Consider the following 57,671-nt stretch of genomic DNA (forward strand, 5'->3'; position numbering starts at 1 on the left):
GGTGGCGCCGGTGCGCAGGGTCGTATCGGCGGGCGTGTCCATGGTGGAGATGGCCAGCCAGTCCTCCAGCTCCGTGTAGAAGCGGCTCTGGGCCTGGCCGGCCTGAAGGTCGAGGAAGCCGAGAACGAGGGAACCCGCCAGACCGAAAAGGGAGGCGGAGAAGGACAGACCCATGCCCTGCAGGGGTCCGGCGAGTGAGTTCTTCAGCTCGTCGAAGAGAACGGCGGAATCCTGGCCGGTGCGGAGCGAGGAGATGATGCGCCCGACCGAGCCCACGGTATCGATGAGGCCCCAGAAGGTGCCGAGCAGGCCCAGGAAGACCAAGAGGCCGGCGAGATAGCGGACGATCTCGCGGCTTTCGTCGAGGCGCGCGCCGATGGAGTCCAGGACAGACCGTGTCGCCGCAACGGAAAAGCCGGACTGGCCCGGTCGATTGCCGAGGAGAGCCGCCAGAGGCGCCAGCAGGACCGGCGGGGAGGGGGCGACAAGCCCTTCTTCGGTCTGCCGCAGGGTGCTGACCCAGCGCACCTCGGGAAAGAGCCGCCAGACCTGCCGGATCGCGAGCACGATGCCGATGAACATCACGCCCAGAATCAGGGCATTGAGGCCGGGATTGGCCTGAAAGGCTTCCCAGATCTGCCGATAGAGGATGAAGGCGACAAACCCTGCCAGAACCAGGAAGACCGCCATGCGGATCAAATAAATCCGCGGTGGGGTAAGGGGTTGGTCCGCCATTGTTATCCTGTGCATTCGTGCTTCGGGCCTGAACCAATGTGACCGCGCCTGTCCGAAGGATCAAGCGCGACCATGGCCGTCTTCAACCTGCACGAACAGAAATCTCACCCCTTGGCTTTTTTCAGGAGCTTGAGCAGCTCGCGGTGCATGACCTCGTTCCCGCAGGCGATCGAGCCCTTGGCGAGCGGATCACTGCCGCCGTCCGCGTCGGAAACGAAGCCGCCCGCCTCGCGGATCATCAGGATGCCGGCGGCGATATCCCAGGAGTTCAGGCCTCGCTCCCAATAGGCGTCGAAGCGTCCGCAGGCCACATAGGCGAGGTCGAGGGAGGCAGCGCCCCAGCGGCGCATGCCGCCCACGTTGCCCATCACGGAGGCGCATTCGCGCAGGAAGAGGCCGTGATCGCCCTTGCCGATATGGGGCAGACCGCAGGCCACGACGGCGTCCGGCACCTCGGTTCGGGCCGCCACGCGGATGCGGCGGTTGTTGAGATAGGCGCCCTTGCCGCGCTCGGCGATGAAGAGCTCGTCCTTGGCCGGATCGTAGATCACGCCGGCGACGATCTGGCCGTCACGCTCCAGGCCGACGGAGATCGCGAATTGCGGCAGGCCGTGCAGGAAGTTCGTGGTGCCGTCGAGCGGGTCAATATGCCAGCGATGGCTCGGGTCGGTGCCTACGACGACGCCTTCCTCCTCCATGATGAAGCCGTATCCGGGACGCGCCTTTTCGAGCGCCTCGCGCAGGATCTTCTCCGCCTTGCGGTCGGCGGCCGAGACGAAATCGCCCGGGCCCTTTCGAGAGACCTGCAGGTTCTCGACCTCGCCGAAATCGCGCTTGAGCGAGCGCGAGGCCTTCATCACGGCATCGGTCATGACGGTCATGAGGGGCGAACGGATCATGGGGCAGGTCCTGGCAAAGAGCAATTTTCAAAGAGAAGTGTGGTCGATGGACCACGGGACGGTTTGCGTCAAGCGGGTGGTCAACCGAGCAGCTGCGCGAATGATCCCGATGCTCTCGGGTTTTCATGCGCTCAGCGCATGCCGAGGCGTTCCGCCGCCAGTTTCTCGGCGCGCTTGCGATCCTCGGCGCTCATGTCCTTGAGCGCGTCGTCGAGCCAGGGATCCGCGAGGCCCTGAGCGGCGGCCAGAATATGCCAGGCCGCCGCATCGACCTTGTTGGCGGGCACGCCGCGACCGGCGACGAGGAGGCGGGCCAGGCGGTTCTGGGCGATGGCGTTGCCCTTGGCGGCAGCCCGGCGGAAATAGCGCGCGGCCTGGGATTCGCTGGCCTGAACCCCGTCTCCGTTGAAGAGCAGGATCGCGTATTCCACCTCACCGACCGAACTGCCGTTGCGGGCGGCCCGCTCGAAAAGGCGCGCGGCTTCGGATGCATTCTGGGTAACGCCCCGGCCCTTGAGGTAGAGCACGCCGAGGGCATGCTGCGCGTCCGGAATCTCAGCCGCGGCCGCCTTCTTCAACAGCTCGACGGCCTTCTGCAAGTCTGCGTCGTTGCCGCTGGTCAGAAGGAGCAGGGCAAGGTTGTGAGAGGCCAGCGGGTTGCCCTTCGCGGCAGCCTGTTCGAGCCAAGCCCGGCCCTGCGCGGCGTTCTTGGCCATGCCGCGCCCGTCGAGGGCCATGAGTCCGAGGGAGGCGAGCGCATTGGCGTCGCCGCGCCCTGCTGCCAGACGGTACCATTCCGAGGCCTTCTTGGGGTCCATGGCGACGCCGAGGCCCTGATTGTAGAGCTCGCCCAGGAGGGTCATGGCGGCGGCATCGTTGTTGTTCTTCTCCAGCCGCAGGTTCGCCTCGCGGAAGGCTGTCTGATAGAGGCCGCGCTGATAGGCGCCAAAGGCGAGATCGGGTCCCGCCGCATGGCTTGACGTTGCGGACGCCGCCAGAAGAGCGCCGCCGATGATCCAGGACAACCGCATCAGCGCGATGCCTCCTGCCGCTCCAGGATCTCCACTGCTGCCTTCAACGCGGCAGCGGGACCGTCCGGATGAGACCAGACCGCATCGCCCAGGGCAACGAACTCCGCGTTCGTGGCCGCCAGGGCCTCGACCGTGTCGAGGCTCGGGGCATAGGCAACGCAGGGCGTCTCGAAGATCTCGGCCCACCAGGAGGCCCGCTCCACTACGCTCTCCAGGGAGGGGAGGGATCCGTCGGGACGGGGTTCGCCGAAGAGCAGGTAATCGGCTCCGGCTTCCCCCAACATCATGGCGTCGTCCTTGGTGCGGATCACGCCGACCCCGATGGCGCGCTCGGATTTTAGACGGTCGCGCAGGTCGCGCACGCGGGCCGGATCGCCCGGAACATGGACGCCGTCGGCTCCGCCCCGGGTGGCGACATTCGCGAGATCCGCCTTGCCCTCGACCGAGACGAGCACGGCTGCCCCATGCTCCTGCGCCAAGGGAGCCAGAGCCTTCACCTGATTGGTGAGGCCGCGCTCGTCGGCGAAGGCGAGCCGCAGCAGGACGGCCGCGACAGTGCCGGTTTCGCAGGCCTCGACGAGGCGGGGTGCGAAGGAGGCATCCTCCAGGACGGGGGTGATGAGGTAGAGGCGGGCGGCGGTATCGGCCATGGATCACGGGTCACGAAAAAGGAAAGACAGAGTTCCCATAACGAAAACGGGGCCATCTTGCGAGGTCCCGCTTGTCGATCATGATTAAGGCGAAAGCCCGATCGATGAATGACGCTCCCGCTTTCGTCATGACCGTCCCCGGACTTGATCCGGGGATCAGTCCCCGGCCATCCCGATTAGGAAAAACGCGGCGCCTCTCGAAACGAGATCACTGGCACAGGGCCGGTGATGACGTGGCGGGTTTATCGAGGGTCGGAACCACCTTTACTCCGCCGCCTGACGGCTCGCGCCGAAGGTCGGGTCGAGCTCGCCGGAGGCGTAGCGCTTGGCCATCTCGGCCGGCGTGAACACGCGCTTGATCTTGGAGGCCTGGCCGGCGGTGTTGAACTCCTGCAGGCGCTGCTTGCAGAGCTTGGTCATTGCCTCCATGGCGGGCTTCAGATACTTGCGCGGGTCGAACTCGCCCGGGTTCTCGGTCAGCACCTTGCGGATCTGGCCGGTCATCGCCATGCGGTTGTCGGTGTCGATGTTGATCTTGCGCACGCCGTGCTTGATGCCGCGCTGGATCTCTTCCACCGGCACACCCCAGGTCGGCTTCATCTGGCCGCCGTACTGGTTGATGATGTCCTGCAGGTCCTGCGGCACCGAGGAGGAGCCGTGCATCACCAAGTGGGTGTTCGGGAGCTTCTTGTGGATCTCCTCGATCACGTGCATGGCGAGGATCGCGCCGTCGGGCTTGCGGGTGAACTTGTAAGCGCCGTGCGAGGTGCCCATGGCGATGGCGAGTGCATCGACCTTGGTCTCGGCCACGAACTTCACGGCTTCGTCGGGGTTCGTCAGCAGCTGGTCGTGCGAGAGCTTGCCCTCGGCGCCGTGGCCGTCCTCGGCCTCGCCTTCACCGCTCTCCAACGAGCCGAGCACGCCGAGCTCACCTTCCACCGAGATGCCGCCGAGATGGGCCATCTCGACCACCTTCCTGGTGACGCCGACATTGTAGTCCCAGTCGCCCGGGGTCTTGCCGTCGGCCTTGAGCGATCCGTCCATCATCACCGAGGTGAAGCCGGCCTGGATCGCCGTCATGCAGGTGGCGGGCTCGTTGCCGTGATCGAGATGCACGCAGACCGGAATATGCGGATAGATCTCGGTGACCGCGTCCATCATGTGCTTGAGCATGACGTCGTTGGCATAGGAGCGCGCACCGCGGCTCGCCTGGATGATCACCGGCGCATCGACCTCGCCCGCCGCCGCCATGATGGCGAGCGCCTGCTCCATGTTGTTGATGTTGAAGGCAGGCACGCCATAGCCTTGCTCGGCGGCGTGATCCAGAAGCTGCCTCATGGTGATGCGAGCCATTTCGTCCTCCTTATTGGGCGCGTTCTTTTAAGCGCGCCGAAACTGAACCGTAGCTTAAGCGAACTTGGGAGCGCGTTTCCCCTACGAGGAGGGGTTAACCCCCTCGCCGGAGAACGGTCCTTCAAGCTCTCAGCGCTTCCACGCCGGGCAGCGACTTGCCCTCGAGCCATTCGAGGAAGGCGCCGCCTGCAGTCGATACATAGGTAAAGTCGTCCGCAACGCCAGCGTGGTTGAGGGCCGCCACCGTATCGCCGCCGCCGGCGACGGAGACGAGCTTGCCTTCCTTGGTGCGCTGGGCCGCATGGCGGGCTGCCGCCACAGTGCCCTGATCGAAGGGTGTGATCTCGAAGGCGCCGAGGGGACCATTCCACACCAGCGTCGCGGCATCATTGATCGCAGCCGAAATGCGCTCGACCGATTGAGAGCCCACGTCCAGGATCATCTGATCCTCGGGGATCGCATCGATGCCGTAGGTGTGGTTGTGCGCGCCGGCCTTGAACTCGTAGGCGCAGACGCCGTCGACGGGCAGGATGATGGCGCAGTTGGCTTCCCGGGCCTTGTCGATGATGCGCATGGCTGTCGCCGCCAGATCCTTCTCGGCCAGCGACTTGCCGATGCCGAGACCCGTGGCGTGGACGAAGGTGTTGGCCATGCCGCCGCCGATGACGAGGGCATCGACCCTGGTCACGAGGTTTTCGAGCAGGTCGATCTTGGTCGAAACCTTCGCGCCGCCGACGATGGCGACGAGCGGGCGCTTGGGCGCCTCGAGGCCCTTGGTCAAGGCATCGAGCTCCGCCTGCATGGCGCGGCCGGCATAAGCGGGCAGCACACGGGCGAGGCCTTCGGTCGAGGCATGGGCCCGGTGCGCTGCCGAGAAGGCGTCGTTGACATAGAGATCGCCGAGCTTCGCCAGCTCCTGAACGAAGGCCGGATCGTTCTTCTCCTCACCCGCGTGGAAGCGGGTGTTTTCGAGAAGAAGCACATCGCCGTCCTTGAGAGAGCGGACGGCCTGGGCGGCGCCTTCGCCGATGCAGTCATCGGCGAAGGCCACGGGCTTGTCGAGATGCTTCGAAACCGCTTCCGCGACAGGCTTCAGGGATTCCTTGGGATCGCGTCCCTTCGGGCGTCCGAAATGGGCGAGAAGGATCACCTTTCCGCCCTTGTCGGCGATTTCCTGGATGGTGGGAAGCACGCGCTCGATGCGCGTCGCGTCCGTCACCCTGCCGTTCTCCATCGGGACGTTGAGGTCCACCCGGACGAGAACGCGTTTTCCCTTGACCTCTGCCTGGTCGAGCGTGCGGAAGGCGGTCATGAAGCGGCCTCCCTTAGATGAGCTTCGCCATGGCGACGGCGGTGTCCGCCATGCGGTTCGAGAAGCCCCACTCGTTGTCGTACCAGGACAGCACACGCACGAAGTTGCCCTCCATCACCTTGGTCTGATCCAGGTGGAACACGGAGGAATGCGGATCGTGGTTGAAGTCGGACGAGACGTTCGGCTGGTTCGTGTAGCCGAGGATGCCCTTCAGCGGGCCATCGGCAGCAGCCTTGATCGCGTCGTTGATCTCTTCCTTCGTGGTGTTCTTCTTGGCGACGAACTTGAAGTCGACCACGGAGACGTTCGGGGTCGGCACGCGGATCGACGAGCCGTCGAGCTTGCCGTTGAGGTCGGGCAGGACGAGGCCCACCGCCTTGGCGGCGCCGGTCGAGGTCGGGATCATGTTCAGGGCCGCCGCGCGGGCGCGGTAGAGGTCCTTGTGCATCTGATCGAGGGTCGGCTGGTCGTTGGTGTACGAGTGGATCGTCGTCATGAAGCCCTTCTCGATGCCGACCGCATCATGAAGCACCTTCGCCACGGGGGCGAGACAGTTCGTGGTGCAGGAGGCATTCGAGATGACGACGTGATCCTTCGTCAGCTTATCGTGGTTGACGCCGTAGACGACCGTGAGATCGGCGCCATCCGCGGGAGCCGAGACGATGACGCGCTTGGCGCCGGCGGTCAGATGCGCCGAGGCTTTCTCCCTCGAGGTGAAGATGCCGGTGCATTCCATCGCGATATCGACGCCGAGTTCCCGATGCGGCAGGGTCGCCGGATCCTTGATGGCCGTGACCCTGATCTTCTGGCCGTTGATGACGAGGAACTCGCCGTCGACCGCGACGTCGGCCGGGAAGCGGCCATGGACGGAGTCGAAGCGGAGCAGGTGAGCGTTCGTCTCGACCGGACCGAGATCGTTGATGGCAACCACCTCGATGTCCTTGCGGCCACTCTCCACGATGCCGCGGAGGATGTTGCGTCCGATGCGACCGAACCCGTTGATCGCGACCTTCACCGTCATAGTCGTAGCTCCCTTGTGTAACGAGGCCTAAGGTCTTCTCGAGCCTCAGAGATTATGTGTCCGGAGAACCTTTTCCGCCACGGCCTCGGGGGTGATGCCGAAGTGCTTGTAAAGGTCCTTGTAGGGCGCGCTGGCGCCAAACCCATGCATGCCGACGAAAATTCCGTCAGGGCCGATGACCGAATCCCAGCCGAAGCGCACGGCCGCCTCGACCGCAACCTTGATCGGCGCATCGCCGATGATGCGGGCGCGGACTTTCTCGGGCTGAGCTAGGAAAAGGTCGAGCGAAGGCACCGATACAACGCGTACGGCGAAGCTTTGTTCATCGAGAAGCTTCTGAGCCGCGAGCGCGATCTCGACCTCGGAGCCCGAGGCGAAGATGGTCGCGCGGGCCTTGCCGTTGGCGGGCGAGAGCTCGTAGGCGCCCGTGGCCGAGAGGTTGGCGGTGCCGCCATCCCGGCGGACCTGCGGCAGATTCTGGCGGGTGAGTGCCAGGGTGCTCGGTCCATCCGTACGCTCAAGGGCGAGCTGCCAGGCTTCCGCCGTCTCGATGGCGTCCGCCGGGCGGAACACACGCATCTTCGGCATGGAGCGAAGAGCCGCCAGATGTTCCACCGGCTGGTGGGTCGGGCCGTCCTCGCCGAGGCCGATCGAGTCGTGGGTCATCACGTAGATCGCCGGAATGCCGGCGAGCGCCGCGATGCGCATGGCGGGACGGGCATAATCGGTGAAGACCAGGAAGGTCGCGCCCGCCGGCACGTAGCCGCCATGGAGCGCGATGCCGTTCATGGCCGCCGCCATGCCATGCTCACGAATGCCGTAATGGATGTAGCGGCCGGCGTAATTGCCGGGCGAAACGGCGTTGAGGTTCTTGGTCTTGGTGTTGTTGGAAGGGGTCAGGTCCGCCGAGCCCAGCACCAGTTCCGGCACGGCCTCGGTGATGACCTCGAGCGCGATCTCGCTCGCCTTGCGGGTGGCGACGTTCTGCGGCTCGGCCACGAGCCTGTCCTTCAGCTTGGCGATGGCATCGGCCAACCCTTGCGGACGCACGCCCGTCGCACGGCGCTCGAATTCCGCGCGCTTGTCGGCGGGAAGAGCCTTGAGACGGTCCGCCCAGGCCTTGCGCAGGCGGCGGCCCTTCTTGCCGGCTTTCGCCCAGGCGTCGCGGATATTGTCCGGGATCTCGAAGGGCGCGTGGCTCCAGCCGAGCGCAGTCTTGGCTCCGGCGAGTTCCTCGGCGCCGAGCGGCTCGCCATGCGCCTTGGAGGTGCCGGCCTTCTTCGGGGCGCCGTAGCCGATGGTGGTCTTGCAGGCGATCAGGGTCGGCTTGTCCGACTTCTGGGCGCGGGCAACGGCGCGCTGGATCGCCTTCGGGTCATGGCCGTCGATACGGACCGCATTCCAGCCGCAGGCCTGGAATCGCTTCACCTGGTCGACGGAGTCGGAGAGCGTCAGGGGGCCGTCGATGGAGATGCCGTTGTCATCCCACAGGACGATCATGCGGTTGAGTTTCAGGTGGCCGGCGAGCGCGATCGCCTCATGGCTGATGCCCTCCATCAGGTCGCCGTCGGAGGCGAGCACATAGGTGTAATGGTCGACGAGATCGTCGCCGTATTCGGCGTTCAGCATGCGCTCGGCGAGGGCGAAGCCCACGGCGGTGGCGATGCCCTGGCCGAGCGGGCCCGTGGTGGTCTCGACGCCGGGCGTCATGAAGTTCTCAGGATGGCCCGGGGTCTTGGAATCGAGCTTGCGGAAGTTCTTGAGCTCGTCGATGGTCACGCCCTTCACGCCCGTCAGGTGCAGGAGCGAGTAGAGCAGCATCGAGCCGTGACCAGCCGAGAGAATGAAGCGGTCGCGGTCGGGCCAGGTCGGGTCCGTGGCGTCGTATTTCAGGAACTTGGTGAACAGCACGGTCGCCACGTCGGCGGCGCCCATGGGCAGGCCCGGATGGCCGGACTTGGCTTGTTCGACGGCGTCCATGGCGAGGACGCGCACGGCGTTCGCCAGATCGGAATGGGTGACGCGATCGGCGGAGACGGTATCTTGCACGGCGAGATCCACAAGTCTTGAGGGCCCCGCAACGGGGCGGTCTGTCCGGAAAAGGCGTGGGCTCCTTAACACGCAGGCTGGGCGAGTCAAAGACTGGAAGGGCGTAATCCCCTTAGGACCGTCGGCCGCGACGCCTGCGGATTCCGACGCCCAGTCCCTTAAGAGCGTATCGTCAATGCGGAAAACCGGGTCCACTTTTCCGCACGATGCGCTAGTGTCATCCGCGATTCAGGAGGCATGATGGCGCCCACACTCGAGGAAGCAATGAAGCGGCTGGATATGGCCTTGGGGCTTCTCGAGGCATCCGTCTCCCGTCGTCTGGAGGCCGAGAAGCGGCGCGGCGGCCTGGAAACCGAGCTCCAGCTCATGCAGGACGACCGGGCCCGCCTCGCCGTGGAGCTCGACGGCGCACTGACCCGGCTTCACCGCTTCGAGGCGGCGGCCGATGATGTCGGCCGCCGGGTCCGCCAAGCCATCGGCGCCGTCCAGACCGTTCTCGCTCAGGCCGGCCAGCTCGAGCCGGAGGAGGGATAGGCGATGCCCCAGGTGAGCGTGACGATTGCCGGAAAAACATACCGCATGGCCTGCGCCGAGGGCGAGGAGGGGCATCTCGAAGGTCTGGCCGCCGCCTATGACACCCGGATCGAGCAGATGCGCACTTCCTTCGGCGAGATCGGCGACCTGCGCCTCCACGTGATGGCGGCCATCGCCCAGGCGGACGAACTGCATGAGACGAAAAGGCGGATCGCTGCGCTGGAATCGGAAGTGGCGATGCTCAACAGCGTCAACGCCTCCAGGGACGAACGCCTCGAACGGATCGAAGCCCGGCTCGCCGAGGGCGTCCAGATGGCGGCCGAGCGGATCGAGGGCTGGCGCGCAGCCTGAACGGGGCCGGGCAGGGTTAGCCCTCGTGCCTCATGTATCCCGGACGCCGTCGGGCGATCCGGGATCGGGGGCAGGATCAGGCATTCTTCTCGTCCGGCGATCCCGGTTTCTGGTGCACAGCCCCGGGATGACGGGATCATGGATCAAGCTTGATAAGCGAGCCGGTGCTGGCGCTGCCGGAGCTGGGCCAACAGCTCCACATAGGGCTCTCGCCTCTCGCGATGGGCGGTCTCGATCTTCTTCCTGATGGAACTCTTCAGCTCCTGGTCGGTCAGGTTCCTCTCGACCTTGTCCAGTTCGACTTCATGCTCAAAGTCGATGTTGCCGAGCATGTGCAGCACCTCCCGCATCATGGAATCGACACTGGGAGAGGTTTCGCAGTCTTTACGATGGAGTTCGTTATATTTGTTGTGTTTCAGATGAACCATGTTTCCTCCGATGATGGATGGCGCATCCCCTACCGGAGCAGTGGAGAATATTTCTGCGGCCAAGGCCAGCCCGTAATGTCCCGGAGGGAAGAACTGCTTCGTCTGTTGGATAACAAAGATTTCAGGACGCCCGACTTTTCCCCTTCCAACAGGCCCCCAAGCTCCCTACATAGAGAAGGCGGGGCTGCGGGGCGCGTTAGGAGTTCATATTCCCCGGGGCCTTATCGATCCTGAAGGGAGCTGTCCCTGACCCGGTCCCTGGACCGGGATATACGGCGCCCACCTACTTTGTAGGTTCCCGGGATCGCTTCTCCGACGGCTTTTCGTGGCTCCGCACCTTATGCAATCTCCCCCCCCTTCCGCATTGAAAGAGCGCCTGCGCGGCGAGGTTTTCGCGCGTCGTGACGCCCTCGACGGCGCTTTTCGCGAGGACGCCGCGCACCGCATTGCCAGGCGTGCCCTCGCCCTTTCCGAATTTCGAGACATCACGCCGGTCGGGGCCTATTGGCCGATCCGCAGCGAGGTCGATCCGCGTCCGCTCATGGAGGCGCTGATCGCGCGCGGGCAGGATGTCGCCCTCTCCCAGATCCTCCATCCTCACTTGAGCTGGCGCCTCTGGCGGCCCGGCGATGTTCTGGTCAAGGGCGGCTTCGGCGTGCGCGAGCCCGGCCCCGATGCGCCGGAGATCTTCCCCAAGGCGCTGCTTGTTCCCCTGGTGGCCTTCGACCGCAGGGGCGGGCGCATCGGCTACGGCAAGGGGCACTTCGACCGGGCCATCGCGGCGCTGGAAGCGCAGCACCCGGTCTTGACGATCGGGCTCGCCTATGCGGTTCAGGAGATCGACGATGTGCCGGTCGAGCCCCACGATCGGCTCCTCGATATTATCATCACCGAAGCCGAACTCGTTCGGACGACTTCCGCGTAAGGACCCATCATGCGTCTTCTCTTCCTCGGCGACATCGTCGGGCGCCCCGGCCGTAACGCCGTGATCGAGCGCCTGCCCGGGCTTCGCGACCGCTGGCAGCTCGACTGCGTGGTCATCAACGGCGAGAATTCCGCCGGCGGCTTCGGCATCACCGAGGCGATCTGCGACGAGATCCTCAATGCGGGCGCCGATGCCATCACGCTCGGCAATCATTCCTGGGACCAGCGGGAGACGCTCGTGTTCATCGAGCGCCAGCCGTGGCTGCTTCGCCCCGTGAACTACCCGCCGGGAACGCCGGGGCGCGGCGCGAACCTCATCGACACCCGTACCGGACACAGGGTTCTCGTCGTCAACGTCATGGGCCGCCTCTACATGGACCCGCTCGACGATCCCTTCGCGGCAATCGACCGGGAGCTCGAAACCTGTCCCCTGGGTCAGGTCGCCGATGCGATCATCGTCGACGTCCATGCCGAGGCGACGAGCGAGAAGGAGGCCATGGGCCATCATCTCGACGGGCGCGCGAGCCTCGTCGTAGGCACCCACACCCATGTGCCCACCGCCGATCACCGGGTGCTGCCGGGCGGCACGGCCTACATGTCGGATGCGGGCATGTGCGGCGATTACGATTCCGTGCTCGGCATGCAGAAGGAGGAGTCGATCCGCCGCTTTCTTCAGAAAACCCCGGGCACCCGCCTGGAGCCGGGCCTGGGCGAAGGCACGCTCTCCGGCATTGCCGTCGAGACCGACGACCGTACCGGGCTCGCCAAACGGGTGGCTGCCGTACGGCTCGGTCCCAACCTGGAAGAAACCTGGCCCCGTTTCTGGGATTGAGTGGCGCCCTCTGACGTCATGGCCGGGCTCGTCCCGGCTATCCCGATACGGTGAGGCGCAGCGCTTTTCCGACTGAGATCACCGGCACAAGGCCGGTGATGACGTGGGGTTGGGTGGAAGGGACGCTCTTGATAGCGCACGACTCTCTTGGCGTGGAGCGTCGCCGTTCCCATCTCTCCCGTCACGGAGGAGATCGGTGGACGCCAAGACAGACACGACCGGCGCGAGGAAAAGCCCCTATCGCGAGGAGAGCGAGTTCCACCGGGCGCACCAGCACCAGAGCGCCTCCGCGGTTCTGCGCGCCGTGATCGATGAGGCCGAGGGCGAGACGATCTCCATCGGGGCGATTATCGAAGCCTTCGGCGAGCGCGCCTTCGGGTTCGTGCTGATCCTGTTTTCCCTGCCCAATTGCGTCCCGGCCCCGCCCGGCATCGCCGGCATCGTGGGCACGCCGGTCCTGATTTTCGGCATCCAGATGATGCTCGGGCATACCCGGCCCTGGCTGCCGGGCTTCATCCTGCGGCGCACGGTTTCGCTGTCGAAGTTCAAGCGCCTCATCGACATCGCGGAGCCCAAGCTCCAGAAGCTCGAGAGCTTCTGCAAGCCCCGTCTGCTCCAGCTCTTCGGCCCCTTCGGGGATCGGGTGGTCGGGTTCTTCGCCTTCCTGGTCGCCGTCTCTGTCCTGATTCCGTTCCCGGGCACCAACTTCCCGCCCTCCATCGCGCTGGTCATCGCCTCCATCGCCATCATGGAGGAGGACGGGTATCTCCTGATCGTCGGCTACCTCATCGGCCTGGCGGGTCTCGCCTATACGGTCACGGTGCTGGGCGCCTCCTATCACCTCATCCTGGCGGCCATTCACAACCTGCCGTCCTGGTTCGGGTTTTAAGGGCTTTGCCTGAAGCCCTTCGCCGCCTTATAAGCCTGCCATCGTCAACTTTTCCGGCCTGATGGGCGCTTGAAGTGCAAGCTGCCCTCGGTCGAACTTTCCGGAGGCCGCCATGGCCGGGCATTCACAGTTCAAGAATATCATGCACCGCAAGGGCAAGGTGGACGCGGTGCGGTCCAAGGTGTTTTCCAAGCTCGCCAGGGAAATCACGGTGGCGGCCAAGATGGGCATGCCCGATCCCAACATGAACCCGCGCCTGCGTGCCGCGATCCTCGCCGCCCGCGCCGAGAACATGCCCAAGGACAACATCCAGCGCGCCATCAACAAGGCCTCCGGCGGCGACGCGGAGAACTACGACGAGATCCGCTACGAGGGTTACGGCCCCGGTGGCGCCGCCATCATCGTCGAGGCCATGACCGACAACCGCAACCGCACCGCCTCCGACATCCGCTCCTACTTCACCAAGAGCGGCGGCAATCTCGCCGAAACCGGCGCCGTCTCCTTCATGTTCGACCGGGTCGGTTACATCGAGTTCGGCCCCGAGGCGGCGGATGCCGACGCCGTGCTGGACGCTGCCATCGACGCCGGTGCGGACGACGTGGTCTCCTCCGAGAACGGTCATGAGATCTATTGCGACCAGGGCTCCCTCAACGAGGTGACCAAGGCGCTCGAGGACAAGTTCGGCGAGCCGAAGGCCTCGAAGCTCGTCTGGAAGCCCCAGACCCCAGTCGCCGTCGACGACGAGACCGGCGAGAAGCTCATGAAGCTGATGGAGTCGCTGGAGGAGCACGACGACGTCCAGAGCGTCTACGGCAACTTCGAGCTCTCGGAAGCCCTCATGCAGAAGATGGCCGAGTAATAAACCGTTCGTCATGGCCGGACTTGATCCGGCCATCCACGCCTTAGCATGGTAAGAAGACGGGGATGCCCGGGGCAAGCCCGGGCATGACGGTGGAGAATAGTCTTTGAGCGAACGCGTCCGGATCCTCGGCCTCGACCCTGGCCTGCGCAACACGGGCTGGGGCGTCATCACCATCGAGGGGACGAAACTCTCCTTCGTGGCTTGCGGGGTCGTGACCTCGGACGGGGACCTCGACCTGGCCTTGCGGCTCAAGCAACTCCACGATCGCATCACGGACGTGATCAGGACCTGGACGCCCGACGAAGTGTCCGTCGAGGAGACTTTCGTCAACAAGGACGCCCAGGCGACCCTGAAGCTCGGCCAGGCCCGCGCCATGTCCCTGCTGGTCCCGGCCCTCCACGGCCTGCCGGTGGCGGAATACGGCGCCAACCAAGTCAAGAAGACCGTGGTGGGCGTGGGACACGCCGACAAGGACCAGGTTCAGGCCATGGTGAAGATCCTGCTGCCCAAAGCCGACTTCAAGAAAGCCGACGCGGCCGATGCCCTCGCCATCGCCATCGCCCACGCTCATCACCGCAAGGCCCGCGCTTTGGCGGCGAGTTACTAATTTGTTACAGAAATACCTATGTCATTCCGGGGCGGCGGAGCCGAGCCCGGAGCCCATGAACATTGGCGTGGCAGAATGAAGAGCCGTCAGCGGTTATGGATCCCGCCTTCGCGGGGATGACGGTGGAGGGGGTAAGAAACGTGATCGGCAAACTCAAAGGCGTGGTGGATTCCTACGGCGAGGATTTCGTGATCCTCGACGTGCACGGGGTCGGCTATGTGGTCCATTGTTCCTCCCGCACGCTCCAGAACCTGCCGCCCACCGGCGAGGCGGCGACCCTGTCCATCGAGACCCACGTGCGCGAGGACATGATCCGCCTGTTCGGTTTCCGCTCGGATTCCGAGCGGGAGTGGTTCCGGCTGCTCCAGTCGGTCCAGGGCGTCGGCTCCAAGGTGGCCCTCGGCATCCTCTCGGTGCTCGATCCCGGCAGCCTCGCCACGGCGATCGCCACCGGCGACAAGGCTTCCGTGGCCCGTGGTCCCGGCGTCGGCCCCAAGCTCGCCCAGCGCATCGTCTCCGAACTCAAGGACAAGGCTCCGGCCTTCGCCGCCGTCGATCCGGCCCTCATCCGCCTTACCGGTGCGGTGGAGGACAGGAGCGCGCCTGCGCCAGTGACGGACGCCATCTCGGCCCTGGTCAATCTCGGCTATCCCCAGGTCCAGGCCTCTGCCGCCGTGGCCGCCGCCATGAAGCAGGCCGGTGACGAGGCGGAGGCCAAGACGCTCATCCGGCTGGGCCTGCGGGAGTTGGCGCGGTAAGCGTTACGCAGCGCGCATGTTCCTGTTTTGATCTTATTAAGAATGGCGTATTAGAGCCTGATCGCTTATATGAAGCCTCTGGAAGGTAAGCCTCTTTGACCGATTCCCGCCGACTGCTCAGCCCTGAAAAGCGCGAGGACGATGCTGATGCGTCGATCCGGCCGCTCTCGCTCGACGATTTCACGGGTCAGAAGGCCGCGCGGGCCAATCTCCAGGTCTTCATCGATGCGGCGAAGGCGCGCGGCGACGCCTTGGATCACGTGCTCTTCGTCGGTCCTCCAGGGCTAGGGAAAACCACGCTGGCGCAGATCGTGGCGCGTGAGCTCGGCGTCAATTTCCGCTCGACCTCCGGCCCTGTGATCGCGAAAGCCGGCGACCTCGCGGCCCAGCTGACCAATCTCGAAGAGCGCGACGTGCTCTTCATCGACGAGATCCACCGCCTCAACCCGGCCGTGGAGGAAATCCTCTATCCCGCCATGGAGGATTACCAGCTCGATCTGATTATCGGCGAAGGCCCGGCCGCGCGTTCGGTGAAGATCGAGCTGCCGAAATTCACCCTGGTGGGCGCCACCACCCGTGCGGGCCTGCTTACTACCCCGTTGCGCGACCGCTTCGGCATTCCGATCCGGCTCGAATTCTACACTGTCGACGAGCTGGAGCTGATCGTGCGCCGCGGCGCACGCGTGCTCGGCCTCGGCATGAGCGAGGAGGGCGCCAACGAGATTGCCCGCCGCTCCCGTGGCACGCCCCGCATCGCCGGGCGGCTCCTGCGCCGGGTGCGCGACTTCGCCATCGTCGATGGCGTCCAGACGGTGTCACGCGATCTCGCCGACCGATCCTTACGCCTCCTCGACGTCGACCCCATCGGCCTCGACCTCATGGACCGCAAATACCTGACCATGATCGCCAACTCCTTCGGCGGCGGCCCGGTCGGCATCGAGACCATCGCGGCGGCGCTCTCCGAGCCGCGCGACGCCATCGAGGACATCATCGAGCCCTACCTGATCCAGAAGGGCTTCGTGCAGCGCACCCCGCGAGGGCGCATCCTCACGCCCCACGCCTTCAAGCACCTGGGCATTCCCGAGCCGACCCGCGAGACCGCGGCGCAGTTCGGGCTGTTCAACGGGGACGGGGATGAGTGAGGCCCATCTCTCCGGCTTCATGCGGGACGGCGCACATCATCTTCCCCTCCGGGTCTATTACGAGGACACAGATTTTTCGGCCCGCGTCTATCACGCGAGCTATCTCCGCTTCATGGAGCGCGGACGTACCGAGCTGCTACGGGCGGTCGAGGTGGCCCAGTCGGATTTGCATACCGATATGGATGGGCTCGCCTTCGTGGTCCGCAGGATGAATATCGACTTCCTCGGTGGGGCCGTCATGGACGATGTGCTCACCATCGTGACGCGCCCGAAGGAGATGCGCGGTGCCTCGATGACGCTCGCCCAGGAGGTCCGGCGCGGCGACGAGGTGCTGGTGACGGCCGACGTGATGGTCGCGGCCGTCCGGGGAGGGCGGGCCGTGCGGATCCCGGACGAGCTTCGGGCAGCACTGACGGTCAACCCATAAGCTTAGGCCGTGCCGTATGGGCAGGGCGCGCATGAGCCCTGCCTCAAGTGCATGCCAGCCAGAATTTCATATCAATTTCAGGGGATTCCGCCCTTCGGTGGTCCTTCGGCGGTACCCTTAAACCAGACCTTAACCTTACTCTGTGCCTAACAGGTAACGGTCTGAGACGATCTCGCGTCTTGTTACCCTGTGCCCTTACTTTCGACAGATTCAGGGGCGAACGAGCAGTAATACAAGAACAGATTTTCCTAGACCATTCTGCGGTGGGCCTTGGACCGCTTCCCAAGGCTGCTCGAAGAGCGAGGACGAGAATTATGAACCCGGCTGATGTGGCCCAGGCCGCTCCTGTGGCCCACGACCTGTCCTTCTTTGGCCTGTTCTGGCAGGCCCATTTCATCGTCAAGCTCGTGATGCTGGGTCTGCTCGCGGCCTCCGTCTGGTGCTGGGCCATCATCATCGACAAGACCCTGCTCTATGCCCGTACAAAGCGCGCCATGGACCGCTTCGAGGACGTATTCTGGTCCGGCCAGTCGCTCGAGGAGCTGTTCCGCTCCCTCCAGAGCCGCCCGGCCACGGGGCTCGCGGCCGTCTTCGTGGCCGCCATGCGCGAGTGGAAGCGCTCCTTCGAGGGCTCGGGCCGCTCGTTCCAGAGCCTGCCCCAGCGCATCGACAAGGTGCTCGATGTGACCATCCAGCGCGAGGTGGAGCGGCTCAATTCCCGCCTGACGGTCCTGGCCTCCATCGGCTCGGCCGGCCCCTATATCGGTCTCTTCGGCACGGTCGTGGGCATCATGAATTCCTTCACGTCCATCGCGGCCTCCAAGAACACGAGCCTTGCGGTCGTGGCGCCCGGCATCGCGGAAGCGCTGTTCGCCACCGCCATCGGCCTGTTCGCGGCGATTCCGGCGGTGCTCGCCTACAACAAGCTGCAATCGGAAGTCGGCAAGCTGCAGACACGGCTCGAGGGCTTCGCCGACGAGTTCTCGGCCATCCTGTCGCGCCAGATCGACGAGCGCATCGGCCATGCGGGTCACCACCCCGCCAACGCTGCGTAAGGGGAGCTCGGCATGGCCATGATGGCAGGGGCAGCAGGAGGCGGGGGACGCCGCCGCAGGCGCTCCCGGACACCGGGCGCGATTAACGAGATCAACATGACGCCGTTCATCGACGTCATGCTGGTGCTGCTCATCATCTTCATGGTGGCTGCCCCCATGATGACGGCCGGCGTGCCGCTCGACCTGCCGCAGACCAAGGCCGCGCCGCTGAATTCCGATGCGACACCGGTGACGCTCTCCATCAAGGCGACGGGCCAGGTGTTCCTCGGCGAGACCGAACTGGTGGACGAGGCCATCGTCGGCAAGCTCGCGGAAGCGGCGAAGTCGGGCTTCGACGAGCGCATTTTCGTGCGCGGGGACAAGAAAGTGGATTACGGCCGCGTCGCGCAGGTGATGTCGATCGTGACCACGGCGGGCTACAAGCGCGTCGCCCTCGTGACCGAGGTCGACCAGCGCTGAGCGGAATGAGGACAAGGGGCAAACACACGTGGCGTTGAAGCTGAAATTCAACACCTCCGAGCCGGGCCTTTGGGTCTCGGGCGTCACGCATGTGTCGCTGCTGGCGGCCGCCTTGATCGGCCTCTCGGTCGGTGTCGAATTCCCCGAGGCCCAGGAAGGTATCCCGGTCGAGATCATCACCGACAACCAGCTCTCGCAGATCACCAAGGGCGAGACGAACGCCAAGGCCCCGCAGCCGAAGCCCCGCGCCGAGCGTGTCGCCGACAAGACCGAGCTGAAGGATCCGGGCGAGGACAAGCGCGATGCGCCGGCTCCTCCCAAGCGTCCGGCCGAGATGAAGGTCGCCGAAAAGGAAGAGCCGGTGGCCGCCCAGCCTCCGCCGCCCGCGCCGCCGACCCGCTCACAGGAAGAGAAGGCTGCCGCCGAGGCCAAGGCCGAGGAAGAAAAGAAGCTGGTCGAGAAGGCTGAAGCCGAGGCCATCGAGAAGGCGAAGGCAGCCGAGCAGGCGAAGATCGAGGCCGAAGCCAAGGCGAAGGCGGAAGCGCAGGCCAAAGCCAAGGCTGAAGCCGAAGCGAAAAAGATCGCCGAGGCCAAAGCGAAGGCCGAGGCGGAAGCCAAGGCGAAAGCGGACGCCGAGAAGAAGCTTGCCGAAGCGAAGGCCAAGGAAGAAGCCGAGGCCAAGGCGCGCAAGGAAGCCCAGATCGCCAAGAAGCTCGACATGGGCGACCTGAAGCAGTTCCTCGACAGCAAGGAAAAGAACCAGTCCACCGGGGCGACCGGGGCGGAGGTCCAGAAGACTGCCGCGCTCGGCACCGCGACGGGATCGGCGGCGAAGCTCTCCCCGAGCCTGCGCGATGCGCTCATCGGTCTCTTGGTCTCGCAGATCGAGCGATGCTACAGCGCTCCGATTGCGGCTTCGGGCGGCCAAGTCACGGCTCCCATTCTCGATATCCGTCTGAACCAGGACGGGTCGCTCAGCACTGAGCCCAGGATTCTCCAATCGGGGAGCAGCTCGACCGATCGTGCGGTTGCCGATGCGGCTGTTCGAGCCATTCGCAAGTGCCGCCAGTTCGAGATCCCTGCGAAGTTCGTCCCGTATTACGCGGACTGGAAAGTATTGAACGTCCAGTTCGATCCTCCTCTCTCTTAAAGCCCATCAAGCTTGAGACATCACCTCATGATCACTCGCTTCGTATCCCGTCTTCTTGTCGCGCTGGCCGTTGTCGTGCCCATAATGGCGCTGGCTCCTGCCGCCCAGGCGCAGCTCTCGTTCCGCGTCGGACCGGGCGGACAGTTCCAGCCCATGCCGATCGCCATTGCCGATTTCTCCGGGGAGGGCGATCTCGGGCAGCGCGTGTCCGGCATCATCACCAACAACCTGCAGCGCTCGGGCTATTTCGCGCCGCTCGACAAGTCGCGTTTCCCGGAGCGCCCGTCCTTTGACGCCGCGCCGCGCTTCGACGCCTGGAAGATGGCGGGCGCCCAGGCGCTCGTCACGGGCCGCGTCTCGCGCGATCCGTCGGGCCGTCTTCGCGCGGAGTTCCGCCTGTGGGACATCGAGTCGGGCCAGCAGCTCACCGGCCAGCAATACGTCACCGACGCCAACTTCTGGCGCCGCGTCGGCCACATCATCTCCGATGCGGTCTACACCAAGGTGACGGGCTTTGGCGGCTTCTTCGACACGCGCATCGTGTTCGTCGATGAATCGGGACCGAAGGAGAACCGCCGCAAGAAGCTCGCGATCATGGATCAGGACGGTGCGAATGTGCGCTACCTGACGCAAGGCGACACCTCCGTGGTGACGCCGCGCTATTCTCCCGCGACCCAAGACATCACCTACTCGGCTCAGGTCGAAGGCCAGCAGCCGCGCGTCCAGGTGATCAACCTGGAGACCGGCTCGCGCCAGGTGCTCGGCAACTTCCCCGACATGGCCTCCTCGCCGCGCTTCGCGCCGGACGGGCAGCGCATCGTCCTGAGCCTGCAGCAGGGCGGCAACGCCAACATCTTCATGATGGATCTGGGCTCGCGCGCCACCACGCGCCTGACCTCGACTGCCGCCATCGACACCTCGCCGTCGTTCTCGCCGGACGGCAGCCAGATCGTGTTCGAGAGCGATCGCGGCGGCAAGCAGCAGATCTACGCCATGAACGCGGACGGCTCGAACCAGCGCCGCATCTCCTTCGGCGACGGCTCCTACTCGCAGCCGGCCTGGTCGCCGCGCGGCGACTACATCGCCTTCACGAAGCAGCGCGCGGGCGGCTTCGCCATCGGCATCATGAAGCCGGACGGCTCGGGCGAGCGCATCCTGACGGAAGGCTTCCACAACGAGAGCCCGACCTGGGCGCCCAACGGCCAATACATCCTGTTCTTCCGCGATCCGGGCGGACAGGCCGGCGGCAAGCTCTACATGGTCGACATCACTGGCCGCGTCGAGCAGCCCGTGCCGACCCCGTCCTTCGCGTCCGACCCGACCTGGTCGCCGCTGTTGAGCGAGGCGCGGTAGCACGCGCCTATCCTGATCGGGGTCACCGGCACAAGGCCCGTGACGACGTTGCGGGTGCAGGCACTCCGACCAAAGCCGGCCGGAATGACAAAGGGCGCTTCAGGCGCCCTTTTCTTCGATCAGGCCCTCATCGGCGCTGCGGCGCTGGTTTCGTCCTTGTGGCTCTTGAGCTTGAAGGCGAGCACCAGAAGGGAGATGCCGAAGACGAGCGCATAGGCACCTAGCCACCACGTCAGCACCACGGCGCCGACGAGCGGGGCAAGCAGGAGCGCGACACCGAACAGCACCGAGACGATGCCGCTGAAGATCAGCCAGCCGCGGCCGTAGGTCGGGTTCAGCTTGAAGGCGGCGACGATCATCAGGACCCCGGTGATCAGCGACCACACGGCCATCAGGGTGACGAAGAACAGAACCGTCAATCCCGGCATCAGGAAGGCGATGATGCCGACCAGGATGTTCAGGATGCCTTCGAGAATCAGAAGGCCCCAGCGCTGGTTGTTGGAGGCAGCCCTGATGCCTGAGACGATGCCGAACACGCCGTCAACCAGCATGTAGGCCGCAAAGACCCAGACCAGGGACAGGAGCGTGGCTCCGGGCGAGAAGAAGGCGATGAGCGCGAAGATGATCGCGAAGGCGCCGCGAAGCGCCAGGGCCCACCAGTTCTGCGCCAGAAGCTGGCTCATGGCGTGGGTGCGATCAAGGGTGTCGAAAGATCCGGTTGTGCCTGTAGCCATAGGAGTCCTCCTCGAAAAGGGACGCACTGCCTCGCTCGAGGTCAACGCCAAGCTTGACCGTTGGTTTCCTTTTATTCTTCGCGGGTCCTACTCTCCTGGCGAAGCCTCGCTCTCCTTGATCTTGGTCAGCCTGCGCCGCAGGGCAAGCTTTCGCCGTCTCAGGCGCACACGCCGCTTGAGCCGGAAGGCGCGGATGAGGAGTGCGATGCCGAGCCAGGCAAGGACGATGACGATCGGCGATACGATCAGAACCGGGAAGAACGTGATCAGCGCGGCAAGGGCCAGGACCGCGAAGCCGATGATGGCGATGCTGCTGGCCTCCGTCGCCGTCAGCGAGCGGGAGCCGACCGCCTTGCCGACCGTGCTCGAAAGCGCCAGGGCGCCGGCCGCGAGCCTGCGGACGCCGCCTTTCGCGAAGCGATGGCCGCGGCGCGAGCGCATGTTTCTGGCCTGACGGCGCCGGGATTGCCAGCCGGGAACGATCTCGGTCGCGTTGGCGAGATCCTCCAGATACATCGCCTCCATGGCCTCGGCGAAGCCCGTATCCTCGACCACCACGTCGAGCTCCCAATTGGTCGCCCAGCTCGCGATGTTGAGATTGGTGGAGCCGACGCGGGCCCAGCGTCCGTCCGCCACGGCAGTCTTGGCGTGGAGCATCGAGCCGTTCCACTCATAGACCCTGATGCCGGCCTCGATCAGCGAGCGGTAGCCGGCCCGCACCACGGGCTGCAGCGCGGGCACGTCGCTCGACCCTGGAACGAGGATGCGCACGTCCACCCCGTCACGCGCCGCTTCGCCCAAGGCCTGCACATAGGAGGTGGTGGCGACGAAATAGGCATCGGTGAGCCAGAGATTGCGCTGGGCCGTCGCAGCGATGAACTGGTCGACCCGGTAGGTGCGGAACATGCCGGGCTCGCCGCTGATGACCCGCGCCGGCACCGAGCCGGCGTGCGGGATCAGGTCCGCGTTGGGCAACTCGGATTTCGGGATCGCCTTCATGCCCGCGAGCACCCAGCTTTCCGCAAAGGTGGCATCGAGATCGGCGACGACCGGTCCTTGCAGGGACAGGCCGGTGTCCCGCCACGGCTCCGTGCCGTTCTTGCCCACCCAGCTGTCGGAGATGCAAAGTCCGGACACGAAGGCGATGCGTCCATCGACGGTGATCAGCTTGCGATGGTTGCGGCGAATCCAAAACGGGTCCGTGAGCCGGGGCGGATTGAAGACCCGGGCCTCGACGCCCGCCTCGCGCAGCCGCCTCCAGTAATGGGGCAGGGCGCGCATGGACGAGCCGAGCCAGTCGTAGAGCACCCGCACCCGCACACCGGCGCGCGCCCGCTCCATCAGGGCTTCCGCGAATTGGCGGCCCGTGTCGTCATCGGCAATGATGAAATTCTCGAAATGGACGACGGTTTGCGCCGACCGGATCGCCTCCAGCCAGGCCGGGTAGTTTTCCCGCGAGTCCCGCAGCAGGGCAACGGCGTTGCCGTGGCGCAGGTCGCTGTCGGCGATGCGTGTGAAACCCCTCTCCAGGCGGAGATCGTCCAGGGCTTTGCGATAGGGATGTCCGAGGCTTCCGGGCTGGGTCGTCACGATATTCATGACCTCTCAACGCTTGAAACCGACAATCGGCAGCAGCCTAGCTTCATTTGCCTTCCCTTGCGGTAGGAATATACGACGCAGCACGATGCCGTTTACTGCCGGTTAACCGTAATCCCAACTTCCTCAACTTGGCCATAATTCACCTTAATCCCGCGTGTGTCCTCACGGTTGACGGAACCCTCCTTTAACCATCCTCCCGATATGAAAGACACAACGTTCGGCAAACGTATGTGTAAGGAGTACTGCCAATGATGACGCTGCGCGCCGTCAAGTTCGCCGCTGCTATCGTCCTCGCCCTCGGGGCGGCGGCGTGTTCTTCCAACAAAGATGGTATGGCCGATGGGGCCGGAGGCTTCGGAGCCGGCGGTGCCGCAACCCCGGGCAGCGCCCAGGATTTCGTCGTCAATGTGGGCGACCGTGTGTTCTTCGAAACCGATTCGACCGACCTGACCCCCACGGCCGCTGCGACCCTCGACAAGCAGGCGCAGTGGCTGCAGCGTTACCCGCAATACACCTTCATCCTCGAAGGCCATGCGGACGAGCGCGGCACCCGCGAGTACAACTACTCGCTCTCCGCCCGTCGCGCGCAGATCGTCCGAGATTACCTGATCTCCCGCGGCATCCCGGGCAACCGCTTCCGCACCGTGTCCTACGGCAAGGAACGTCCGGTTGCGGTCTGCAACGACATCTCCTGCTGGTCGCAGAACCGCCGTGCGGTCACCGTGCTCGGCGGCGGCGCCGGGGCATAAAGCCTCACCTAGCCCATCGTGAGGAAAAGTGGATCCGGTTTTCCGCCCGAACGATGCGCCAGCCAAGAGGGAAAGCATCGGATTTGCCCCCAGAAGTGGGTCCACTTTTGGGTCCGATGCTCAAGCTCAAGCCCTCGTGAAATCGCAAGGCGCCGCCACATTCTCGCCGTGGCGGCGCTTTTGTGTTATCGGCCTCCTCAATCGAGGACCTTCACGGTATCCCAGCATGTTTCGACGCCTGTTTATCTTTTTCGCCTTTGCCCTGGCTTTGGCTGCATCTCTGGCTGCCCCTGCCGCCGCGCAGGATGCCGCCGATGCGATCGTGCGCCTGAACCGGCTCGAGAGCCAGTTTCGGCAGATCTCCGGCCAGATGGAGCAGCTTCAGTACGAGAACCGCCAGCTCAAGGAGCAGCTTCGCAAGTTCCAGGAGGACGTGGAGTTCCGCTTCCAGGAAGGCCGCGGGGGCTCCCGGCCGTCGTCGCCCACGACCACGCCTTCGCGCCCCGCGCAGCCGCCGGCCCAGCCGCAGCGCCGCAGCGACCTCTTCGACCCCTCCGAAGCGCCGGATGCTCCCGGCGCTCCTCGGCCGCTCGGCACCACGGCGCCGTCGGCACCTCTGGCGGCAGATGCGAACCGTCCCATGCCGCTGCCCGGCGGGCAGCTCGCGGGGATCGGTGATCTGATCGAGCAGGACGACCTCGACGGTGCTCCGATGGATGGTGGCGGGCATGATCGCATGGCTGCTCTGCCGCAAGGCGCCATGGCCGAGCGCCCGGGCCCGAGCGTCGCGGCGACGAGCGTCGGCAATCCCCGGTCCGATTTCGACGCCGCCTATGCCTCTTTCAGCCAGAAGCAGTACGATCAGGCCGAGATGGGCTTTCGCCGCTTCCTCCAGTCCAATCCGCGCGACAAGCTGGTGCCCGAGGCGACCTTCTGGCTGGGCGAGACCTATCTCCAGCGCAACCGGTACCGCGAGGCCGCGGAGCAGTTCCTGAACGTCTCGGCCGAGCATCCCGATACCGCCAAGGCGCCCGATGCCCTGCTGCGGCTCGGTATCTCGCTGAACGGTCTCGGGGCCAAGGATCGCGCCTGCGCGGTCCTTGCCGAACTCGACCGCAAGTATCCCCAGGCCCCGGCCCCCGTTCGCCAGGCATCCGACCGCGAGCAGAAGCGCATCAAGTGCAGCTGAGCTGCTGACGAAATTTATGAAGGGCCAAGCAATGGCCGCCCCTCCGCCTCCCGACGATGTGCTCTCGGATGAAGGGCTGGGGTACCTTTTTGAGACCTTGAACCAAGCCTCGGGCATCGTCGCCGCCGTCTCGGGCGGGCCGGATTCGATGGCCCTGATGCATCTCCTCGCCCGCTGGCACGCCGTCGGATCGCGACCTCCCGTTCACGTTGCCACGGTCGACCATGGCCTGCGGCCCGAAGCCGCCGAGGAGGCCGCCTTCGTCGCGCGGGAGGCCGTCGCTCTCGGCCTGCCGCATCGGATTCTGGCCTGGACGGGGGACAAGCCTCGAACCGGCATCCAGGAAGCCGCGCGCGAGGCGCGCTACCGGCTTCTCGTCGATTATGCCGGCGAGGCAGGCGCGTCGCATCTGGTCACCGCCCATACCCTCGACGATCAGGCCGAGACGGTGATGATGCGCCTTGCCCGGGGCTCGGGCCTCTCCGGGCTCGCAGGCATGCGCCGGGAGACGGACAGGCGCGGCATCCTGCATGCGAGGCCGCTGCTCGATCGGCCGAAGTCAATTCTTCTCGATCTGTGCCGGGGACAGGGCTGGCGCTTCGTCAGCGATCCGTCCAACAGCGACGAAGCTTATGCCCGCGTCCGCTGGCGCAAGCTCATGCCGCTCCTGGCCGCGGAAGGGCTCGATGCCGAGCGCCTGGCGCGCCTCGCCGAGCGTGCCGCCCAGGCCGACGAGGCCCTCGACCTCAAGGCGCGGGAAGCGCTGGATCAAGCCGAACCCGTTCTCAAGGGCGGCAATCTCTCGTTCCAGGCCGGCATCCTTGCAAACGAGCCTTTCGAAATTGCCCTGCGGGTGCTGGAGCAGGCCGTGGCCATGACAGGGCTCGAAAACAGCCGCCTCCATCGGCTCGAAGCCTGCACGGAGCGCCTGCGGGAGACCGCCAGGGCAGGGGAGGCGTTACGTCTCACCATCGCCGGTGCGCTCGTCCGGCTGGAGCGCTCCGGACGAGTATCCGTTGGCCCGGAACCGCCACGCCGCCGGGGCCGTTAGCCAAATCTCTTAGCTAACGTTATTGGATCGCGCCGCATGGGCGCCGCATTCCCTTGGCAAGGCGAGACGGTGTGCCTACATTGAGTTTAACCGCACGGGGAGATCTCCTCGCGCTTCATCTCCCTCTGGGGCAGAACCTGATCCGATGAATTCAAATTTCCGCAACTTCGCCTTGTGGGTCGTCATCTTCCTCCTGGTGCTGGCGCTCGTGACCCTTTTCCAGAGCCCAGGCCAACGGGGCGGCGGCAGCGATATCGCTTACAGCCAGCTCCTCAGCGAGGCCGATGCCGGGCGCATCACCAGCGTGGTCATCTCCGGACCGGAGATCAGCGGCACCTATACGGACGGTCGCACCTTCACGACCTATTCGCCGAGCGATCCCATGCTGGTTACGAAGCTGCAGCAGAAGGGCGTGCAGATCACGGCCCGTCCGCAGTCGGATTCGACCCCCTGGTTCATCGCGGTCCTCATGAACATCCTGCCCATCGCGCTCTTCATCGGCGCCTGGGTGTTTCTGTCGCGCCAGATGCAGAGCGGCGCCGGCCGAGCCATGGGCTTCGGCAAATCCAAGGCGAAACTGCTGACGGAGGCGCATGGCCGTGTCACCTTCGACGACGTGGCCGGCATCGACGAGGCCAAGGAAGACCTGCAGGAGGTGGTGGAGTTCCTGCGCGATCCGCAGAAGTTCCAGCGCCTCGGCGGCCGCATTCCCCGCGGCGTGCTGCTCGTCGGCCCTCCCGGCACCGGTAAGACCCTGACCGCCCGCGCGGTCGCCGGCGAGGCCAACGTGCCGTTCTTCACCATCTCGGGCTCCGACTTCGTCGAGATGTTCGTCGGCGTCGGCGCCTCCCGGGTGCGCGACATGTTCGAGCAGGCGAAGAAGAACGCTCCCTGCATCATCTTCATCGACGAGATCGACGCGGTCGGCCGCCATCGCGGCGCCGGCTTAGGGGGCGGCAACGACGAGCGCGAGCAGACCCTCAACCAGCTCCTCGTCGAGATGGACGGCTTCGAGGCCAACGAGGGCGTGATCATCATCGCGGCCACCAACCGTCCCGACGTGCTCGATCCGGCGCTGCTGCGTCCGGGCCGCTTCGACCGCCAGATCGTCGTCCCGAACCCGGACGTCACCGGCCGCGAGAAGATCCTGCGCGTCCATGTGCGCAAGGTGCCGCTGGCTCCCGACGTGGACCTGAAGGTGATCGCCCGCGGCACCCCCGGCTTCTCGGGCGCCGACCTGATGAACCTGGTCAACGAGGCGGCGCTGCTGGCCGCCCGCCGCGGCAAGCGCATCGTCACGATGAAGGAGTTCGAGGACGCCAAGGACAAGGTGATGATGGGCGCCGAGCGCCGTACCCTCGTCATGACCGACGACGAGAAGCGCCTGACCGCCTATCACGAGGCCGGCCACGCCGTCGTGGCGCTCAACGTCCCGGCGACCGACCCGGTGCACAAGGCCACCATCATCCCGCGCGGCCGCGCGCTCGGCATGGTCATGCAGCTGCCTGAGCGGGACAAGCTGTCCATGTCCTACGAGCAGATGACCTCGCGCCTGGCGATCATGATGGGCGGCCGCATCGCCGAGGAGATGATCTTCGGCAAGGACAAGGTCACCTCCGGCGCCCAGTCGGACATCGAGCAGGCGACCCGTCTCGCCCGCATGATGGTGACCAAGTGGGGCTTCTCGCCCGAACTCGGCACCGTCGCCTATGGCGAGAACCAGGACGAGGTGTTCCTCGGCATGCAGATGGGCCGGCAGCAGAACGTGTCCGAGGCGACCGCCCAGAAGATCGACTCGGAGGTCCGCCGCCTGGTCGAGGACGGGCTCAACGATGCCCGGCGCATCCTGACCGAGAAGGCGCACGAACTCGAGGCTCTGGCTCGCGGCCTGCTCGAATACGAGACCCTGAGCGGCGACGAGATCCGCCATCTCCTCGACGGACAGCCTCCGGTGCGCGATACCGGCGAGGCCATAAGCCCCAGCCGCGGCTCCGCCGTGCCCACCGCCGGTCGTGGCCGTCCGCGGGAGACTGACGGGGGCATGGAGCCCCAGCCGCAGGCCTGAAAACGCCGGTCCCTGTAAAATTCAGAACGCCCGCTTCCCGGCGGGCGTTCTTTTTTGTTTACCTCAAAGATCTAATAATCCCTAAGGACCAGGTTTAAGGCTTGTAACAATCGCTTATCACTTGTGATGGCGCACATTGGCTCAGGTGCCTTGACCTAATTCAGGGAGGTTGCTTTGAAAAAGCCAAGGCGCGCATTGGCGCTACGGAATGCGGAGACAAAGCACGTGCGTAAATACTTCGGAACCGATGGAATTCGGGGTCGCGCCAACGGAATCATCACGCCGGATCTGGCCCTGCGGGTCGGACAGGCGGCCGGTCTCATGTTTCAGCAGCGCGGCGATTACCGCCACCGGGTCGTGATCGGCAAGGATACGCGGCTCTCTGGCTATATGATCGAATCCGCCCTTCAGGCCGGCTTCACCTCGGTGGGCATGGACGTGCTGCTGCTGGGTCCGATCCCGACCCCCGCGGTCGCCATGCTGACGCGCTCCATGCGCTGCGACCTGGGCGTCATGATCTCGGCCTCCCACAACCCCTACGAGGACAACGGCATCAAGCTGTTCGGCCCCGACGGGTTCAAGCTCAGCGACGACATGGAGCTTCAGATCGAGGCTCTGATCGATTCCGACCTGACGCGACGTCTGGCGGAGTCGTCCACGCTCGGCCGCGCCAAGCGCATCGAGAGCGTCCAGGCCCGCTATATCGAGTTCGCCAAGCGCACCCTGCCGCGCCAGGTCGATCTGGAAGGCATGCGCGTGGTGATCGATTGCGCCAATGGCGCCGGCTACAAGGTCGCTCCGGAGGCCCTGTGGGAGCTGGGCGCTGAAGTCGTGTCCATCGGCGTTGAACCCAACGGCTTCAACATCAACCACGATGTGGGCTCCACCGCGCCCGACGCCTTGATCCACAAAGTGCGCGAACTGCGCGCCGATGTGGGCATCGCCCTCGACGGCGATGCGGACCGGGTGCTGATCGTCGACGAGAAGGGCCATCGGGTCGACGGCGACCAGCTCATGGGCGTCGTCGCCCGCTCCTGGAAGGAGGACGGCCGCCTGGCGCAGCCCGGCATCGTCGCGACGATCATGTCCAATCTCGGCCTGGAGCGCTATCTGAACGGCATGAGCCTCGGCCTGGTGCGTACCGCGGTCGGCGACCGCTACGTGCTCGAGCACATGCGCGCCCACGGCTACAATCTCGGCGGCGAGCAGTCGGGCCACATCATCATGTCCGACTACACCACGACCGGCGACGGCCTCGTGGCGGCTCTCCAGCTCCTCGCCGTGGTGAAGAGCCTCGGCAAGCCGGTCTCGGAGGTCTGCCATTGCTTCGAGCCGCTGCCGCAGGTGCTCAAGAACGTGCGCTACAAGTCCGGCAAGCCGCTGCAGGAGGCCTCGGTCATCCAGGCCATCGAGTCCGGCCGCGAGACCCTCGGCAACGCTGGCCGTCTCGTAATCCGTCCCTCCGGCACCGAGCCCGTCATCCGCGTGATGGGCGAGGGTGACAACGAGGACCTCGTCAACCGCGTGGTGGACGACGTGGTGGAGGCCGTCACCCAGGCCGCTTCGAGGGCCGCTGCGTAAGCACGGCTTCCGTTTCGCATTCAAAACAAAAGCCCCGGCGAGATGATCGCCGGGGCTTTTGTTTTCCGTCTTCTTGGTAGTGTGTCTCTCAACCTCATCCTGAGGTGCCTGCGCAGCAGGCGTCTCGAAGGAGGATTCAGAGAGCACTGGACCCGCCCTCGTCCTTCGAGACGGACCTGACGGCCCTCCTCAGGATGAGGCTCAAGGGAGAAGGCGTCCGCTCCGGATCACTCCGCCGCTTGAGCCGGCGGCACGTGCTTGGTCCGCGACGGCAGGTCGTCGCCATGAGCGGGCTGGCCGGTCTGGGCGCGGAGCTTGTCGAGCATTTCGCTCACGTAAGTGGCAGGCTTGGTGAAGCCGCCGAGGAGCAGGTAGATCGAGGGCACCACCAGCATGGTCAGCATGGTCGAGACGGTGACGCCGCCCACGATCACCGAGCCGATGGCGTTGCGCGCCTCGGCCCCGGCCCCGGTGGACCAGGCGAGCGGCACGGCGCCGCCGATCATGGCGATCGAGGTCATCAGGATCGGACGCAGGCGCAGCACCGAGGCTTCGAGCACCGCGTCCCGCACCGAGTATCCGCGTTCGCGCAGCTGGTTCGAGAATTCGACGATCAGAATGCCGTTCTTGGTCATGAGGCCGATGAGCAGGATCATGCCGATCTGGCTGTAGATGTTGAGCGTCTGTCCGGTGACGAACAAAGCCAGCAATCCGCCGGTCACCGCAAGCGGCACGGTGAGCATGATGATGAACGGGTTGATCCAGCTCTCGAACTGCGCCGCCAGCACCAGGAACACCACCAGCAGCGCCATGGTGAAGGTCACGTAGATCGCTCCGGTCGAGTCCAGGAAGTCCTTGGACTGGCCGTTATAGCCGATGCGCACCTCCGCCGGCAGGTTGTCGCGCACGATCTGCTGGAGGATCTCCAGGCCTTCGCCGATGGAGACGCCCGGTGACAGCGAGGATTGGATCGTGATCGAGCGCAGGCGGTCGAACCGGTTCAGGGCCTGAGGCGCAGCCGATTCCGTCAGGGTCACAAAGGAGGAGAGGGGAACGAGCTCGCTGTTGGCAGCGCGGATGAAGGTGTTGGTGAGATCGTTGGGCGTCGCACGGTCCTGGGCGCGGGCACGCATGATCACCGGGTACTCGTCGCCGCGGCTGACGAAGGTAGAGACCTCGGTCTCGCCGAACATCAGTTCGAGCGTGCGGCCGATATCCTCCACCGAGACGCCGAGATCGGCGGCGCGCTGGCGGTCGATCTGCACGCGGATGTCCGGCTGCGACTCGCGATAGTTGGAATCCATGTTGACGAACTTGCCCGTCTCCTGGGCCTTCTGCATGACGATGTCACGCCAGCCGCGGATCGTCTCGTAATCCGGGCCGCCAAGCACGAACTGGATCGGCTGGCCGAAGCCGCCGGCGCCGCCGAAGGCCGGCGGGTTGACCAACGACACGCGCGCGCCGGGGAAGCTCGACACCTTCGGCGTCATCTGGCGCACGATGTCCTGCTGGCTCTCGGTGCGGTCTTCCCAAGGCACGAGGCGCACGATCACGATGCCTTCGTTGACCGGGGAGGGGCGTGCGAAGCCGGGGGCCACCTGACTCAGCATCGAGGCGACGAGGCCCTGCTCCTGCAGGGGCATGAGGGCGCGCTCGACCTCTTTCACCCGGTCGCGGGTGTAGTCGAGGCTGGCGCCCTCCGGCGCCTGGAGGCGGACGATGACGGCGCCGCGATCCTCGGTGGGCGCGAACTCCTTCGGCAGGGACTGGAACAGGCCGTAGGCCGAGAGCGACACCAGGAAGCCGATGAAGAGGATGACCACCGGTACCCTCAGGGCGCGGGAGAGGAGCCAGCGGTAGCCGTTGTTCATCTTCTCGAACACCGGCTCGGTCATGCGCTGGATCCGGCCGTGGGCGGGGACCATCAGCTTGGAGCACAGCATCGGGGTCAGCGTGCGTGCCACGACGCCGGAGAAGAAGATCGAGGCGGCAAGCGTGATGCCGAATTCGCGGAAGAGCTTGCCGGTATTGCCCGTCATGAAGGCGAGCGGCACGAACACGGCCATCAGCGTGGCCGTGGTGGCGATCACCGCGAAGCCGATCTCGCGGGCGCCGTCGAAGGAGGCGAGCAGCGGCGGCTGGCCCTCCTCGATGCGCCGGTGAACGTTTTCGATCTCCACGATCGCATCGTCCACCACGATGCCGATGGCGAGCACGATGGCGAGCAGGGTCAGCACGTTGATGGACGCGCCGAAGAAGCTCATCACCATGAAGGCTGCGGTGATCGAGACCGGGATGGCCACCATGGCCACGATGGTGGAGCGCCAGTCGCGCAGGAAGATCAGGATCACCAGGATCACGAGCGCCACACCTTCCACGAGCGTGTGCAGCACGCCGTCGATGGAGGCACGGATGAACTGGCTCTCGTCATAGGCCACTTCAGCGATGGTGCCGGGCGGCAGGGAGGACTTGAGTTCGTCCAGTTCCTTGCGCACGCCATCGACGACGGAGAGCGTGTTGGCGGTCGACTGGCGCACGACGCCCATGCCGATGGCGGTCTCGCCCGATTGGTAGAATTCAAAGCGCGTGTCTTCCGGCCCCACCTCGACCTGAGCCACCTCGCCGAGCCGGACCAGATAGCCGTTCTTGTTGGTGACGATCACCTGCGAGAACTCTTCGGGCGTGGCGAGGCGGGAATCGGTCTTGACGGTGAATTCGCGCTGACTGGACTCGATCCTGCCGCCGGGCAGCTCCACGTTCTGGCGCTTGATAGCCGTTTCCAGGTCCTGCACCGTCAGGCCGCGGGCTGCGAGCGCCGGCCGGTCGACCCAGATCCTCATGGCAAAACGCCGCTCGCCGCTCAGGTTGACGTTGGCCACGCCCGGAACGGTGGAGAGGCGATCCACATAGACGCGCTTGAGGTAGTCACTGAGCTCCAGCGCATCGAGAGTGGTGGACGTGACGCCGACCCACAAGATGGCCGAGGCGTTCGCATCCACCTTTCGCACCACGGGCGTATCAGCTCCGTCAGGCAACCGTCCGGCGACGCGGGAAACGGCGTCACGCACGTCGGAGGTCGCGGCTTCCGGATCGCGGGACACCTCGAACTCGATGGAGACGGACGAGCGGTCGTTCTGGCTCTGGGACGTGATTTGGCGGATACCCTCGATGCCGGCCACCGCGCCTTCCACGATCTCCGTCACCCGGCTCTCGATCACCTCGTTCGAGGCGCCGCGATAGACGGTGGAGACCGAGACGACCGGGCGGTCGGTCTGCGGATATTCGCGAACCGGCAGGTTCATGAGCGCGGCAAGGCCGCCCACGATCAGCAGCAGGCTGACCACGACGGCGAAGACAGGACGGCGGATGAAGAGGTCTGAAACCTGCATGGTGGTTCGGCTCTATACCAGTCTGTAAACGAAAACCTCCCGCCGGAGGCGGGAGAGAAGTCACTTGCGCTCGGCCGCCTGGGCGGCGCCGATGGCCTGCGGGACGTTCAGCGAGGAGCGGGAGGGCTGCTCCCGGTTCGCCGCCGGGACAGGCGCGGCCGGCGCGCCCGAGCCCACCGGGCGGGCGACGACCTCGGCTCCGGGCCGCACGCGCTGGACGCCCAGCACGACGATGGTCTCGCCGGCTTTCAGCCCGTCCACCACCTCGACCTTGCCGCCCTGGCGCTGGCCGATGGTGATGACGCGGCGCTCCACCTTGCTGTCCTTCACCGGATAGACGACATGGCGCAGGCCCTCGCTGACGACGGCCTCCTCCGGCACCACGACGGCGTCGTCCTTGGTCGAAACCTCCAGGGCCACGGACAGGAACATGCCGGGCTTCAAGGCCTCGTCCGGATTGTCGAACTCGGCGGTCAGGCGCGCCGTGCGGGTCGTCTGATCGACGCGTGTATCGATGGTCGCAACGGTGCCCTTGAAAGTGCGGCCGCGATAGGCCGCCGAGGTGGCGTTGACCGTCTGGCCCGGCTTGAGGCGGCCCAGGAGGTTCTCCGGCACCGCGAAGTCGAGGCGCACCTTCGACAGGTCGTCGAGCGACGTGATCCGGGTGCCCGGTGCCACATAGGCGCCGAGCGAGACCGAACGGACGCCGACGCGGCCGGCGAAGGGGGCCCGGATGTTCAGGTCCTCGAGGCGAGCCTCGGCGGCCTTGCGCTGGGCGCGGACGGAGGCGATGGAGCCCTCCAGCGACTTCATCTGGGCCGTCAGGTCATCGACCTGGGCGCCAGTGCCTGCTCCGGTGCGGCTCAACGCCTGGGCGCGCTCGAGCTTGATGGCGACTTCGTTCTTGAGAGCTTCGGCGCGACTCGCCTCGGCGATGGTCTGCTCGATTTCGGCGCGGCGCTCGGCGGCATCGAACTGGATCAGGGTATCGCCGGCCTTGACCTTCTGGCCTTCCTCGAAGCCGATCTGGCCGATGATTCCTGCCACCTTGGCGGTCACTGTGATCGATTCATAGGCACGCACCGTACCGACCGATTCCCGAACCTCGACGATGCGTCCAGTCTTCACCGTGTCCACGTCGACCGCCGCTGGCCCCAACTGACCGGCCCGGCTGCGACCTCCCGGAGCAGCGGCCTGCTGGTCTGCGGGTTGGCTCACATAGGCGCCGATCACGGGCACTTGGGCCAGATGGCCGCCCTTGTAGGCGTACCAGCCGCCAAAGCCTGCTGCCCCCAGCACGGCAATGACAGCGAGTTGACCGGACACACGCATGCTCGCTCCTTACTCAGTCTCTCGGCCTTATTGGCTTTTTCGGTCACAATTGTCGGAAGGTGTCCTAGCACAATATATGCCAAGCGCTGTGAACATAACGCAGCAAACACGATGTTTTGTATTACGATTTCGTAATCTGAACACTCGCCCCGGCGATGCGTGCCTTGACCGTGGTCCTTGCCTCCGTCATACCGGTCGGCGGGACACCTCTCCCCACCGAGAGGCGCCCATCTGTAAGGATGGATACCATGACAAACCTGCCCGCCGCGCGTCCGCGCGCGCCTTACTTTTCGTCCGGCCCCTGCGCGAAGCGCCCCGGATGGTCTCTCCAGAACCTCAAGACCGACAGCCTCGGCCGCTCGCACCGCGCGAAGCTCGGCAAGGCGCGCCTGAAGCTTTCCATCGACCTCACCCGCGAGGTGCTGCAGGTGCCGGCCGATTACCGCATCGGCATCGTGCCCGCCTCCGATACCGGCGCCGTGGAGATGGTGCTGTGGTCGATGCTGGGCGCTCGCCCGGTCGACATGCTGGCCTGGGAGAGCTTCGGCGAGGGCTGGGTCACGGACGTGGTCAAGCAGTTGAAGCTTGCCGACGCCCGCGTCGTCAATGCGCCCTATGGCGAGCTTCCCGATCTTAAGCAGGTCGATACGAAGAACCGCGACGTGGTCTTCACCTGGAACGGCACCACCTCCGGCGTGCGCGTGCCGAACGCCGACTGGATCGCGGCCGACCGCGAGGGGCTGACCATCTGCGACGCCACCTCGGCGGCCTTCGCGCAGAAGCTCGATTTTGCGAAGCTCGATGTGGTCACCTTCTCCTGGCAGAAGGTTCTCGGCGGCGAAGCGGCTCATGGCATGCTCATTCTCTCCCCCGCGCGGTGGAGCGGCTCGAGACCTACAAGCCGGCCTGGCCGCTGCCGAAGATCTTCCGCATGACCAAGGGCGGCAAGCTCATCGAAGGCATCTTCGAGGGCGAGACGATCAACACGCCGTCCATGCTGGCCGTCGAGGATTACATCGACGCGCTCGAATGGGCGAAGTCCATCGGCGGACTCAATGCGATCGTGGCCAAGGCCGATGCCAACGCGAAGGTCATTCACGATTGGGTCGCAACGACCCCGTGGATCGCCAATCTCGCCAAGGTTCCCGCCACCGCGTCGAACACCAGCGTCTGCCTCGTCATCGCCGATCCGGATGTGGTCGCACAGGGTCCCGAGGCCGTGGCGCAGGTCGCCAAGGGCATCACGACGGCGCTCGACAAGGAGGGCGTTGCCCTCGACATCGGAGCCTATCGCGATGCGCCTTCCGGCCTTCGCATCTGGTGCGGCGCGACGGTCGAGCAATGCGACCTGGAAGCCCTGACGCCCTGGCTCGACTGGGCCTTCGCGCAGGAAAAGGCGAAGCTCGCGAAAGCGGCGTAACGCTCACTTACCCCTGTCCCGTCATCCCCGGGCTTGTCCCGGGGATCCACGCCTTTCGAGGGCTGAGCTTGCGATACCGGCAAACGTGGATGGCCGGGACGAGCCCGGCCATCACGCCATGAGGTTCAACCCATGCCCGCTCCCCGCGTTCTCATTTCCGACGCTTTGTCTCCCGCCGCCGTGCAGATCTTCAAGGATCGCGGCATCGATGTCGATTTCCAGCCTGATCTCGGCAAGGACAAGGACAAGCTTAGCCAGATCATCGGCGAGTATGACGGCCTTGCCATCCGGTCCGCCACCAAGGTCACGGCGAAGATCCTCGAGCAGGCCAAGAACCTGAAGGTGATCGGCCGCGCCGGAATCGGCGTCGACAATGTCGAGATCCCTGCCGCCACGGCGAAGGGCATCATCGTCATGAACACGCCCTTCGGCAATTCCATCACCACCGCCGAGCATGCGATCGCGATGATGTTCGCGCTCGCGCGCCAGATCCCGCAGGCCGACGCCTCCACGCAGGCCGGCAAATGGGAGAAGAACCGCTTCATGGGTGTCGAGTTGACGGCCAAGGTGCTCGGCGTCATCGGCTGCGGCAATATCGGGTCCATCGTGGCCGATCGCGCCATCGGCCTGCGCATGAAGGTGATCGCCTACGATCCCTTCCTGTCGCCGGAGCGCGCGGTCGAACTCGGCGTCGAGAAGGTGGAGCTGGACGATCTCTTACGCCGCGCCGACATCATCACGCTGCACGTGCCGATGACGGAGAAGACGAGGAACGTGCTCTCGGCCGAAAACATCGCCAAGACCAAGAAGGGCGTGCGCATCGTCAACTGCGCCCGCGGCGGTCTCGTCGACGAGGTGGCGCTTCGCGCCGCGCTCGATTCCGGCCATGTGGCGGGCGCGGCCTTCGACGTCTTCATCGAGGAGCCGGCCACGAGCAACCCGCTCTTCGGCCATCCCAACGTGGTCTGCACGCCGCATCTCGGCGCCGCAACGACGGAAGCACAGGAGAACGTGGCGCTGCAGGTCGCCGAGCAGATGTCGGACTACCTGCTGCAGGGCGCGATCCAGAACGCGGTGAACTTCCCCTCGATCACCGCGGAGGAAGCGCCGCGCCTGAAGCCGTTCGTCGCGCTTGCCGACAAGCTCGGCTCCTTCCTGGGCCAGCTCACGGAAGCCTCGATCAAGGGCATCCGCATCGAATACGAGGGCGCCGTGGCGGAAATGAACACCCGCGCGCTGACCTCGGCGGCTGTGACCGGCGTGCTGCGTCCCTTCCTGCAGGACATCAACATGGTCTCCGCCCCGGTTGTCGCACGCGAGCGCGGCATCACGGTCGAGGAGGTCAAGCGCGAGAGCGCGGTCCGCGACTACGAAAGCTTCATCCGCATCATCGTCGATGCCGAGGACATGCCGCGCCATGCGGGCGGCACCGTGTTCCAGGACGGCAAGCCGCGCGTGCTCGACATCCGCGACATTGCGGTCGATGCGGAGTTCGCGCCGCACATGATCTATGTGCGCAACGACGACAAGCCCGGCTTCATCGGACGCTTCGGCACGCTGCTCGGCGAGTCGGGCGTGAACGTTGCGACCTTCGCGCTCGGGCGCGACAAGCCGGGCGGCGACGCCATCTGCTTCGTGTCGGTCGATCAGCCAGTCTCCGATGAACTCCTGCGCAAGATCGAGGAGATCCCGCAGGTCAAGCGCGCCCGCGCGGTGCGATTCTAAACGCCTCTTCCGGCGAAGTGGATGCCGGTTTGCCGGAAGATGCGACATGTAAGACGCTGAGGTAAGCATGATGACCCATGTCCCGTCGCAACGCTTCGTCCTGACGCTCGCCTGCGCGAACCGTCCCGGTATAGTGGCCGCCGTGGCGGGGCATCTGTCGGATGCGGGTCTCAACATCCTCGACGCCCAGCAATACGACGATACGCAGACGGATCGCTTCTTCATGCGTGTCGTCTTCGACCCCGTGTCGGGGAAGAGCGACATCGATGCCTTGAAGAGCGGCTTCGTGCCGCTCTCTGAGCGCTTCGGCATGACATGGACCCTGCGCGATCCGAGCGAGAAGCGCCGGGTTATGCTGCTGGTCTCGAAATTCGATCATTGCCTCGCGGATCTGCTCTACCGCTGGCGTATCGGCGAGCTCGATTTCGAGCCCGTCGGCGTCATCGCCAATCATCCGGCCGAAACCTACAGTCATGTGGATCTCGGCAACGTTCCGTTTCACTGCCTTCCCGTCACGAAGGACACGAAGCTCGAACAGGAAGCCAGGGTCTGGGAGGTCATCCGCGACTCCAGGGCCGATCTCGTGGTGCTCGCGCGCTACATGCAGGTGCTGTCGGACGGTCTCGCGGCAAAGCTCGCCGGACGCTGCATCAACATCCACCACTCGTTTCTTCCCAGCTTCAAGGGCGCCAAGCCCTACCATCAGGCTCATGCCCGCGGCGTGAAGCTGATCGGCGCGACCGCGCATTACGTGACGTCCGATCTCGACGAAGGCCCGATCATCACGCAGGACGTGGAATCGATCACGCACCGCGACTCGGCGGAGGATCTCGTGCGCAAGGGACGCGACATCGAACGCCGCGTGCTGGCGCGCGCTGTGCGCTATCACCTGGAAGACCGCATCCTGCTCAACGGCCGCAAGACGGTGGTGTTCGCGGATTAGAGGCAGCGGGCTGTCACACTTACGACGTCATCACCGGTCCTGTGCCGGTGATCCCGATCAGCTGAGGCGCGGCGCTTCAAACAATCGGGATGGCCGGGACAAGCCCGGCCATGACGCGGAGAGTCGGGATATGGGGCGTCAATGCCTACCGCCGCCGTTCTGCCAGCCAGATGCCGCCGAGCACCAGCGCCAGACCGAGCGCGTGATAGGTCGCGAAAGGCTCGCCGAGAAGGACCACCGCGAGCAAGGCGCCGAACACCGGCACGAGATTGACGAACAGCCCCGCTCGTGCCGGGCCGATCAGCTCCACGCCGCGGATGAAGAAGATCTGTGAGAGCAGCGAGGGCAGGAGCGCCACATAGAGCAGGATGAGCCAGCCCTTCGACGTGGGGAACTGCGCCGTGCCCTGAATCATCTCCACGCCTACGAGGGGCAGGGAACTGGCGAAGGCCACGACGGCCATGGCGGCGAAGAACACGAGGCCCGGCATCTCCGGACGATAGCGCAGGCCCAGCGTGTAGATCGAATAGAACACGCAGGCGATCAGCATCCACACGTCGCCGATATTGATCGCCAGGGTCTTCAGGATCTCCCAGTCGGCTTTGACGGACACCATGATCACGCCGATCAGCGTGACGATCATGCCGAGGATCTGCAGCGGGATCACGCGGGCACGGAAGACGAGGATCATGCCGAGGAGCACAAAGACGGGAATCGAGCCCTGGAAGATGGTGAGGTTGACCGCGCTGGTGTGATGGGCGGCGGCATAGAACAATGCGTTGAAGGCGGTGAAGCCGAAGACACCCATGACGAGGGTGAACAGCCAGCGGGCTTTGAATTTCGCCCATTCGGTCACGAGCTGCCGCCCGACGAGGGGCAGCAGGATCGCCACGACGACGATCCAGCGCAGGCAGGTCAGCACCATGGGCGAGACCTCGCCGATGGCGAGCCGGCCGGCGATGCCATTGCCGGCCCACATGAGCGTGGTGAGGACCAGGAGAACATAGGCCCGCCCCCAAAGGCCTTGCCGGAGTGAATTCAGAAATTTCATCGGAGGCCGGACCTTATTGCGCTTGCCGCCGCGTGCCGTTCGGCTAAACCGGCACGAAAGAAAGCGGGTGACACGCATGGCCTTACGGTTTCTGGTGGTTGAGGGCAATACGCGGGGTGCAAGGCAGGCTCACAGGGAAGCCTATGGACTCACGCTCTCGGAATCCTATGCGGAGGTGATTCACGGCATCGAAGGCGATGCCGTCTGCGACATCGCCTTTCCGACGGACGAGGGCGCGAACCTGCCGGATGCGGCCGGGCTCGAATCCTACGACGGCATCGTGCTCACCGGCTCCCATCTCAACATCTACGACCGCACGCCCGACATCCTACGCCAGATCGACCTGATGCGGGCGGTCTATGCGTCCCGCACCCCGTCCTTCGGCTCCTGTTGGGGCCTGCAGGTGGCGGCTGTCGCGGCGGACGGGGACGTGCGGCCCAATCCGCTCGGGCGCGAAGTGGGCATCGCGCGCAAGCTCACGGCCACCGAGGCAGGCCGCACTCACCCTCTGCTCGAGGGACGTCCCGCGGCCTATGATGCGCCCGCCATTCATCTCGACGTGGTCACGGCCCTGCCGGGCGACTGCACGGTGCTGGCGAGCAATGCCATCTCGCCGGTCCAGGCCGCCGAGATCCGCCAGGATGGCGGCGTGTTCTGGGGCGTGCAGTATCATCCCGAGTTCTCCTTAAGCGAACTCGCCGCCATCCTGAGCCGCCGGACGGACATCCTGGTGAGGGAGGGCTTCTGCCGGACGGCTGAAGAGGCCGTTGCCTATACGCAGGATCTATCCGCCCTCGACAAGGATCCGTCCCGCTTCGACCTCGCTTGGCGGCACGGCATCGATGCAGAAATCCTCGACCCCCATCGCCGCATCCGCGAAATCCGCAACTTCATCGAGCACCGCGTGAAGACGCAAAAGAGCGCGCGCGGACGGGCATGAGGCTTCTCGCTCGTCACGTTCGCACACGCGCTTCGGCAGGGCCGACGTCCTCTACCGTCATCCCCGGGCCCGTCCCGGGGACCTACGTCTTGAAGACCTCGATGCGACAAGGACGTGGATGGCCGGAACAAGCCCGGCCATAACGAGCAGGGTGTCTTCAGGCGTGGCTGCTCAGACGGGCTCCTGTTCCGCCGCGGCGGCGTTGCTCACCTGCAGAACGGTCAGGCGCTTCGATTCACCCGTGCGGGTGGTCCAGCCGATCGATTGTCCCAGCGGAAGTCCGATGAGAGCGGTCCCGATCGGCGTCAGCACCGAGATCTTCCCCCTCGATATGTCGGCTTCGTGCGGATAAACCAGGGTGACTGTCTGCACGCGGCCCGCGGTGTCATCGCGGAAATCGACTTCGCAGCCCATGTAGACAATGTCTGCGCGTCGCTTTCCCTCGGGCAGGATATGAGCCCGATCGAGTTCCTCTGCGAGTTCCCGTGCCACGTCCGGCATCGTGTGCAGGGCCGCCGCGGCAAGGGTTGAGAGTTTTTCGTGATCGGCCGCCGTCAGAGTGATCCGTGGCTTCGCCGTGCCGCTTGTTCTCTTGGTCATTCGATATTTCCTTTTTGAAGATGCTGCAGCGCGCGACGCTGCAACAGGTACCGGGATCGCCATTGGATTCCGGTCGGTCGTGAGATGGATTGCGGGGCGCGGGCATAGGCGTCCCGGGCTGTGTGGTGGTCCCGCCGATCAGGGCCTTCGCAGGCGGAGGAGTGCGGTTGAGTTCGTCTGACTGTGGACGATCCTGCCTTCGCGGCACGGAGTGCCCGCATGAAGCCGCGATACCAGTGTCGCCGCGCCGGCTCAGCCGGCATCCAGCCTCACGCGTTGTCCAGTGGTTCAGATCGGATGGGCGCCCCGAGCTCGGAGCGCAGACGCGCGTTGAGCTCGGGGCTACTGGCCCGCGATGAGGTTGCCTGCCCGATGCAGGCCGCGACGATGGCGTAGAAGGCTCAACATGATGGGCCGAGGCTCCTACACCGCATCGTGTTTGTCAAATGATGGCTGCGCCGCCATTCCCGTCTGCCTTCCCGTCTCTCCAGCCGCATCCTGAGGAGGTCAGAGGGAAGGAGAACCGGACGATACCATCCCGGACCGCCGCTCTCCTTGTCATGGCCGGACTTGTGCCGGCCATCCCGATCCGGTGAGGCGCGGCGCTTCTCATCATCGGGATCACCGGGACGAGCCCGGTGATGACGGCAAGTCTGGAGCGTGTGTGTAATGTTCTTACTTTGTTCTTGGCGCCGTGTATCATCTGGGCTAGACCTTGTGCATCCCGGCCCGACGGGGGCGCGCTCGCGGGGCGTCGCAGATGTGGGGCGGGGAGCGGTCCTGCAGCAGGCCTCGCACGCCGGTTGGCGGGAGGCCCTTGGCAGCCCTGTGCTGGTCCAAGTCTAAACGCCTAAAAGTCCCGCGTGCGAGGCGCCGTCCGGCTCTTCCCATTCCCATACCCATCGAGCCGGGCTGCCCAGCGCACCACCCTCGATCACCACACGGCTCAGGGCTCCCAAGCCCTGGGCCTATGGGTGCTGGCTCTTGGACAGACACATCGTCCCTGCGCCTGTCATCACACCCTCTCCCGTCATGGCCGGGCCTGTCCCGGCCATCCCGATCAGACGCGCGCGGCGCTTCAATCCGCCGTCATCACCGGCACGAGGCCGGTGATGACGGCGGAGGGTGCAGTCGGAGGGTGCGGTCGGAGGGTGCGAGGGCAGAACGTATCCACCGATTCACGCTGTCAGTCTCACAGCCCTCATCCTGAGGAGCCGCTGCAAGCGGCGTCTCGAAGGAGGCTCCGGAGAGCACCGGAAGCGCGGTGTCCTGCGCGACGCTTCGCTCCTCAGGCGTGCCTTAATCTGCGGCTTTCCTCGCCGTCATGGCCGGGCCGGTCCCGGCCATGCCGATCAGACGAGCGCCGCGTTCCCTTCATCGGGATCACCGGCACCGATTCCCGGATCAAGTCCGGGGAGATGACGGGGAGAAGCGGGCCATGACGATATTCGTCACGCGCTTGCTCCGAGGTCACGACCCGACCCTCGATCCTTCCCCGCGAGGGGACAGAGTGTGCGACAGACTGCACCCGGGCCCGTTCCCCGCCGACGAGCAACGTTCCTGCCCTCTGCCCGACGGAAAATCATATTCCCGCCCTTCACGACACATATGATCGAGGAATCGAGGCTCATTCCGCCTTGACCTGAGGCGCGCGATCCACGATGAGGGTTTGCAAGGTTTTTACCCAACCCTGGCCTTGCGCCGGGGTTTTTTTATGTGAGGCTTGAGCGATGGCGAACGTGGTTGTCGTGGGCGCCCAGTGGGGCGACGAAGGCAAGGGCAAGATCGTCGATTGGTTGTCCGAACAGGCGGACGTGGTCGTGCGGTTCCAGGGCGGTCACAATGCCGGCCATACCCTCGTGATCGGCGACAAGGTCTACAAGCTCTCGCTCCTGCCCTCCGGCGTCGTGCGTCCGGGCAAGCTCTCCGTCATCGGCAACGGCGTCGTGCTCGATCCGCATGCGCTCGCCGGCGAGGTGCAGCGTCTGAGCGAGCAGGGCGTCTCGATCAGCCGCGAGAACCTGCGCGTCGCTGAAAACGCCACGCTGATTCTCTCCATCCACCGCGAGCTCGATGCATTGCGCGAAAGCGGCAGCGCCGGCACGAAGATCGGCACCACCAAGCGCGGCATCGGCCCGGCCTACGAGGACAAGGTCGGCCGCCGTGCCATCCGGCTCATGGACCTCGCCGACCTCTCGGCCCTGCCTGAGAAGATCGAGCGGCTGCTCACGCATCACAACGCCCTGCGCCGCGGCTTCGGTCTCGACGAGTTCGAACCCAAGACGATCTATGACGAGCTGGCTTCCGTCGCGCCCAAGGTCCTGCCGTACATGGACGCCGTGTGGCGCCTGCTCGACGAGGAGCGTCGCGCCGGCAAGCGCATCCTGTTCGAGGGCGCGCAGGGCGCGCTGCTCGATGTGGATCACGGCACCTATCCTTTCGTCACATCTTCCAACACGGTGGCCGGCCAGGCGGCGACCGGCTCCGGCCTCGGCCCGGGCGGCGTCGGCTACGTGCTCGGCATCGCCAAGGCCTATACGACCCGCGTGGGCGAGGGGCCGTTCCCGACCGAGCTGTTCGACGAGACTGGCGAGCTGATCGGCCAGAAGGGCAAGGAGTTCGGCGTGGTGACAGGCCGCAAGCGCCGCTGCGGCTGGTTCGATGCCACGCTCGTGCGCCAGACGGTGCGCACCTCGGGCATCGACGGCATCGCCCTCACTAAGCTCGACATCCTCGATGGCTTCGAGACGATCAAGATCGGCGTCGGATACAAGCTCGATGGCGAGACCATCGATTACTTCCCGGCGAGCCAGGGCGCTCAGGCGCGCGTCGAGCCGATCTACGAAGAGATCGAAGGCTGGAGCGGTTCGACCGCAGGAGCGCGCTCCTGGGCTGACCTTCCGGCACAGGCGATCAAATACGTCCGCCGCGTCGAGGAATTGATCGGAGCGCCCGTCGCCGTGCTCTCCACCTCGCCGGAGCGTGACGACACAATCCTCATGAAGAACCCCTTTGAGGGTTGACGACGGAGCCACGGCGGGTCATTCCCAAAGAGAAATGGCAGATTATTACCCTCTCATCGCACGAGCCGTCGAAGGCTTGCCCGAGCAGACGCCCGACAAGCGGCACGCCGTGTATGAGCGTGCCCGCACGGCTCTGATCGCGCAGCTGCGTTCTCTCGACCCGCCTCTGAGCGAGCCGGAGATCCAGCAGGAGAGCCGCTCCCTCGACGAAGCCATCGCCCGAGTCGAGGCGGATCACACCGTGCCTGCGGCCGGGTTCGATCCCGATGCCTTCTCGAACATGCTGGCCGACGATCAGCCGGCGCCCGAGGGGCCTCGGAACACAGGCTCGGTCCATGGCTTGCGCGCTCCCGCTCCTCCAGCCGCCGCGGAGGAAGAGGCCGGGGACACTTATGCCGAGCCCGCGGTGGCGCGGCCCAAGGTCGACAGCCGTCCTCATCCGGCCATGCAGGGCAAGGGGCGGGCTCGGACCATCATCTTCGGATCGGTTCTGGCGCTCGTGATCGCGGCCATCGCCGCCTTCGCCTTCCTGTGGCGCGACAAGCCCGAAGATCTGGCTCCCGAAACACCTGTCGCGGCAGCCCCGCAGCCGGCTCCTGCCGATTCTAAGATCAACGAGCGGGTCGGCGGTCAGGCTGCTCCCACGACCGCTCCCACTCCCGCGCCCCGCCAAGAGGCGGGTGTGGTGCAGCGCGCGGTCTTCTATGAGGAGGATCCCACCAGTCCGCAGACCCCGAAGGCGCAGGTCGGTCGCGTGACGTGGCGTCTCGAGGACGTGAATCCCGGTCAGGGTCAGCCGCTCGAGAAAGCGGTCAGCGCCCAGATCGAGGTGCCCGATGCCGGGCTGACGATGCGCATGGTGTTGAGGCGCAACCTCGACGCGACGCTGCCCGCTTCGCATACGGTCGAACTCACCTTCACCACCCGCGAAGGCGACACGAACCGTGTCATCCGGGATGTGGGCCTGCTGCAGTTCAAGGATGAGGAAGCCGCTCGCGGAACCCCGGTCGCCGGGCTTCCGGTGCCGGTGCGCGAGAACCTGTTCCTGATCGGCCTCTCCAATCTCCAGGTCGATGTGGCACGCAACACCCAGCTGTTCGTGCGCCGCAACTGGATCGACCTGCCGGTGCGGATGGCGTCCGGCCAGCGCGCGATCCTGAGCTTTGAGAAAGGCGGCTCCGGCAGCCAGATCCTCAACGACGCCTTCAATCAGTGGCAGTAAGACGAACCAGTCTCCGACAACAAAAAAGCCGCGCTCGATGCGCGGCTTTTTCATGCTTCCGCTGTCGGCGGTTTAAGCGTCGGCCGACGAGGTCTCGATCTGGGTCAGGTTCTTCTTGACCGCTTCCTGGATCTTCTCGAAGGCCCGCACCTCGATCTGACGGACGCGTTCCCGGGACACGCCGAACTCGGTGGAGAGCTCTTCGAGCGTGATCGGATCGTCCGACAGGCGGCGCGCCTCGAAGATGCGGCGCTCGCGCGGATTGAGCACGGAGAGCGCCGAGCGCAAGGCGGTCAGACGGTTCTGGCCCTCCTCCTCCTCGACGAGCACCTGCTCCTGGCTCTGGCCGGAGTCGACGAGCCAATCCTGCCACTCGCCGCCACCTTCGCCTTCGTCGCGCAAGGGCGCATTGAGGGAGGCGTCGCCTCCGAGGCGGCGGTTCATGTCCACCACGTCCTGCTCGGTCACGCCGAGCTGGGTGGCGATCTGCTTCACGTGATCGGGGCGAAGATCACCTTCCTCGAACGCGGAGATGCGGCCCTTCGCCTTGCGCAGGTTGAAGAACAGCTTCTTCTGGTTCGCGGTGGTGCCCATCTTCACGAGGGACCAGGAGCGCAGGATGTATTCTTGAATCGCCGCCTTGATCCACCACATGGCATATGTGGCGAGGCGGAAGCCCTTGTCGGGCTCGAAGCGTTTGACGGCCTGCATCAGACCGACATTGCCTTCCGACACCACTTCGCCGATCGGCAGGCCATAGCCGCGATAGCCCATGGCGATCTTGGCGACCAGGCGTAGGTGGGAAGTCACGAGCTTATGGGCCGCTTCGCGATCTCCATGCTCACGCCAGCTTTTGGCGAGCATGTACTCCTCATGCGGCTCGAGCATGGGGAAGCGACGGATTTCGTCGAGATAGCGCGAAAGGCCCCCTTCATTGGCAAGCACTGGAAGCGCTGCAGCCATATTGTCTCCTCCTTTGGCTCCCTCAACACGAGGCAAGCCTGGGGCGGCCCCCCTCCATGGCCGGCCACCCTGCCCTCTATATAAGCGGTTCAACGTTGTCCGAATAGAGGCCTCAGGCTTCAAGACGTGGTGAACGCTCCAGAGTCGCAAGGGTGCCAGCGTAACCTGATTTTGCGACCGATTGACGCTAGATTGCAACTCGCAAAGCCTGGAGAAGCGCTGCCATATCCAGGGGAAGGGGGCTCTCGAAACGCATGAATTCTCCGCTGCGCGGATGCTCGAAGCCGAGGATCGCGGCATGCAGGGCCTGTCGATTCAGGGCGTTCAGCGCCTCCTTCTGCGGCTCCGAGAGACGGTTCGCCTTGGTCTTGAAGCCGGAGCCGTAGGTCGCATCGCCCAGGAGGGGATGGCCGAGATGGGCCATGTGAACCCGGATCTGGTGCGTACGGCCCGTCTCCAGCTCGCATCGGACCAGGCTTGCGATAGGGTTGGCGGGAGGCAAGCCTTCCAGGACCTCGTAGTGGGTGATGGCATAACGACCACGATCCTCTCCCACTACGACGATCTTCTCGCGGTTATGGGTGCTGCGGGCGAGCGCCGCCTCCACGGTTCCCCGCCGCCGCTCGGGCACGCCCCAGAGGATCGCCAGATAGGCGCGCTCAAGGGGCCGGTCCGGCCGTGATCGGCGAATTGCGCCGCGAGCGCCTGATGGGCGAGGTCGTTCTTGGCGACCACCAGCAGGCCCGACGTGTCCTTGTCGAGGCGATGGACGATGCCGGGCCGCTTCACGCCGCCGATCCCCGAGAGGCTCTCGCCGCAATGGGCGATGAGGGCGTTCACCAGAGTGCCGGAATCGTGCCCGGCCGCCGGGTGAACCACGAGGCCCGGCGGCTTGTCGATGACGATCACGTCGTCGTCCTCGTAGACGATGGTGAGATCGATCGCTTCGCCGGCGGGCTCTGCAGGAACGGGCGGCGGCACTGTCAGGGTAATCCGAACACCGCCTGCCACCTTCCGGTTCGGATCGAGGACCGGCGTGTCATCGACGGTAACCTGACCATCACGAATGAGCGCTTGCAGGCGGCTCCGCGACAGATCTGCCTGAAGGCGTGCCAGCACCCGATCCAGCCGCTCGGCCGCCGTGCCGTCTTCCAAGAGCCATTCCTGTTGAGTCGTGTCGTTCACCGCATCCTCATTTCACCTGGGCCGTTCGCTTTTTTCAGCAAAAGGACTTGAAGGGATTCAGAAGGGTGGTTATACGAGCGGCCTCAACCTTGCTAGCTCCCTTCGTCTAGCGGTCTAGGACGTCGCCCTCTCACGGCGAAAACAGGGGTTCGAGTCCCCTAGGGAGCGCCAAAGGTTTCAAGTACTTAGCCCCGCCCCGACGCGGGGCTTTTGTGTTTTTGTCCCAGATTTTGTCGAGAATACAGGGGCGTCCGCCTCTGTTTTTATCCTGACTTCAGGCAATCATCTGGTTGAGGGTTCGACAGGCAGAGGCCTTTGATTGACCTGCCGGATCCCGTGTCCATAGTGGCCACGATGAAGCTTCTGATCAGTTACATCCGCAGCCTCCCGGCTCGCCTGACCAAACGCCGGCGCCAAGACGGAGGCTGTCTGCCTGATTGCCTACGAGGGGAGGGCTGCATACACCCGAGCCCGGCAGCAGGCCTTCTATTGCCGCAGGAGAGGAAGCGAGCAGGGCTTTAGCTTTTGGTCAGAAGTGGCGTTTGAGGTTGATCGGCGGTCAGGTGCCCGCATGAAAAGAGCTGATGAACAGTCAAGATAGAGCTTAGCCAGCGTAGAGGATATGAGAGCCTCTCTCCGCTCTCCTGGACAGGGAGGGGAGTGATGGGGCTATCGGTCGCCTATGAGTGGTATCAGGGCATTTGCCTGCAGGCGTCTGCAAGGTTATGGAATTCACCTTCCTCGAATTTCCCAGGATCTAAATGTCTGACTATCGCAAACTTTCCGCCCAGGACGGCTCTTGGGAGGCTCTCAAGGCCGAATGGCATGGCCAATGCTCCAGCTATGGCGAAGATTTCGACTCCTACGCTCAGGGGACCTTCTCTGTTCTCACCCCGCTTGCTGAGAATAGTGAGCCGGACGCCGGCGTTTATGCCTATCTTGACGGCGGGAAGCACGCAGCTATCTTTCAGGCCAACTGCACCCCTCTACCAGGATATACAGGGCCTGTCCTTCGCGTCCGCTTTATGACACTAGCGCCGCAGTATGACTTTGGCGATTTCGGCGTGGATCAATATTCCGACGTTTTGGCTGGGGTGTTCGCTACCAGCATGGCGCTCTCTGATATTGATATGAAAAGCCAGCACCTTAAGTTCCACCTTCAGAGCCCAGCGGATCGTCAGTTTTTTGCTATGCTTGAAGGGCCACTCGGCAGAACGGGCATTTTCGAGTCTGTTCAAATCCGGGGGGCTTGGCTATACATCACAAAAAAGTAGCCCCTCTACCTATCCGTATGGCTAGTAACCAAATATAAACCTGTGCGTTATAAGAAGCTGAATAGCCCCCAAAGGAGTGTGCCCGTGACCTCTACCCAGCTGACCCAAGCCAAGGCCGAGATCAGGACTGCTATTGCCGCGACGATCAACAAGATCGGCCTGGGCAATTTCAAAGCTACGTCCCTGTTCATGTCGAGCCAGCGACAGGCGGGTAAGAAGGCGGCCTAAGCTGCTGGCACCTAAGGTGTTTTGAGGACCCCGGCCGAGACGCCGGGGTTTTTGTTTGCCCGAACGTCAAGCTTCAATCTTTGCCCATGACCTACCCCCGCGACACCACCGCCATCTCCGAGCTTACTGGCCAACCCGTCAGCACATGGTCTGAGGAATGACGGATTGAGACCGAAGCCCGAGCCATCCTCAAGATGTCCAAGCAGGAGCGGGACTGGTTCTTCAATGGCCGGAAGGACGAGAATGGGAAGACCATTGAGCGTGGGCTGATCGCTGTCCGGGGCCTGCAGGCTGCCGAGGCCATCAAAGCCACCATGGAGCAGCTGCAGGCCGTTTGAGAGGCGAAGCGGTAGAGCCGCCTCTATCCACTGTTTCCACAAGCACTCGCAGACACCTAGCCCCAGGACTCGACACGTCACGTACGCCAGGAACATGTTCTCTGTTCGTTCTTAGTGAGTCGGACAGAGCATGCCGCAGACTTCAAAGTTGACAGTTGAGCAGGTCTTGGAGGCCAGGTTGCGCTATGCGGCTGGGGAGCAGGACTTCAGGAAGCTTGCCGCAGCCTATCGGATCAGCCGCTCGACCATCACCAATGCAGTGCTCGGCAAGACCTTCAAAGACCTGCCCATGCCACCGAGAAGGCAATGACGGAAGAACGTTACGATCGAACCTCCCAGCTCAGGCACTGCGCTCTCCCGAAGCTTGTCGTGGAATGCATCAAATGCAGGCGGCGCGGCAGGTTCGACAAGGCGCGACTCATCGAGAAACTCGGTGAGACCTATTCGGTCTATCAGGTCGTGGCCGACTGACGCGAGATTGGGAGGGTGACAAGCCCAATGCTATGCCGGCCTATGTCCTGCACCCGTGAGCCATGTACTGCCTTCCCCTTCTGCCAGAATGGCAAGGGTGTGAGAGCCGGTTCTTTATCGATGTGAACAACGGCCGGAAACCGGAGCCAATCTACGAAGTTTGATTTCCAAAACAGAGAAAGCCCGCTAGCCGAAGCGAGCGGGCCCCGGCAAGCTGTGGCTCCTTAAGACGCGCTATAAACCTGAGCCGCCGCCCTTAGCCGTTCGGCATGTTCATAGATTTCATCTAGCGTATCGATCTTGACCCGCTCTTCCTTCTCCCCATCGAACAAGCCAATGTATTTGACGCTCCGGTTGAAATGCAGACGAGCCAGCGGCCGCCTGTTGTTGTCGTCGACCAAGATCCCGCAGTAGCTCTTCTGATCACGCATCACGACCCGAGTCGGCTTGAGGATATCCCGGACGATCGCGCGCACGATCATAAAGCCTTCCCGCTCCTCCTCCGTCGTCGCGATGACTTCATCAGCCTCAACTGGTGGTGGCTCAGCGGCTACATCGGCCGTCTCAGTATCAGCAAGTGCAGTCGAGAGCCGCGCCTGTACTGAGTCACGAATGATCTCTCTAAAGGCAGTCTTCACCATTGGCGTGAACTGTTCACGGATAGCAGCCGTAAAACGTCCAAGCTGCAAATTCGCTGTAACAAGGCGGACGAAATCTTCGGAAGGTGCTTCCATCTGCGCGACAATCTCTTTCTTGATTGCCGAGGTATATTTCAGCTGGTGGGCGGTTTGCAGAATATTGTCGATGCTGAACTCGCTCTTAGCAAATTTCTTCAGCTCGTGCGTCAACTGCCCTTGCAGATCAGACAGATCGAACGTGAGAAATGGCCTTTCATCAAGCTTGTTGGGTGCCTCAAGGTCCGTGTGGAAGTGAAAGGTCCGGCCATTAGTTAAGATCGCAAACCTAGCCTCTGTTACAGAAAAGTATCTGTAAAGCTGCGCCAAGTGAACCTTATCCAGATTAGTCGTAATCGGTTTGCATTCAATTAGTATTCGGATCGCGCCGTCGACCCTAATAGCATAATCAACCTTTTCGCCTTTCTTGCCGACTGCGTCCGCTGTATATTCGGGGATGACCTCATGCGGATTGAAAACGTCGTAATCCAAGGCACTCAAGAACGGCAGAATCACCGCTGTCTTAACGGCCTCCTCAGTGATCATCGCGCTTGAATGAGACTTAACCCTTTCCGCAAGTATGCGGAGCTTTTCTTCTACGCTCATGGTGCCCCCAGGCTTTTGATAGGATCAGACGATCATTAGCTGCCGAAATCGTCAAGCCAATAAAGTCCTAAGTTAGAGAGGGTCGCTAGACCGACCGAGATCGTACAGCGTGCATCTAAATCTCTTTTGCTTGGCACTTTCCGGCGGAAGCTTTCTTGCGGCTATGCCCGGCTCGGACCTTTCCCGGCCATTTTGCGGGCCTCATTGACTAGCAGGCATGAGACATCAACCCCGAGCGCTACCGCTGTATGCCAAAGGGTGAGGACCGTCGGGTTTCGAGCCCCACTCTCAAGACCGCTGATGTAAGCCCGATCGACACCCATCCGCTCCGCGAGTTCTGCTTGAGACATGCCCGCAGCGGTGCGATACCGCCGCACGTTCTCCCCAACCAGCACTCGCACATCCTTCGACATGCGGCGAATGCGGCCAGATTGTGCACTTTATTGCGACGCATTATAGTGCACATCCAAGGACGCATGGCTACGGGATTGCCGCACCAACTCTCTGGAACGGATGCTCGTCTCGAAAGCGCCTTAGGGTTCGAAGAAATAACTCGGGCATGGTTGGGGCATATGAGTGAGCCGATCTTCACGAAGGGCTATCTGGAGCACCAACGACACCAAGCTTTGCCTCGTCTTTTTAGAGAGTTCGCTAAGAAGCTTCCGGATGGTGATCAAGAATTCTGCGTTGAAATAGCTAGCGCCCTAGAGGTGCTGCTATCTTCCCAGAGGGAAAACCTCTCCACGATCAATAAACTGCGGGGCACGCTGAAAAATGCAGAACACGATTTTCAGCGCCAAATCCGCGCTGCCAATGCTAAGGCAAATCACTATCAATACCTGGGCGACTCATTGAATGAACAAGCCAAAGCTCTGGTCTCTGCCGCACTTCGGAAGCAATCGCTGCCAATTCACGAGACAGTTAAGGCGGCTGCTGCCTGGGAGAGCGGAACCCGCGACTACCATGCAGATCCCAGTGGGCTCCTATACCATCTAACGCCTTCGAAAGAGGAGCTCGCCAGACTAAGGCGGCAGCTTTGGATGAAATGGTGCTGGTCAGTTGGACCCAGCGCGCTCTTCATTGGGATCATCCTCCTCGGGCTTATCTTTGGCGGGAACAACTAGACCCGGCAGCGAGCAAGGGCACGCAATTGAGCCTCCACCTGCAGATCATTCACCGCCCTATGACGCCACACGTTGTTGGCGTTCATAGCCATGTGCTCGATCGGGAGCCGAGTAGCATTCCGATCACGCCCGCAGGGTGCCTCGCATCCGTCTGCAGGCCACCTCCTTGGTCAGCATCGGCTTGGCGGGTTCTTCTCCCGCCTCGCTGCCGCTGCCGCCCGCCCCTGTTGTCCATTAGGCGGCCGCAGGGCAATAACAATGGCACTGTCAGCCAAATCCACATGCCTGATTTCTAAGTCAGCCGACAACGTCACAACCTTCATCATCAAGGTCGGAAGGTCACCTCGGCCAAGCCGGCTAGCATATCTCGACCAGAGTGAAGGTACCGGCCAACAACACGATGCTCACGCTGCCGACGAAAGCCACCGAGTTGAACCAAGTCGAGAATATCTGGCACTTCATGCGTGAGAACTGGCTCTCTAACGGGTCGTCACTTCCTACAACGACCCTCTCGATCACTGGCGTGCTGCTGGAACAAGCTCATTGATCTACCCTAGGCTCAGGACCTATTAATTTAAGCTGAGTTGTGATTCAGAGCCTCCGTTTGAGGAGGCTCTGAATGGGTGATCTGTTTCTGCTCAGTGAGCGCCAGATGGCGCGGATCTCGCCGTACTTCCCGGTGGCCCACGGAGTGCCGCGCGTGGATGACCGGCGGGTGGTCAGCGGGATCGTGTACGTCATTCGCAGCGGCTTGCAGTGGAAGGATGCCCCGACGGCGTACGGGCCCCACAAGACGCTCTACAACCGGTTCATGCGCTGGAGCCGGCTGGGCGTCTTCGACCGGATCTTTGCCGCGCTTGCCAGTGAGGGTCCCAAGCCCGAGCGGATCATGATCGATGCTACGCACCTGAAGGCGCACCGCACTGCGGCCAGCCTGCTCAAAAAGGGGATGTTCCCCGTCGTATCGGGCGCACCAAAGGCGGCCTGAACTCCAAGCTCCATGCCGTCTGCGACGGCGCTGGCAAGCCGATCATCCTGCTGCTGTCCGAGGGCCAGATGAGCGACCATAAGGGCGCTCGGCTCATCTTGGGGGCGCTGCCAGCAGGCTCCACTCTGATTGCCGACCGAGGCTACGACAGCAACTGGTTCCGGGCAGCTCTTGTCGAGAAGGACATCACGCCGTGCATTCCGCCGACCAAGAGCCGTAAGGTGCCCATCGCCTATGACAAGATGCTGTATCGGCAACGGCACAAGGTCGAGAACATGTTCGCAAAGCTCAAGGACTGGCGGCGGATTGCGACCCGCTATGATCGCTGTGCTCACACCTTCTTCTCGGCCATCTGCATCGCGGCTGCCGTCGCCTTCTACCTCAATTAACGAGTCCTGAGCCTAGACTATCACGCCCAGCGGCTTGCATGATTGGGCGCACGGGCTCTGATCAGCAGGATTTGGTATTTCTAATGAATTATGGATTTATCACGTAGTGATAAATCCATACCCTACAAATATAAAGTGCTTATATCTATGAGAGAGTAACGGACGAGGTACCTACATCAGAATATCTTAATGAGTATCCTTCGCATATAAATTAGGGCGGCGGGTATCTGCATAAAGTTCAAGAATGTCAGTATCATTGATAGATACCTCGGAATGGACGACCAGATAACCGCTTGCATCTACTTTTTATATATTGACGCTATTTACTAGAGATAACTATTTTCTCCAAGATCGACTGCTTCGACATCGGACGCGAGGAGGAGACGTATGCTTTCGTACTCTATCAACACTAATGTGTGGTCATCCGAGTCCGGAAATTCTATAGATTACGACTTCTCTAAGGATTTCTACTTTAAAACGTCGGGATCGCCGGGCACCAATATCGGGTTCAGTGTTGGTGGCGACATCCACGCAGGCGCCAACGCCAACATCAACCTCGACTACACATTGGGCTTCGGTCTCGTCGGCAACGCACATATTGAAGGCGGCGGCACTAATATCGCCTACAGCATCGATCCCGGTGCGCGGATTCAAAACGATTCTCTTGAGAGCCTCACCGCCTCCATCGATACCCAGAATTTCAAGATCAATTCGGGAAGCTTGCTCTCGAATGGGGTGGACCTGTCGAAGAGCAGCATCGATCTCGGGCTGGGTGGTGAACTCTATGCTGGTCTGCGCGGTGGATTCTCCTATGAGGCAGGCGTCATCATTAGAGCACCCATCTTTGGCAACGTGATCGCCCATCCAAGGGTCGGCGACAGTTGGAACTTCAACACTCCGCTTGTGGATACGAAGGGTACGATCCCGCTCATCAGCCTCGACGGTCAAGATATCGAGCCGTGGGAACTGGACCTCCAGTATGCGAAGTTCACAGCCCAACTCCCGGAAGCCCTCAAGTTGCAAACCACGTCGCTCGGTGGCGATGGCTCGCTGAGCGTCTCCGGGACGACCAAGCCCTTCGCCACGGCGGCCGTCGATGTGGACGCGGCATTGCTCGCCCTGTTTGGCCTGCCGCCGAATACGTTGAGCGGCAACATCGGGTTCGACTGGGGGGTGCTGAAGGCTGGGGTCAATTACAATCTGCTCGATGCCAAATTGACTGGCGGCGCGTCTCTCGGACAGGACGTGACATTCAAACCGGGTGACATCGAAGTCGAAATGACTTCTAGCTTCGGGGAAACTCTCACTGGGAAGATCGGTGACAAATTCGAGTTCAAAACCCCTGAGGGCGCAGGCAAGTTTGATGTTACTGCCAAGTACACCTTGAACGGAGAGGTGATCTCCTCGACTTACTTGGACCTGGGGTCAAGTTTCGACTACAAGGTTCTGACTGGAGACGTTTACGCCGGAGTCGATGTGAGCGTTAGTGGGTTTGGTATCAGGGAGAACTGGTCGCGAGGTTTCAGCCTGCTCGACGACTCGCTGGGTATCGGCGGCGGCGCAAGGGTCGATCTGTACAGCAACAGCAAGGCTGTAGAACAGACGCTCACCGAAACCTACACCCTCAGCTACGAGAACTTCGTCACCGCTGCGTCGGGACCGAACCTCACGCTCACCCCCAACCAAGAGAGCATCGTCGGTGGCGAGGGGGCGAACAAAATCACCGGCAACAAGCTCGCCAATACTCTTTATGGTGGCGGTGGCAATGACAGAATGTTTGGCAGCGCGGGCAACGACACAATCTTCGGTGAGATCGGGAATGACTGGCTCTTCGGTGGAACCGGTAAAGACTCCCTGACTGGGGGCGCTGGTAAAGATGTTTTCATCTTCGATAAAAAACCAAATAAGTTGTCCAACATTGATAAGATCATGGACTTCAACGTGAAGGATGACTCGGTCTATCTGGAGAACGCCATCTTCAAGATTGGAAAGGGCTCGGAAACAAAGCCTGGAGCACTCAAGAGCGGCTACTTCTATGCGGGGACCAAGGCCCATGATGGGGACGACCACCTGATCTACAACAAGAAGGCTGGTGTCCTGTTCTACGACGCTGACGGCACAGGTTCCCAGGCTCAGGTACAGATTGCAACGCTCTCGAAAAACCTGAAATTGACGCATAAAGACTTCTTTGCCATTTAGCTCAAACCGAGCCACTCGGAGGTCCAGGTGGCTCTTATACTTGCAGAGCGCTGGTTCACGGGATCCACTTGGATCTCATAAGAATGCCTTGGCAATCAGCCGAGGCGTATGCGGACGCTCCGCCCAGGTCTCGATAGCCGCCAGATTGAACACTGCCAAAAGGGAGCCATGAACCGGCTGAACTCCAGGAGTGCGATCCAAGAATTCAGCGCGGCCCATGTCTGTCTCTAATCCACCTATGGCAATCTAGTCGTCGATCGTGACAGTGACCCGGTTGAAGTCAGTTAGAGTCCCGGAACTGTTGTATGTGCAGATCTCCAGGTAGTCGGTCGTGAATGCCTGGAGGGCATGGAAACCAATACCGTCCATGGTTGCATGATAGGCGTCCGCTGTTCTCACCCCGTTGCGGAAGTTGATGCGGTACTTGCCCATCGCGAGCCTTTGGACGGATGAGACGCCCCGCTGCCGCGTGATGGCGCCATTGGTGCCGTTGAACATCACCTTGGCCGCCGCAGCACCACCTGCCTCATCAGGGCGTTCAACGGCGCTGTGGTAGTACGCTCCTTCATCATGCAGTTCCCATTTAGGGACCGCATTGAGATGGATGTACTTGGTCGATGCGCTTGGAGTGTAGGGGGTCGGCCCTCCATCAAAGTGACGGAAGGCTGAGCCTTGGACATTCACAACCACCTTGCCCGAACCCGTGTCGCCCTGAACGTAGATGTTATGCACGGTTGACGGGAGGACACCGCGGTTGAACGAGCATCCCATAGCGTTCAAGGTGAACGGGTCGACACCGGCGGTCACATGGATATCGGCCGTTCCGCTCGTGGCCTCGAAGTGCGTTTGGAAGTTCGCCGCGCAAGCACCTTCCCCACCAGGTGTAACAAGCATGACGCTGCCGCGCGGCGAACTGGTCGAGCCCTGCCCGTTATTTTCGATCGAGCCGCCATACCAGTTCAAGGTCGAGCCCCGTTCGACAATAAGCCCCCATTCAGACATGCCGCCAACCGAACATCCGAAGAAGCTCATGGCATTTGGCATCGTAAATGCGTTGCGGTAAGCCCACAGGCCCCTCCGACCCCACCGCATCTCAACATCGAAGAACCTGCAGGACACGGCGTCGATCAGGTGGAAGTGGGTGTCAAACTCGAATCCGAGAATGTCGTTGAACTGCACATAGGCCGCAATCAGGGTTTGAATTCCCGTGCCCTGGCCCGCCACCTTGGGCCGCATCTTAAACCCGCCGATCTTCATGTCCGGCGAGGAGTCGGCGCCGTCCGGTTCGCCTTTGAGCAGGATCATTGGCTGGTCGGCGGCTCCGGCCCAGATCAGTTCCGTCCCGTTCACGCCGGCCCCGCGGAGCCCTACGATCCCATTCAATCTTTCGCTGGGTCGGTCGGTGTAATCGAGTATGACAGTTTGGTCGATCTCGAACGAGCCAGGTCCGAGATTGACATGGCCGCCGCCCTTGTACTTGGCGAATTCCACGGCGTCCCGGAACGCCTGCCGGTTGGCCGCCGCCGCCCCTCCGGAGACTGCCCCGAAATATTTCAGGGTCGGTACATCCTCAGCGAACTCCCACCATGCGCTGTCCGCGCTCTGGAAGTGCCATGGCTTGACGATGTTGGGTGCTGCAACGCGCTTATGCAATCCGGTGCCACCATCACCAGGCGCTGCGCGTCCTGCCGTACGCAGGAACGAGACGGACGAGGGAATTTGGGCAGTGATCGCCACGGTTTTTGAGGCGTATTCTGCGTGTCCTGGAACGACGATGGTATGCGCCTCGATCAGATCT

Annotated in this window: 51 protein-coding genes, 1 tRNA gene, 1 other RNA gene and 2 pseudogenes (2 of these 55 cut by a window edge); 35 read left to right on the plus strand and 20 right to left on the minus strand. The window is 63.6% G+C overall.

Annotated elements, in window-relative coordinates:
• The 8 genes from ACD578_RS25405 to tkt form a co-directional block, all read right to left on the minus strand.
• On the minus strand, positions 1-735 hold the 5' portion of the coding sequence (locus ACD578_RS25405; protein ID WP_404289590.1) for a flagellar motor protein MotA. Its footprint begins 231 nt before the window's first position; 735 of the gene's 966 nt are visible here — the first part of the coding sequence; the start codon lies at positions 733-735; its stop codon lies off the left edge, out of view.
• A gap of 104 nt (positions 736-839) precedes the next feature.
• Complete coding sequence (locus ACD578_RS25410; RefSeq protein WP_152711576.1) at positions 840-1,634, minus strand: inositol monophosphatase family protein; 795 nt, start codon at positions 1,632-1,634, stop codon at positions 840-842.
• Positions 1,635-1,765: 131 nt separating this feature from the next.
• Positions 1,766-2,665 (minus strand): tetratricopeptide repeat protein, encoded by a 900-nt coding sequence (locus tag ACD578_RS25415; RefSeq protein ID WP_404289592.1) that lies wholly within the window; start codon positions 2,663-2,665, stop codon positions 1,766-1,768.
• Positions 2,665-3,315, minus strand: coding sequence for a thiamine phosphate synthase (locus ACD578_RS25420; RefSeq protein ID WP_404289594.1), 651 nt, complete (start codon positions 3,313-3,315; stop codon positions 2,665-2,667). Before ACD578_RS25420 ends, ACD578_RS25415 begins: the two co-directional genes overlap by 1 nt.
• Positions 3,316-3,579: 264 nt before the next feature.
• Complete coding sequence (gene fba / locus ACD578_RS25425; protein WP_152711573.1) at positions 3,580-4,668, minus strand: class II fructose-bisphosphate aldolase; 1,089 nt, start codon at positions 4,666-4,668, stop codon at positions 3,580-3,582.
• Between the two features lie 121 nt (positions 4,669-4,789).
• Complete coding sequence (locus ACD578_RS25430; protein ID WP_404289596.1) at positions 4,790-5,980, minus strand: phosphoglycerate kinase; 1,191 nt, start codon at positions 5,978-5,980, stop codon at positions 4,790-4,792.
• A 13-nt stretch (positions 5,981-5,993) separates the two neighbouring features.
• On the minus strand, positions 5,994-7,001 hold the full coding sequence (gene gap / locus ACD578_RS25435) for a type I glyceraldehyde-3-phosphate dehydrogenase (RefSeq protein WP_152711571.1): 1,008 nt from the start codon (positions 6,999-7,001) through the stop codon (positions 5,994-5,996).
• A gap of 45 nt (positions 7,002-7,046) precedes the next feature.
• The gene (gene tkt, locus ACD578_RS25440; protein ID WP_404294051.1) at positions 7,047-8,981 is read right to left on the minus strand and encodes a transketolase; all 1,935 of its coding nucleotides are present in this window, start codon (positions 8,979-8,981) and stop codon (positions 7,047-7,049) included.
• Between the two features lie 306 nt (positions 8,982-9,287).
• On the opposite strand from tkt, the gene ACD578_RS25445 reads away from it, so the two are divergent.
• Entirely contained in the window at positions 9,288-9,584 is a 297-nt protein-coding gene (locus tag ACD578_RS25445) for a DUF4164 domain-containing protein (protein WP_404289599.1), read from the plus strand.
• A 3-nt stretch (positions 9,585-9,587) separates the two neighbouring features.
• Positions 9,588-9,935 (plus strand): cell division protein ZapA, encoded by a 348-nt coding sequence (locus ACD578_RS25450; protein ID WP_404289601.1) that lies wholly within the window; start codon positions 9,588-9,590, stop codon positions 9,933-9,935.
• Between the two features lie 143 nt (positions 9,936-10,078).
• Here the strand turns inward: ACD578_RS25450 and ACD578_RS25455 are convergent, their stop codons facing one another.
• Entirely contained in the window at positions 10,079-10,363 is a 285-nt protein-coding gene (locus tag ACD578_RS25455) for a hypothetical protein (protein WP_404289603.1), read from the minus strand.
• 178 nt (positions 10,364-10,541) lie between these two features.
• On the opposite strand from ACD578_RS25455, the gene ssrS reads away from it, so the two are divergent.
• From ssrS to tolB, 13 genes are all read left to right on the plus strand, one after another.
• Positions 10,542-10,699, plus strand: a non-coding RNA gene (gene ssrS, locus ACD578_RS25460) — 6S RNA.
• Positions 10,700-10,703: 4 nt separating this feature from the next.
• A complete protein-coding gene (locus ACD578_RS25465) occupies positions 10,704-11,288 on the plus strand; it encodes a 5-formyltetrahydrofolate cyclo-ligase (RefSeq protein ID WP_404289605.1) in 585 nt (194 codons plus the stop codon).
• 9 nt (positions 11,289-11,297) lie between these two features.
• A complete protein-coding gene (locus ACD578_RS25470) occupies positions 11,298-12,119 on the plus strand; it encodes a TIGR00282 family metallophosphoesterase (RefSeq protein ID WP_404289607.1) in 822 nt (273 codons plus the stop codon).
• A gap of 196 nt (positions 12,120-12,315) precedes the next feature.
• Complete coding sequence (locus ACD578_RS25475; protein ID WP_404289609.1) at positions 12,316-13,008, plus strand: exopolysaccharide biosynthesis protein; 693 nt, start codon at positions 12,316-12,318, stop codon at positions 13,006-13,008.
• Between the two features lie 112 nt (positions 13,009-13,120).
• On the plus strand, positions 13,121-13,867 hold the full coding sequence (locus tag ACD578_RS25480) for a YebC/PmpR family DNA-binding transcriptional regulator (protein WP_404289611.1): 747 nt from the start codon (positions 13,121-13,123) through the stop codon (positions 13,865-13,867).
• 106 nt (positions 13,868-13,973) lie between these two features.
• Entirely contained in the window at positions 13,974-14,477 is a 504-nt protein-coding gene (gene ruvC, locus ACD578_RS25485) for a crossover junction endodeoxyribonuclease RuvC (RefSeq protein WP_152711563.1), read from the plus strand.
• A gap of 140 nt (positions 14,478-14,617) precedes the next feature.
• Positions 14,618-15,235, plus strand: a complete 618-nt coding sequence (gene ruvA, locus ACD578_RS25490) for a Holliday junction branch migration protein RuvA (protein ID WP_162002973.1) — start codon at positions 14,618-14,620, stop codon at positions 15,233-15,235.
• 95 nt (positions 15,236-15,330) lie between these two features.
• Complete coding sequence (gene ruvB, locus ACD578_RS25495) at positions 15,331-16,377, plus strand: Holliday junction branch migration DNA helicase RuvB (RefSeq protein WP_404289614.1); 1,047 nt, start codon at positions 15,331-15,333, stop codon at positions 16,375-16,377.
• Positions 16,370-16,804, plus strand: a complete 435-nt coding sequence (gene ybgC, locus ACD578_RS25500; RefSeq protein ID WP_404289616.1) for a tol-pal system-associated acyl-CoA thioesterase — start codon at positions 16,370-16,372, stop codon at positions 16,802-16,804. Before ruvB ends, ybgC begins: the two co-directional genes overlap by 8 nt.
• A 314-nt stretch (positions 16,805-17,118) precedes the next feature.
• Positions 17,119-17,859: a protein TolQ gene (gene tolQ / locus ACD578_RS25505; protein ID WP_152711561.1), complete on the plus strand. Its 741-nt coding sequence runs from the start codon at positions 17,119-17,121 to the stop codon at positions 17,857-17,859.
• Positions 17,860-17,871: 12 nt separating this feature from the next.
• A complete protein-coding gene (locus tag ACD578_RS25510) occupies positions 17,872-18,318 on the plus strand; it encodes an ExbD/TolR family protein (protein ID WP_404289618.1) in 447 nt (148 codons plus the stop codon).
• A gap of 34 nt (positions 18,319-18,352) precedes the next feature.
• Positions 18,353-19,468: a cell envelope integrity protein TolA gene (gene tolA / locus ACD578_RS25515; protein ID WP_404294053.1), complete on the plus strand. Its 1,116-nt coding sequence runs from the start codon at positions 18,353-18,355 to the stop codon at positions 19,466-19,468.
• 27 nt (positions 19,469-19,495) lie between these two features.
• A complete protein-coding gene (tolB, locus tag ACD578_RS25520) occupies positions 19,496-20,821 on the plus strand; it encodes a Tol-Pal system beta propeller repeat protein TolB (RefSeq protein WP_404289620.1) in 1,326 nt (441 codons plus the stop codon).
• Positions 20,822-20,940: 119 nt separating this feature from the next.
• Here tolB and ACD578_RS25525 read toward each other — a convergent pair whose 3' ends face one another.
• On the minus strand, positions 20,941-21,555 hold the full coding sequence (locus ACD578_RS25525) for an HdeD family acid-resistance protein (RefSeq protein ID WP_404289622.1): 615 nt from the start codon (positions 21,553-21,555) through the stop codon (positions 20,941-20,943).
• Positions 21,556-21,642: 87 nt separating this feature from the next.
• Positions 21,643-23,154 (minus strand): phosphatidylserine/phosphatidylglycerophosphate/cardiolipin synthase family protein, encoded by a 1,512-nt coding sequence (locus ACD578_RS25530; protein WP_404289624.1) that lies wholly within the window; start codon positions 23,152-23,154, stop codon positions 21,643-21,645.
• A 248-nt stretch (positions 23,155-23,402) separates the two neighbouring features.
• Between ACD578_RS25530 and pal the strand changes: the two genes are divergently transcribed.
• The 5 genes from pal to glmM all read left to right on the plus strand — a co-directional run bounded on the left by pal (position 23,403) and on the right by glmM (position 29,789).
• Entirely contained in the window at positions 23,403-23,903 is a 501-nt protein-coding gene (gene pal, locus ACD578_RS25535) for a peptidoglycan-associated lipoprotein Pal (RefSeq protein WP_152711556.1), read from the plus strand.
• Positions 23,904-24,129: 226 nt separating this feature from the next.
• Positions 24,130-25,092, plus strand: coding sequence for a tol-pal system protein YbgF (ybgF, locus tag ACD578_RS25540; RefSeq protein ID WP_404289626.1), 963 nt, complete (start codon positions 24,130-24,132; stop codon positions 25,090-25,092).
• 31 nt (positions 25,093-25,123) lie between these two features.
• Entirely contained in the window at positions 25,124-26,143 is a 1,020-nt protein-coding gene (gene tilS, locus ACD578_RS25545; RefSeq protein ID WP_404289628.1) for a tRNA lysidine(34) synthetase TilS, read from the plus strand.
• Positions 26,144-26,288: 145 nt separating this feature from the next.
• Complete coding sequence (gene ftsH, locus ACD578_RS25550; protein ID WP_404289630.1) at positions 26,289-28,208, plus strand: ATP-dependent zinc metalloprotease FtsH; 1,920 nt, start codon at positions 26,289-26,291, stop codon at positions 28,206-28,208.
• Between the two features lie 225 nt (positions 28,209-28,433).
• Complete coding sequence (gene glmM / locus ACD578_RS25555; protein WP_404289632.1) at positions 28,434-29,789, plus strand: phosphoglucosamine mutase; 1,356 nt, start codon at positions 28,434-28,436, stop codon at positions 29,787-29,789.
• 227 nt (positions 29,790-30,016) lie between these two features.
• On the opposite strand, the gene ACD578_RS25560 is transcribed toward glmM, so the two are convergent.
• Both ACD578_RS25560 and ACD578_RS25565 read right to left on the minus strand, forming a co-directional pair.
• Positions 30,017-33,178 carry an efflux RND transporter permease subunit gene (locus ACD578_RS25560; RefSeq protein ID WP_404289634.1) on the minus strand — a complete coding sequence of 1,054 codons (3,162 nt, stop codon included), beginning with the start codon at positions 33,176-33,178 and terminating at the stop codon, positions 30,017-30,019.
• Positions 33,179-33,238: 60 nt separating this feature from the next.
• Positions 33,239-34,510: an efflux RND transporter periplasmic adaptor subunit gene (locus tag ACD578_RS25565; protein WP_152711945.1), complete on the minus strand. Its 1,272-nt coding sequence runs from the start codon at positions 34,508-34,510 to the stop codon at positions 33,239-33,241.
• Positions 34,511-34,758: 248 nt separating this feature from the next.
• Here ACD578_RS25565 and ACD578_RS25570 point away from each other — a divergent pair.
• The 3 genes and pseudogenes from ACD578_RS25570 (at position 34,759) to purU (ending at position 38,598) form a co-directional block, all read left to right on the plus strand.
• Positions 34,759-35,930, plus strand: a pseudogene (locus ACD578_RS25570) (phosphoserine transaminase).
• 132 nt (positions 35,931-36,062) lie between these two features.
• Entirely contained in the window at positions 36,063-37,655 is a 1,593-nt protein-coding gene (gene serA, locus ACD578_RS25575) for a phosphoglycerate dehydrogenase (RefSeq protein ID WP_404289637.1), read from the plus strand.
• A gap of 70 nt (positions 37,656-37,725) precedes the next feature.
• The gene (gene purU, locus ACD578_RS25580) at positions 37,726-38,598 is read left to right on the plus strand and encodes a formyltetrahydrofolate deformylase (protein WP_404294054.1); all 873 of its coding nucleotides are present in this window, start codon (positions 37,726-37,728) and stop codon (positions 38,596-38,598) included.
• A gap of 145 nt (positions 38,599-38,743) precedes the next feature.
• On the opposite strand, the gene ACD578_RS25585 is transcribed toward purU, so the two are convergent.
• Positions 38,744-39,649 (minus strand): DMT family transporter, encoded by a 906-nt coding sequence (locus tag ACD578_RS25585; RefSeq protein WP_404289639.1) that lies wholly within the window; start codon positions 39,647-39,649, stop codon positions 38,744-38,746.
• A 76-nt stretch (positions 39,650-39,725) separates the two neighbouring features.
• On the opposite strand from ACD578_RS25585, the gene ACD578_RS25590 reads away from it, so the two are divergent.
• A complete protein-coding gene (locus ACD578_RS25590) occupies positions 39,726-40,589 on the plus strand; it encodes a type 1 glutamine amidotransferase (protein ID WP_404289641.1) in 864 nt (287 codons plus the stop codon).
• 171 nt (positions 40,590-40,760) lie between these two features.
• Here ACD578_RS25590 and rnk read toward each other — a convergent pair whose 3' ends face one another.
• Positions 40,761-41,189, minus strand: a complete 429-nt coding sequence (gene rnk, locus ACD578_RS25595) for a nucleoside diphosphate kinase regulator (protein ID WP_404289643.1) — start codon at positions 41,187-41,189, stop codon at positions 40,761-40,763.
• 1,730 nt (positions 41,190-42,919) lie between these two features.
• Here rnk and ACD578_RS25600 point away from each other — a divergent pair.
• Both ACD578_RS25600 and ACD578_RS25605 read left to right on the plus strand, forming a co-directional pair.
• Positions 42,920-44,212, plus strand: coding sequence for an adenylosuccinate synthase (locus ACD578_RS25600; RefSeq protein WP_404289645.1), 1,293 nt, complete (start codon positions 42,920-42,922; stop codon positions 44,210-44,212).
• Positions 44,213-44,246: 34 nt separating this feature from the next.
• Complete coding sequence (locus tag ACD578_RS25605; RefSeq protein ID WP_404289647.1) at positions 44,247-45,434, plus strand: histidine kinase; 1,188 nt, start codon at positions 44,247-44,249, stop codon at positions 45,432-45,434.
• 72 nt (positions 45,435-45,506) lie between these two features.
• Here the strand turns inward: ACD578_RS25605 and rpoH are convergent, their stop codons facing one another.
• Together rpoH and ACD578_RS25615 are read right to left on the minus strand one after the other, a co-directional pair.
• A complete protein-coding gene (gene rpoH / locus ACD578_RS25610) occupies positions 45,507-46,397 on the minus strand; it encodes an RNA polymerase sigma factor RpoH (RefSeq protein ID WP_404289649.1) in 891 nt (296 codons plus the stop codon).
• A gap of 187 nt (positions 46,398-46,584) precedes the next feature.
• Positions 46,585-47,582: pseudogene (locus tag ACD578_RS25615) on the minus strand (RluA family pseudouridine synthase).
• Positions 47,583-47,677: 95 nt separating this feature from the next.
• Between ACD578_RS25615 and ACD578_RS25620 the strand changes: the two are divergent.
• From ACD578_RS25620 to ACD578_RS25645, 6 genes are all read left to right on the plus strand, one after another.
• Positions 47,678-47,753, plus strand: a tRNA-Glu gene (locus tag ACD578_RS25620).
• A 590-nt stretch (positions 47,754-48,343) separates the two neighbouring features.
• Complete coding sequence (locus tag ACD578_RS25625; protein WP_404289651.1) at positions 48,344-48,856, plus strand: hypothetical protein; 513 nt, start codon at positions 48,344-48,346, stop codon at positions 48,854-48,856.
• 84 nt (positions 48,857-48,940) lie between these two features.
• Positions 48,941-49,084, plus strand: a complete 144-nt coding sequence (locus ACD578_RS25630) for a hypothetical protein (RefSeq protein ID WP_404289653.1) — start codon at positions 48,941-48,943, stop codon at positions 49,082-49,084.
• A gap of 194 nt (positions 49,085-49,278) precedes the next feature.
• Complete coding sequence (locus tag ACD578_RS25635) at positions 49,279-49,422, plus strand: hypothetical protein (protein WP_404289655.1); 144 nt, start codon at positions 49,279-49,281, stop codon at positions 49,420-49,422.
• Positions 49,423-49,552: 130 nt separating this feature from the next.
• Positions 49,553-49,732 carry a hypothetical protein gene (locus tag ACD578_RS25640; RefSeq protein WP_404289657.1) on the plus strand — a complete coding sequence of 60 codons (180 nt, stop codon included), beginning with the start codon at positions 49,553-49,555 and terminating at the stop codon, positions 49,730-49,732.
• Positions 49,729-49,893 (plus strand): hypothetical protein, encoded by a 165-nt coding sequence (locus tag ACD578_RS25645; protein ID WP_404289659.1) that lies wholly within the window; start codon positions 49,729-49,731, stop codon positions 49,891-49,893. The genes ACD578_RS25640 and ACD578_RS25645 overlap by 4 nt, the downstream gene beginning before the upstream one ends.
• A 224-nt stretch (positions 49,894-50,117) precedes the next feature.
• On the opposite strand, the gene ACD578_RS25650 is transcribed toward ACD578_RS25645, so the two are convergent.
• Both ACD578_RS25650 and ACD578_RS25655 read right to left on the minus strand, forming a co-directional pair.
• The gene (locus ACD578_RS25650; RefSeq protein ID WP_404289661.1) at positions 50,118-51,173 is read right to left on the minus strand and encodes a type I restriction endonuclease; all 1,056 of its coding nucleotides are present in this window, start codon (positions 51,171-51,173) and stop codon (positions 50,118-50,120) included.
• A 161-nt stretch (positions 51,174-51,334) separates the two neighbouring features.
• Positions 51,335-51,586, minus strand: a complete 252-nt coding sequence (locus ACD578_RS25655; RefSeq protein WP_404289663.1) for a helix-turn-helix domain-containing protein — start codon at positions 51,584-51,586, stop codon at positions 51,335-51,337.
• 159 nt (positions 51,587-51,745) lie between these two features.
• Between ACD578_RS25655 and ACD578_RS25660 the strand changes: the two genes are divergently transcribed.
• From ACD578_RS25660 to ACD578_RS25670, 3 genes are all read left to right on the plus strand, one after another.
• Positions 51,746-52,297 carry a hypothetical protein gene (locus tag ACD578_RS25660; protein WP_404289665.1) on the plus strand — a complete coding sequence of 184 codons (552 nt, stop codon included), beginning with the start codon at positions 51,746-51,748 and terminating at the stop codon, positions 52,295-52,297.
• Positions 52,298-52,916: 619 nt separating this feature from the next.
• Positions 52,917-53,674 (plus strand): IS5 family transposase gene (locus tag ACD578_RS25665; RefSeq protein ID WP_404289667.1). Its coding sequence is split into 2 segments (ribosomal slippage): positions 52,917-53,250 and positions 53,250-53,674, totalling 759 coding nucleotides; the frame shifts between segments, so codons are not numbered across the junction.
• A 387-nt stretch (positions 53,675-54,061) separates the two neighbouring features.
• Positions 54,062-55,873: a calcium-binding protein gene (locus ACD578_RS25670; protein ID WP_404289669.1), complete on the plus strand. Its 1,812-nt coding sequence runs from the start codon at positions 54,062-54,064 to the stop codon at positions 55,871-55,873.
• A gap of 246 nt (positions 55,874-56,119) precedes the next feature.
• On the opposite strand, the gene ACD578_RS25675 is transcribed toward ACD578_RS25670, so the two are convergent.
• Positions 56,120-57,671, minus strand: the 3' portion of a protein-coding gene (locus ACD578_RS25675) for a hypothetical protein (protein WP_404289671.1). The gene runs 71 nt beyond the window's last position; the window shows 1,552 of its 1,623 coding nt (coding positions 72-1,623); the start codon falls outside the window, past its right edge; the stop codon is at positions 56,120-56,122.

This window comes from Microvirga sp. RSM25 (assembly GCF_044784385.1).
In the GTDB taxonomy this organism is placed as follows: Bacteria; Pseudomonadota; Alphaproteobacteria; order Rhizobiales; family Beijerinckiaceae; genus Microvirga; species Microvirga tunisiensis.

Coding starts and splice junctions, on each gene's coding strand:
- ACD578_RS25635 (WP_404289655.1), top strand. CDS start 49,279: ATGTCCAAGCAGGAGCGGGACTGGTTCTTCAATGGCCGGAAGGACGAG.
- ACD578_RS25415 (WP_404289592.1), bottom strand. CDS start 2,665: ATGCGGTTGTCCTGGATCATCGGCGGCGCTCTTCTGGCGGCGTCCGCA.
- ACD578_RS25650 (WP_404289661.1), bottom strand. CDS start 51,173: ATGAGCGTAGAAGAAAAGCTCCGCATACTTGCGGAAAGGGTTAAGTCT.
- purU (WP_404294054.1), top strand. CDS start 37,726: ATGACCCATGTCCCGTCGCAACGCTTCGTCCTGACGCTCGCCTGCGCG.
- ACD578_RS25470 (WP_404289607.1), top strand. CDS start 11,298: ATGCGTCTTCTCTTCCTCGGCGACATCGTCGGGCGCCCCGGCCGTAAC.
- ACD578_RS25645 (WP_404289659.1), top strand. CDS start 49,729: ATGACGGAAGAACGTTACGATCGAACCTCCCAGCTCAGGCACTGCGCT.
- tolQ (WP_152711561.1), top strand. CDS start 17,119: ATGAACCCGGCTGATGTGGCCCAGGCCGCTCCTGTGGCCCACGACCTG.
- ybgF (WP_404289626.1), top strand. CDS start 24,130: ATGTTTCGACGCCTGTTTATCTTTTTCGCCTTTGCCCTGGCTTTGGCT.
- fba (WP_152711573.1), bottom strand. CDS start 4,668: ATGGCTCGCATCACCATGAGGCAGCTTCTGGATCACGCCGCCGAGCAA.
- ACD578_RS25660 (WP_404289665.1), top strand. CDS start 51,746: ATGAGTGAGCCGATCTTCACGAAGGGCTATCTGGAGCACCAACGACAC.
- serA (WP_404289637.1), top strand. CDS start 36,063: ATGCCCGCTCCCCGCGTTCTCATTTCCGACGCTTTGTCTCCCGCCGCC.
- ACD578_RS25560 (WP_404289634.1), bottom strand. CDS start 33,178: ATGCAGGTTTCAGACCTCTTCATCCGCCGTCCTGTCTTCGCCGTCGTG.
- ACD578_RS25450 (WP_404289601.1), top strand. CDS start 9,588: ATGCCCCAGGTGAGCGTGACGATTGCCGGAAAAACATACCGCATGGCC.
- ACD578_RS25510 (WP_404289618.1), top strand. CDS start 17,872: ATGGCCATGATGGCAGGGGCAGCAGGAGGCGGGGGACGCCGCCGCAGG.
- ACD578_RS25590 (WP_404289641.1), top strand. CDS start 39,726: ATGGCCTTACGGTTTCTGGTGGTTGAGGGCAATACGCGGGGTGCAAGG.
- ybgC (WP_404289616.1), top strand. CDS start 16,370: ATGAGTGAGGCCCATCTCTCCGGCTTCATGCGGGACGGCGCACATCAT.
- ACD578_RS25465 (WP_404289605.1), top strand. CDS start 10,704: ATGCAATCTCCCCCCCCTTCCGCATTGAAAGAGCGCCTGCGCGGCGAG.
- ACD578_RS25445 (WP_404289599.1), top strand. CDS start 9,288: ATGATGGCGCCCACACTCGAGGAAGCAATGAAGCGGCTGGATATGGCC.
- rnk (WP_404289643.1), bottom strand. CDS start 41,189: ATGACCAAGAGAACAAGCGGCACGGCGAAGCCACGGATCACTCTGACG.
- ACD578_RS25480 (WP_404289611.1), top strand. CDS start 13,121: ATGGCCGGGCATTCACAGTTCAAGAATATCATGCACCGCAAGGGCAAG.
- ACD578_RS25585 (WP_404289639.1), bottom strand. CDS start 39,649: ATGAAATTTCTGAATTCACTCCGGCAAGGCCTTTGGGGGCGGGCCTAT.
- ACD578_RS25565 (WP_152711945.1), bottom strand. CDS start 34,510: ATGCGTGTGTCCGGTCAACTCGCTGTCATTGCCGTGCTGGGGGCAGCA.
- ACD578_RS25530 (WP_404289624.1), bottom strand. CDS start 23,154: ATGAATATCGTGACGACCCAGCCCGGAAGCCTCGGACATCCCTATCGC.
- ACD578_RS25670 (WP_404289669.1), top strand. CDS start 54,062: ATGCTTTCGTACTCTATCAACACTAATGTGTGGTCATCCGAGTCCGGA.
- tkt (WP_404294051.1), bottom strand. CDS start 8,981: ATGGACGCCGTCGAACAAGCCAAGTCCGGCCATCCGGGCCTGCCCATG.
- ACD578_RS25625 (WP_404289651.1), top strand. CDS start 48,344: ATGTCTGACTATCGCAAACTTTCCGCCCAGGACGGCTCTTGGGAGGCT.
- pal (WP_152711556.1), top strand. CDS start 23,403: ATGATGACGCTGCGCGCCGTCAAGTTCGCCGCTGCTATCGTCCTCGCC.
- ACD578_RS25655 (WP_404289663.1), bottom strand. CDS start 51,586: ATGTCGAAGGATGTGCGAGTGCTGGTTGGGGAGAACGTGCGGCGGTAT.
- ACD578_RS25410 (WP_152711576.1), bottom strand. CDS start 1,634: ATGATCCGTTCGCCCCTCATGACCGTCATGACCGATGCCGTGATGAAG.
- rpoH (WP_404289649.1), bottom strand. CDS start 46,397: ATGGCTGCAGCGCTTCCAGTGCTTGCCAATGAAGGGGGCCTTTCGCGC.
- ACD578_RS25640 (WP_404289657.1), top strand. CDS start 49,553: ATGCCGCAGACTTCAAAGTTGACAGTTGAGCAGGTCTTGGAGGCCAGG.
- ACD578_RS25430 (WP_404289596.1), bottom strand. CDS start 5,980: ATGACCGCCTTCCGCACGCTCGACCAGGCAGAGGTCAAGGGAAAACGC.
- ACD578_RS25420 (WP_404289594.1), bottom strand. CDS start 3,315: ATGGCCGATACCGCCGCCCGCCTCTACCTCATCACCCCCGTCCTGGAG.
- ACD578_RS25600 (WP_404289645.1), top strand. CDS start 42,920: ATGGCGAACGTGGTTGTCGTGGGCGCCCAGTGGGGCGACGAAGGCAAG.
- ACD578_RS25525 (WP_404289622.1), bottom strand. CDS start 21,555: ATGGCTACAGGCACAACCGGATCTTTCGACACCCTTGATCGCACCCAC.
- ACD578_RS25455 (WP_404289603.1), bottom strand. CDS start 10,363: ATGGTTCATCTGAAACACAACAAATATAACGAACTCCATCGTAAAGAC.
- tolB (WP_404289620.1), top strand. CDS start 19,496: ATGATCACTCGCTTCGTATCCCGTCTTCTTGTCGCGCTGGCCGTTGTC.
- ftsH (WP_404289630.1), top strand. CDS start 26,289: ATGAATTCAAATTTCCGCAACTTCGCCTTGTGGGTCGTCATCTTCCTC.
- gap (WP_152711571.1), bottom strand. CDS start 7,001: ATGACGGTGAAGGTCGCGATCAACGGGTTCGGTCGCATCGGACGCAAC.
- ACD578_RS25605 (WP_404289647.1), top strand. CDS start 44,247: ATGGCAGATTATTACCCTCTCATCGCACGAGCCGTCGAAGGCTTGCCC.
- tilS (WP_404289628.1), top strand. CDS start 25,124: ATGGCCGCCCCTCCGCCTCCCGACGATGTGCTCTCGGATGAAGGGCTG.